The organism is Halorubrum sp. CSM-61, assembly GCF_003781945.1.
Lineage (GTDB): Archaea > Halobacteriota > Halobacteria > Halobacteriales > Haloferacaceae > Halorubrum.
In genome coordinates this window covers 1-56,787 of sequence record NZ_RJJW01000012.1, presented here as the reverse complement: position 1 = coordinate 56,787, position 56,787 = coordinate 1, and the positions used below count along the sequence as shown (strand labels likewise).

Below are 56,787 nucleotides of genomic sequence, written 5' to 3'. Positions count from 1 at the left end.
GCGGCGATCCCTACCTTAACGACCCCGAACTGGCCGACCTATTCGCGTTCCTTTTAGAGAACAACGAGGCGCGCCGGGCGGTGGCGCGCGGCGATGACCTCCGCGAGATCATCATGCGTCCGATCGACACCGACTCGATCGACGCGGAGATCCGCGAGTGCAAGCGTGAGCGCGACGAGTTGGAGTCCGAGATCGAGAGGCTCGACAGCCTCGAACGCGACCTCCCCGACCTCGAAGCGGACCGTCGCGAGAAGGTCGAGGAACTGGAAGAGGCCATCCGTCTTTAGTTAAGCCTCACACCTCGGTTGTGTAGCGGTAGCGAGTGTCTCTTGTAAGATTGGTCGTTGCTTGTGGATCTTTTGAGCGTCTTCGATCAGCCGGCCGAGCAGCGGCGGTGGTGAGTAGCCGAGGAACTCACCGAGTTCGTGGAGAATGAGCTGGGCGTGCGACCGGAAGGTCGCCGCCCAGCGCTCTGTCGGAAACACAAGCTCATCATCCGCCTGCTCAGTGACTAGATCCAACAGATCACGGCTTACAAGCAGCGACAGCAACGCTGCGTACAATAAGATCCTCACCACGTGTTCGTCACTCGTGTCGAACTCGTCCAATTCGTACTGCGTCTTCAGCTCCCGGAACAGCAACTCAACTTCCCACCGACAGCGGTAGATCTCCGCTAAATCAGCCGGAAAGAACTCCTCCCTAGCTAAATTCGTCATGTACAGGTGGTAGTCGTCGGCGTCCTCGTCGCGGACGCCGACGACGCGAAACCGCTTCGTATCCAGCGACTGTGTCCCATTGTACGGCCCCCGTTTGAATTCAACTTCGACCTCCACATCGATGTATTTCCGGTCAAGATCATCGAGAACAGCTCGGAGCTGCTTGCCCTCTAAGGGAATGGCGCGGCCGCGCCATTCCCGTAGCTCCCCGGTAATCAGCGGATTCGCGTTCTGCTTCAGCCGACTCACGAAGTAGCCGTTGTTTTCGTCGATCAGCGCAAACCGGCGGTACTTGAAGTAGGCGAGATCGAACAGCATGAGGCGATTCTCAAGCCACGGCCCTGTTTTGAACAAGGTGCTGTCGTGCGTTTTCTCGTTAGCAGTATCGAGCTGTTCAATCGTCTGCTCTGTGGCATTGTGGAGCAGGTGGAGCTTCGCTCCAGCCTGCTCCTCGTGGCGGGCTTCGAACTGATCTGAGAGAAATTCGTGTAACCGCAACACCGTTCCATCAGCGATCATCACGTCTCTAAATCGGTCGATATCAGCGTCAACAGCGTTAGGAACAGCGACCTCGTCGAGGCCGCGCTCGACGAGGTCGCGGAGGTACTCCGCAAGCGTCGGTGTCAACCGCTGATAGAATCCACCCGGCGAAATCGTCTCATCGGCAGTAGAGTTGTAACAGCGTCTAAACCCGGCGAGTGTTCGGCTTTCGCCTGCGGCGAAGCCGAACACGAACGCCCAAACGAAGGCAGGGATCTGGAGCTTGCGGTCTCGTTCGACCACGCCGAGTTCCTCGGCGTGCTCTTCGAGGAACTCAGAGGGAAACAGTGTAGTGAGCCGACGCATAATCCGAGATGAGGAGTCCTTGTCGTACACAGACTGGACTTCCTCATTCCTTCCGAAAGATGCCTCGATAAGCCGCCGCTATCACGCGGTTTCTCGCTTAACTAAAGACGGATGCTGGAAGAGGCCCAAGCGGAGCTCGAAGCGGTCCGCGAGGAACTCGCCGAGCTCGACACCGGCGTCGAGGAAAGTCGGACGCGCAAAGAGGAGATGGAGGAGGCGTTCCAGCGCGTCCGAGACGCTCGCTCCGACCTCGACGACCTGGAATTCGACCTCGAAACTGAGCGCTCAACGCTCTCGGAACTGAAAGCGGAGCGTGAGGAGCTTCGAGAGACGGTCGAGGAGGCCGAAGAGCCTGACGAGAACGCGGACCGTCTCGCCGGGCGCATCGACGAGCTGCGCCGCCGGAAGCGCTCCCTCGACGAAGACATCAACGAGCTCGGGAGCGTTATCGGGTTCAACGAGGACATGGTGGACGGCTCGGGGATCGACGTTGACATCGACGAGGGAACGCCCGGCGACGACCCGACCGCCGCGCTGACCGCGGACGACCGGCCGGTCTGTTGGACCTGCGGATCCGAAGTCGAGGCCGATCAGATCGAGGCGACCCTTGACAGGCTGCGGGAGCTCCGCTCCGACAAGCTCGACGAGCGCAACGAGATCCGCTCAGAGATCCAGGAACTCACCGATCAGCAGTCGTCGATTCGCGAGGCCCAGCGCGAGATCGAGCGCGCCGAGGAGCGGCTCGATACGGTCGAGACGAAGATCGAGTCCACCGAGTCGCGGATCGCGAACCTAGAGGAGCGGATCGAGTCGAAACGAGACGAGATCGAGGAGCTGGAGGACGAGGCCGAATCAATCGACGTCGACGGGTACGACGAGGCGTTAGAGCTCCATCGCGAGGCGAACGGGATCGAGCTCCGGATCGAGCGGCTCGAAGACGAAATCGACGATATCGACGAGGATATCGAGGAGCGGGAGGCCGCGATCGAGCGGCGCGAGGACCTGAAGGACGAACGCGGGGAGCTCGCCGATCGGCTGACGGAGCTGCGGACGCGCGTCGACCGCATCGAGGAGAACGCCGTCGAGGAGTTCAACGAGCACATGGCGACCGTCCTCGACATCTTGGCGTACGAGAATCTCGACCGGATCTGGATCGAGCGCCGGGAAGCCGAGGTCCGCGAGGGCCGCCGCAAGGTTACACGGACCCGGTTCGACCTGCATATCGTCCGCTCCTCTTCGGACGGAACGGCCTACGAGGACACGGTGGATCACCTCTCGGAGAGCGAGCGCGAGGTGACGGGGCTCGTGTTCGCTCTCGCAGGGTATCTCGTTCACGATGTCCACGAGACGATCCCGTTCGTCCTGCTCGACTCGCTCGAAGCGATCGACTCGGATCGGATCGCGCGCGTCGTTGACTACTTCCGGACGCACGCTGACTACCTTGTCGCCGCCCTCCTCCCCGAGGATGCCGCCGCCCTCCCCGACGATTACGCCTACATCGAGAGAATTGACTGATCAACCATCGACTGTAGAATTAACAGAGAGTAAAGACAGTTCAGGCGAAACGTCCACTAGACGGGACAATGGATTGATGTACCGATAATTTTGTCACTCTCCGAGTCGAACTCCGGGTATGACCACCGAAGCGAATAGCGCGAACACGAAGGTCGCGCGGGTGATTCGGGAGTACGATCTCGAAGGCATGGGGGCGAACTTGGAGGCCGCGTGGACCGGCGAGGCGGGCGAGCGGACGAGCCTGCGGGACCTTGCCGACGAGTTCAACGAGGCGGTGCTGGAGGCGACCCTCCGCGAGACCAGCCTCTTGTCGCTCAACGTCGACGTGCCGAGTACGTACGAGGCGCTCCGCGGCGAGTCGGGGTCGTCGTCGACGCGAGCTCGCCGCCGCCTCGAACGCGAGGGGATCGATGTCGACTCGCTCACCGGGGACTTCGTCACTCATCAGGCGATCCACACGTACCTCACGCAGGAGCGTGGGGCGAGCTTTCCGGTAGCGGACGACGACATGGCCGATCGGAAGGTCGAAACCATCGAGAAGCTTCAGGGGCGTGTGTCCGCTGTTGCTGAGTCGGCCATCTCATCGCTCGCGAACGCGGACGAGCTGGACCGGGGCGACTACGATGTGCTCGTCGACGTGCGCGCCGTCTGCCCGAACTGCGGCGCCGACGCGCCGGTTGGAGAGCTGATCCGGCGGGGCAACTGTGGCTGTACGACAAAATCCAAATCATCCGACAATGATTGGGAATAATTAACGCAACAGCGACGGGACTCCGACTGATCATGTATTTATCGAGAAATTCACTTACCTAATGTAGAAATGTTTCATATAAGTGACTGTATATCCCCATTTCAATCGCCTAGCGCGGTGTTCGATCTTTATCTACAAGCGACAAGTCGATCCACGCGATACGTTCGCTGAGACGTTCGATTTCTGTCATAGATACTCTGAAGTCAAGTGTTTCATCCTCTAACTTTACACGATCCCATAGTGGTCACGTTACGTTTAGCATGATTCCACCAGACGGTGTGGACTTGTAACCACGTTTCTGCGGTTGGTGGATCGACGTGGCTAAAATAGTTTGAGGACAAAGATATTCACTTTTCCATCATTCAAAAGATATATCTGTCAGAATTTCTGAGCCCGTGTTGTTGAACGCGGTAGCTGTAGTTTTCACGGCGGAGACCACCGATCAGATCGTTTGCGTCATCGACGAGAAATCGAGCGTCTTCTACATCGTGTTTCTCAGCTAATTCAGTAAGAAATTCTCGTGCGATCGGAATCGTACACGTCGAGAACAGCCCCGAATGAACGATTCTGTTCGTCTGCGGATCGACGGCAGCGTATAGACAGTACTGCTTATCGTTAAGCCGGATCGCTTTCTGTCGACCGAAAAGCGATCTGAGATCTCACCGTCAGTTGGCTGTAGATTGGGTTTCTGTACCCAATTGTGAACAGCAACATGACTTCGATTGACACCTAAATACTCAAGAAGAATAACTGTATTCGAAAGTGATAACACAGCAAGATGGTGGCGAATGACCTTTTCAATAATCTCACGAGGTGACCGCTCTCGCTACACAAATTCCAAGTCGATCCAATCGGTAGACTCGCTGAAGCGGTTGGATTCGGACATGGAACATTCGAACTATCGACCTCCCATTCCTTAACTTAACACCGCGAAGAAAACAGCAGCAACACTGTCGTCTTTCCGTACGTGGTTGGACACGAATCAGCAGGAACCGTCGTTGAAGTCGGCCAGAATGTGACGGATATTGCCTCGTCGGACCGGGTCGCCATCGAGCCGGGAATACCCTGTAGGGAGTATCAGTACTGTACCACGGAAGGGAATACTACCTCTGTAAGCGGATGGAGTATATATCCTTGCCGCCGGTTGACAGCGCACTGACCGAGTACGACGCGTGGCCCGCAGAGTTTGTCTACCCGCTTTCGGCGGATGTTTCTCTACGTGAAGGCACACTCGCTGAACCACTCAGTGTTGCTATACATGCCTGTGAACAGGCGTTCGTCGCCGAAGGAGATTGTGTGCTGGTGACCGGCGGGGGCCATCGGACAACTCGTCTCGGAAGTTTCACTTGTACGGGGCGCGACGGTTTTGTTGAAAGACGTCATCCCGAGGAAGCTAGAGCTGGCCGAGCGTCGCGGGGTGGATTATACGGTTAACGTCACTTCGGCGAACCCGATCGGCGTGATCCACGAGCACGTGGATAGTGAGGGCGTCGATGTCGTCATCGAGAGCTCCGGTGCGGGCCTCCCAACGGACGTCGTCGGGATCATCGACGGGGAATACGATCTGAAAGGCTCATTCCGGTTCAGTGGCACATATCCACGGCTATCGAGGGTATCAGGACGGGTCAGTTCGATGTCGACTGTATCGTGAGTTTTGAGCAGTCATTCTCGAAGACAGAGGCCGCGTTCGATCGGGCGATAGAACTGGAAAGCTTGAAAGGGGTCATCCGCGTTAGCGACGACTCAGAATGAACTATCATCGAACCCGCCACTCCCTTCAGGGTCGGCGGGTTCGCCCGGATTAGCGACAGCTGATTTAGCCTTAGCCACCGTAACACGCGTGAGGAGACGGATTTTTGATATCCCACCGATCAGCCTCTTTACTTTCTACCTAGATAACGGAGCCGTCGGCTTCACGTCTAGCGAAACTACAGAGCCCAAAAGTACTACTGTAAATGTCTATCGAAAACTACCCCGGGTCGGTGCCTAATTCCCCGACAACTTCGTCGGGTGCCGATGTGGTCATCTATTTGCTCGCCGAGGTACGATAAAAAAAACACCATTTAGATAACAATACACGATTTGATGCTTTACAGTCGTATGAGTGTAATGCCACTCTCTGTAGGTTCTACGACGTTCCACCATTTAGATAACAAGACACGATCCGATGCTTTACAGTCGTATGAATGTAATGCCACTCTCTGTAGGTTCCACGACGTTCCGGAAGTCGTCGTTTCAAGAATCCGGTTCATTCCGAGTACTCGGATTTTATCTGTATGACGTTGACGGTCTGTTGGAGTTCCGTGGTCAGCGTTTCCAGTGTCGATTCGCTGAACTCTGCGGCCGGCACAGCGGCCTCCAGTACCGCTGATCGTGTCCGTCCGTCGTGGACTGGGACGGCGACGCTACACCTGCTCTCCCATCGCTCTTCTGTCGCAGTAGCATATCCATTGTCACTCACGGTCCGGATGTCCTCGGCCAACTTGTCGGGGGACGTGATTGTCTTGTCGGTGTACCCATCGAGCGGCAGTTCTGCGAGTCGTTCTACACGGGGTTTTTCTACTGTCGATGCTAGGAGGGCTTTCCCGGCGGCAGTCGCATGGAGAGGGAGATGACGACCTGGATATAGCGTAACGGGAACTGTCGGGTCTAGTCCGGCCCGGAACACCAATACCGCACTGCCATGTTCCTTGACGTACATCCCTGCCGGATACCCGATGTTATCGGTCAATTCGCTGATCTCGGATTGACCGACGACGAACAACTCGTTCTGATGTCGAAGCTCTTGGCCTATCTCGAGGAACCGAAACGTCAGTCGATACGTCCCGCTGTCGTTCACGACGAATTGATGCGATTCGAGCACTTGGAGGTGGTGGTGAATTGTGCTTCGGGGCATTTCTAGTTTGTCGGCCAGTTCGGAAGTGCCGCTAGGACCTATCGCGCTGAGCGTGTTTAGAATGGTGAGCGTCTTTTCGATTGCTTTGACCATATCCGTCTATCACGTTCGTTTGTAATAAAACTGTTTCATGTGGCGAAACAGAAATCTGCCGTACTCGCGACATCAAACAAAACACGGTAATTTACCACTTAATATTGGTGTATATTTCTCGATCTGTAATATCTGTGAACTATTAAGTTGATTGTGTTTCATCAGGCGAAACGGACTGTGTGAATGTATACCACATGAATTAAGTCACGCGCACCAGTTTCGTCACTTGGACGAATGCACGAAGTTAAAACCGAGATCGAGCGACCACCGGCGGACCTTGTCGCAGAATTCCAGGGGATTCCGACGGCGGTCCTCTCCGATGTCACTTCGAAGTACGAAAACACGATGAGCCACGAAATCAAACCGGTATACGACGGTGCGTCAACCGCCGGAACGGCGGTCACTGTCAAGACGTATCCTGGAGACAACCTGATGGCACACAAGGCAGTCACCCTTGCGGAACCCGGTGACGTTCTCGTCATTGATGCGAACCAGTACTTGGAGGCCGGGCTTTGGGGCGAACTCGTCTCGACATCGTGTCAGGAGCACGGGCTCCACGGAACCGTAATCGACGGTGCCGCCCGCGATATAGAGGAGATAGAGGAGCTGGACTACCCGGTGTACGCACGCGGCGTCAGTCCGAAGGGATCGTACAAAGCCCATCCCGGCTCTATCAATGTCCCTATCTCGTGTGGTGGGGCCTCTGTTGAGCCCGGTGACATCGTTGTCGGCGACGACGAAGGTGTCGTAGTGATAGATGCTGACCGTGCCGAGCAGGTTCTTGAGGACGCACGCGCGAAACTACAGGACGAGTCCGACGCCAAGGAGCACATCGAGGACGGAGAGTACATCTACGACATGCTGAATCTCGAAGAGACGTACCGAAAACTCGACATCGAGGAAACCTGACACACAGCTAGTCGCTCAGTTTTTTTTGATCACGAACTTCCTGCGCGACCGAGAAAAGAGACACCCAGAACGGGAAACTGGTGGCGTAGCTTCAGGGCTCGATGACGGCTTTGACAGTCTCCTGTCCCTCCATCGCGCGAATTGCTTCGTTGACCTCCTCGAGTTCGTAGTAGTCGGTCACGGTCTCCGTCCACGGGTATCGCCGCAAGAGTGGGAGAGCTTGAACGAAGTGTCGGGTAGCCGCCGACCACGCGCCGTCAACCGTGATCTGCTTGCGATTGATGTCATGGGGGTTGAGTTCGACGGAGCCCGCGTCCCCGTAGTGACCCATGATCATGTACGAGCCATTGGTTCCGGTCATCTCTAGGCCCTCTCTGACCGCGGGCGGGAAGCCGGTCGCCTCGAACGTGGCGTCGACGCCACGCCCGTCAGTTATCGACCGGACTCGCTCGATGCGGTCCGACTCGTCGACATCGGTGATGTTGATGGTGTGGTCGGCACCGAACCGCTCTGCGAGTTCCAACCGTTCGTCCGGTGCTCCGGTGACGATAATCCTGCCCGCGCCGCTGTCGTCGGCCATCGCGACTGCCGCGAGCCCGACGGGACCCGGCCCCTGTACGAGAACATCGCTGCCGTATTCGATTCCGCCCATCCTCTCGAACCCGTGGACGGCGATTCGGATGGCATCGCCCATGATGACGGCTTCGTCGCTGATGTCGTCGGGGATCTTTATCAGTTCGCCGCCGCCTTCAAGGAAGATGTACTCGCCGAATCCACCGACGAAGTGGGGGTGTTCGTCGGCCCGGAGCCATCCGCCGACACTCGTCCTGTCCTCGCATTTCGCCTCGTCGCCGAGTACGACGCAGTTGTAACAATCCCGACATGACTCGGGCAGGACGACGACGCGGTCCCCCTCCGACAGGGGGTCGCCCTGTGCGTCCGTCGTGACGTCCTCGCCCAGTTCCTCTACTTTTCCGACATTCTCGTGACCGAGTATTGACGGTGTGACGACGCCGGGCACCTTGTCGTGGAGAATGTGGACGTCTGTTCCACAGACTCCAGCCATTTTCGTGCGTAACAGAACGTCGTTGCTACCGACAGCTGGAACGTCGAACTCGGTCACTTCGATGGGATTCGTTGACGGTTCGGATATCTCTTGTAGAACCGCTGCCTTTGCTTGTGGTACCATAACAAGATAACCGTCATTATCCAACATAAAAAAGTCTTGGATATCGCGCCCGCGCTGTGCGGAGTCTCTCGTCTGTCGGTGACGGCGCTACGCGCGTCGTCGCTTAGCCGTCAAGTGTGAGTTGGTCGCCAGGCTTGAGCGTCTCGACGGTTACGGCCAACCCACGCTCGGCTACTGCATCACTGAATCGCTCGGGTGCGTCACTCCCGGGGACGTAATGGACCGGAACGACTTTCTTGACACCGAGCCATTCGGTAGCGAGTGCGGCTTCCTCGGGCGGGAGGGGAGCCAGCGCACCGGGGGCGCTCCCGACCGGTACCAGCGCGGTATTGGGGCTGTAGAGCTCACCAAACAGCTCTAGGTCACGGAAGATAGCTGTGTCCCCGAGATAGTACAGCGACTGCTCACCGAACTCGAGGAGGAAGCTCAAGGGTGTGCCCGAAACTGGGCCGTCCGTCCCTTCGAAATACGATATGTGGCGCGTCTCCAAGGCTCGGATTATCATTTCCCCGTCCGCGAAGGCGTTCCCCCAGACCATCGTTTGTAGCTGGTCCTGCGGAACGCCGTGGTCACTGAGATGGTCGGCAACTGCCGGTTCAGTAATGACCGTCGCGTCGGTCCCAATAGCGATTTCGGCCGTCGACCCGAGATGGTCATGCGCACCGTGTGTCACGAGTATGTAGTCCGTTCCCTCGAAGTTGGTGGGTTCGGCGGCGATCCAGTTCGGTTCTAGCCACGGGTCGACGAGGACCGTTTGAGTCGCGTCGACGCTGAACGCCGACAACCCGTGGTAATCGATGGTCACATTGGACATGATGGGCGTACGTGAACCACCGGTAGTTATCAAAGTTTGGGCGAATCGGCCGATTGCTGTCTCGATCACCCTCACCACTGGCTTTATATACCACGCGTTCACTCGCTGTAAACGCACGACGTACGTCATGTCTAAACAGCACGAAGAAGTGCAGTTACCTGCCGAGGACCTCGAACAGTTCGTATTCGAGGTGTTCTCGGAAGGGGGGCTGCCAGACGACCACGCTCGTATCGCCAGTAACGCACTCGTAACCGCTAACCTTCGCGGTGTCGACTCACACGGCGTCGTTCGGTTGGAACCCTACATCGAGAACATTGAGGGCGGTGGGTTCAACCCTGACCCCGACATCACTATCGACCGTTCGGGGCCGTCGTCGCTCCACGTCGACGCCGACGACGGGCTCGGCCAGGTTGCGACGGACGCCGCCATGGAAGCGACAGTCGAGGCTGCTGCCGAGACCGGCGCTGCGTTCGCCTCCATCCGGAACAGCAACCACTTCGGGACGGCAGCCTATTACACGCAGAAAGCGGCTAGAGCAGACTGTATCGGATTCGCCATGACTAACGTGGGGCCAAATGTTGTCCCGTTCGGCGGACTGGACCCGTTCTTCGGTACGAATCCGCTCGGATTCTCGATTCCCACCCAGCGATCATTCCCGATAACGCTTGACATGGCGACGAGCGTCGTCGCGAAAGGGAAGATACATGTCGCCGAGGAGGAAGGCGACTCTATCCCCGACGACTGGGCCATTGATGAGTCGGGTCAGCCAGCCACCGAACCCGAAGATGTCGAAGCGTTGCGCCCAGTCGGTGGACCGAAGGGGTACGGACTTGGATTGCTTGTCGACGTGTGTTCGGGACTCCTTTCGGGGATGGGGACTAGCCCCGAGGTCGATTCGCTGTACGACGATTATACCAGTCCCCAGCGCGTCGGTCACTTTGTCGGCGCGATAGATATCTCGGCATTCCGTGATGTCCCGGCGTTCAAATCTGACATCGACCAGATGATAGAGGGGCTCAAAGAGATCCGGACCAGCGACGGAATCGAGGAAGTCAAACTCCCGGGCGAAATCGAGGCAGAGACTCGTGAGAAGCGATCAGCCGAAGGCATCCCTATCGGAAGCGGTGTGTACGACACTCTCGGAGATCTCGGTGAGCGGTACGGCGTCGAACTCCCGTAATTGGGTCGCAACGCTGATCGGGTAGTACAGGGTAAAAACGAGGTCGGCCGGGCCGCCACTACGCGACCGAGACGGTTCGCTTTCGCTCCTTTCCGCGGAGGAGGCGCTTCCCGCTGTCGCGGTCGAAGATGAAGGTCCCGGAGGTCTGGGCCCGGACCTCGACTGTCGTCTCCTCTGGCAGCACGTCTTGGCGGGGAATGACCGCCCGAATTTCCCCCTGAGGTCCGTCGAGATACTGAATCACGTCGTCGCCTATCGGTTCGTTCAGCACCGTCTCGGCACGGATTGCTTCACCGTCGGTGAACTCGACTACTTCGGTGTGTCGGGGGCGGAAACCAAGGACGAGTTCCTCGGGCACCGACGACGGCTCGACACTCAGGTCGGGGTCATACTGGAACGAGACCTCCTCGCCGGAGGGGAGCTCGACCGAGATTTCGTCGTCCGTTAACGACTTCCGTTCGACGTCGAGCAGGTTGACGCTCGGGCTCCCGATGAATTGTGCGACGAAGGTGTTCGCCGGGTTCTGGTAGACATGTTCGGGGCTGCCGAACTGCTCGACGATCCCGTGGTTCAGGACGGCGATCTTGTCCGAAAGCGTCATTGCCTCCTCCTGATCGTGGGTCACGTACACCATGGTCGCGTCCAGTTCCCGGTGAATCTTCCCCATCTCCTTGCGCATCTCCATCTTCAGCTTGGCGTCGAGGTCGCTCATCGGCTCGTCGAGCAGGAACGCTGCCGGGTCGCGGACAATAGCCCGGGCCAGCGAGACGCGCTGTGCCTGTCCGCCAGATAGCTCGCCGGGTTTTTTGTCCAGGAGCTCGTTTATCTGGAGCGTCTCGGTCGCCTCCTGAATCTTCCTCTTTTGTGCCTCCTCGGGGACGTTCTCTATGTCCATCGGATAGGCGATGTTTTCACGCGTACTCATGTGCGGGTACAGCGCTATGTCCTGGAACACCATCGAGAGGTTCCGTTTTTGGGGCGGTTTGTGGGTTATCTCCTCGCCTTCTATCGTGATGGTCCCTTCTGTGGGTTCTTCCAGTCCGGCGATACACCGGAGCGTGGTCGTCTTCCCGCAGCCGCTTGGACCCACGATAGTGACGAACTCCCCGTCCTCGATGGTCAGGTCGATACCGTCGACAGCGACCTCGTCGTTTCCGGCAACGTCGTACACCTTTCGTAGATTGTCAACATCTATTGCAGCCATGGTTCTCTCGTTCAGGTTGTGAACTATTTCCAAACTACAATGAGAATTACTTATAAAGCTATCGGTAGAGAGAAATGTCCGCGGGGTCATCGCCCCGATATACACTCATATGTATCTTTACTTACGTTAATGTTAAATACAAGGGGTAATGTTCTCAACCCGCTATGCGAAGTTCACACACGGGTGGGTCTCCCCGAAAATCAGGAGCGACCAGTGAGTTCAAGAACCGACGCACGTTTCTGAAAGGGAGCGTCGCGACCGTCGCAGGGATCGGGCTCGCCGGGTGTTCCAGCAACGGTGACGGCAACGGGTCAAACGGTAGCGGGTCGAACGGTGGCGGCGACGAGGCGGAGATACACGTCGTCACCGGCGAGACGAACCAGGCGGCAAAGCAGTGGTTCGACCGGATGGCCAACCAGTTCATGCAGGAGACGGGCATCGCCGTCACCATGGACTACTCGAGCCTCTCCCCGACAGAACGCATCTCGACGTTGATTCAGACGGGAAACACGCCGGAGCTCGCGACGCTGGACACCGGGCAGGCCGCACAGCTGGCCTTCCGTGACCAGCTGGCCGGCGTCTCGGAACTCGTAGGGACGTTCGAAGACGAGTACGGCGGCGACGTCCCCGACAACGTCCGACTCCAGATGGACGGCACCGACTACACAGTCCCCCTCTGGACGAACCCCACGCAGGTGTGGTACTGGAGCGACGTCTACGAGGAGTACGGGCTGGAGTCCTCAGCGGCACTCACCTGGGAGGAGTACCAGGAGATTGCCGCCGAAATCAACTCCGACGACATGTACGGGACAGTTGTCCCGAGCGCGACGTCGTCGCTGTCATCGTTTACCTTCTGGAACTTCCTAACGAGCAACGGCGGGTCCGTCGCCAGTCGCTCCGACGGCGATGTCCAGATAGCACTCGACCAGGGCGACAACAAGGCCCGGGCCGTCGAGACGGTGGAGTACCTAAACGAACTCCACGAGTACTCGCCGCGCGCGAGCGACTTCGAGTGGGGGGACATCCTCCAGTCGTTCGTCTCCCGAAACTCCGCCCACAGTATCTACGGGCCGCGCGCGAAGCTACAGGTCATCAACAACACGCCCGAGCGGAAGGGAGAGGTCCGCCCGCACTTCCCGGTCCACAATGGCACCGAGCAGTTCATCAACAACGGCGGCGGCTGGGTGCTGCTGGACGGCGCCGAGTACAAGGACGAGGCCCGGCAGTTCATTGAGTTCACGGTCCGGCAGAACCGTCTCGTCGATTTCCTCACGTCTGTCGCTCCGGTCCACAACTTCCCGACTATCGCCGAAATCGCCGAGATGGACGAGTACCGGAACAGCGAGTTCATCAGCGAGAACTTCCGAGAGCGGGACCTGGAAATCGTCCAGGAGTCCTTCGAGAAAGGCATCAGCTGGGGCGGCGAGACCGAGCCGTACAACCAGTACGGGCCGTCACTGTTCACCAGTCAGGAACTCGGCACACTACTGTACAACGTCAACATCAGCGGCAAGGACCCCGAACAGGCGGTCTCGGACACCGCGGGCCGTCTCCGCGACGTCCTCTCTAACCTCCAGGAATAATGTCGATTGCCCGTTTCATCGACTACATTCCCCAGTCCGTCCACGACCGCGTAGAGAGCGACGACCGCATCATCGGGACGCTGTTTCTCCTCCCGGTCGTCTTGCTCGTCTCGTTCGTCGTCTTCCTGCCGGTCGTCTGGGCGGTCTACAACTCCCTGTTCGACATCGGTACGCTCAATCCGGAACGGAACTTCGTCGCGCTCGGGAACTACGTGGATCTCCTGGGTGCCGACCCCATGTTCTGGAGTTCGCTGTGGAAGGCGTTCTACTTCGCCGTCGGGTCGACGCTGCTGCAACTCGCCGTCGCCGTCCCTACGGCGGTGCTGCTGAACAAGGAGTTACGCGGTATTGCCGTCGCGCGTGCGATAGCACTGCTCCCGTATCTCATCCCGACCATCGTGGTCGGCATGATGTTCACGTGGATGGGCCACCCGGAACTGGGCGTCGTGAGTAACGGACTGGAGGACATCGGTCTCACCGACGGCCCGATGTACTTCTTCGGGAGCGAACGGTGGGCGATGCCCGCGCTCATCGTCGCCAACTCCTGGAAGTTCACTGCGTTCATCGTGATGATGGTGCTGGCGCGCCTGCAGTCGATTCCGGAGTCTCACTACGAGGCCGCGCAGATGTGCGGTGCGAGCGCCTGGCGGCAGTTCCGGGACGTGACGCTCCCTAACATCCGGAACGTCGTCTTGCTGGTGTTGCTGCTCCGTGGCATCTGGATGTTCAACAAGTTCGACATCATCTGGATTCTCACGCGCGGTGGCCCGGCCAACGCGACGACGACGCTCCCGGTGTACATCTACGAGATAGCGTTCACCCAGTACCGTATGGGGACCGCGCTCGCTGCGTCGACGCTCCTGTTCCTGCTTCTCGTGGTCGCGGGCGTCCTTTACCTGCGTGCCTTCGACCCGGCATCTGAGGTGGAAACATGAGCCTCGTCGACTACATCCCCGGCCTGAACCCGGACGACGAAGCCACGAAGTGGAACCGGCGTCGCAGCGCCAAGCGTGCGGCGAACTACGTCATCCTGATATCGATGAGCATCATGTACTTCTTCCCGATATTCTGGATGGCGAAGGCGGCGCTACAGCCACGGAACGAACTGTACGACCAGACGGTGTACTATCTGCCCCAGGAGATAACGTTCGAAAACTTCCGGGCGCTCCTCGTCGACTCCCAGTTCCTAACTTTCTACGCCAACAGCATCATCGTCGCTCTGGGTGTCGTGGCCGTCACCATCGTCACGTCGACGCTCGCGGGGTACGCGCTGACGCGCGTGGAGCTCCCCGGGAAGAAACGCATCGCCCAGACGACCATCTTCTCGTACATGTACCCGCCGATTCTCCTCGTCATGCCGATGTTCCTGCTGTGGTACGCCGTCGGTATGACCAATACCTACGTCGGGCTGATACTCGCACAGTCGGCGCTGACCGTCCCCTTCAGCATTTGGCTGATGTGGCAGTTCTTCCAGACGGTCCCTATCAGCCTCGAAGAGTCGGCGTGGATGTACGGCGCGAGCAGGTTACGGAGCTTCTTCGGTATTGCCTTGCCGATGGCGAAACCGGGGCTTATCGCGGTTGCTATCTTCGCCTTCGCGGTATCATGGAACGACTTCACGATGGCGAACATCCTGATGCAGGAGCCCTCGATGCGGACGCTGCCAGTTGGGGTCCTGTTCTTCACGGAGTCCAACGCCGTCGACTGGGGCGCGATTCTCTCGGCCAGCGCCCTCATCGCGGTTCCGCCGCTGTTGCTCGTCTACTTCCTGCAGCGCTATCTCCTGCGTGGGTTCCGCGTCGCCTCCTGAGGCCGCACCCACCGGTATCTTCTTGTTCGGCGACGGCCGACAGGAGCGTATGATACTCAATCGCAACCGGGTCGCGCGAACCGACCTGCGCGAGGTCGCTATCAGGTGCGTCGAGAGCGCCATCGACGCGGCTCATCCCGACGCGGTCATCGAGGAGACGGTCGCCGTCTCGGACAACCGCCTCCGTATCGACGACACCAAGTACGACCTCGATGCGTTCGACGACGTCTACGTCGTGGGTGGCGGGAACGTCGCCGGCCACGTCGCGGCGGCCCTGGAGGCCAAACTCGGCAGCCGAATCACGGACGGGGTGGTCGTCACCGACGACCCGGTCTCGACCGATACCGTCGACATCGTCGAAGGTGACTACCCGGTCCCGAGTGAGCGGTGTATGGCCGGCACCAGACGTGTGCTGGATCTGGCGTCGACCGCCACGGAGACGGACCTGCTCGTGACTGTGCTCTCCGGCGGTGGGAGCCCCCTCCTCTCGGCCCCGGTTGCCGACATTTCGCTTTCGGACCTCCAGGTGCTGACCGAACGGTTGTTCGCGAGCGGCGGCAGCGACATGGACATCAACGTCGTCCGGAAACACCTCTCGGAGGTAAAAGGCGGGAAACTCGCCCGCGCGGCGATGCCGGCCCAGGTCGTGACGATGGTGTTCAGCGATGTCGTCGAAAACGACGCGGCTGCCGTCGCCAGCGGCCCGACCCTCCCCGACGAGTCGACGTACGCCGACGCCCTCGATATCCTCGAACGGTACGACATCGACCCGCCCCAACGGGTCGTCAATCACCTTGAGCGCGGTCGAAGCGGTGCCATCCCGGAGACGCCGACGACCGGCGCCTCGGTGTTCGAACGCATCTCGTGTCACACTATCGCGGACGGTACGACCGCCCTAGCCGGCGCGCGTAAAGCCGCCCGCGAGCAGGGGTTCGAGCCCGTGATCCTCACTTCCCGGCTGCGCGGTGCCGCCCGGGAAGCGGCGAAGGCGCTGGTCGCCGTCGGCGAGGAGATAACGGCCACGGGGGAGCCGGTCGAGCCCCCGGCGGTCGTCCTTGCAACTGGTCAGACGACCGCGATGACGGCCGAAGACGACGACACCGGGCCCAACCAGGAGTTCGCGCTCAGCGCCGCCGTCGAGTTCCACCGGTCGCTCACATCGGACGCCGCGCTGGCCAGCGTCGGCACCGACGGCTTCGACGGGTTCGCCGACACAGCGGGCGCGGTCGTCGACACCACGACCGGGTATCCGGTCGCCGACGCGTGGGACGCCCTCAACGAGCACGGCGCGCCGGCGTTTCTCCACGATCGGGGAGACTGCGTCGACATCTCCTCTACGGGGACGAACGTCAACGACATCCACGTACTGGTCGTCGACGAATGAGCGCATAGGCCGCCATCGGCTATTCTCACTCTATCACTCGTTGCGGTCCGAGACGACAAGCGCGACGACGTCGTTGACGTTCGTACCTGTCGGCCCTGTCTCGATTACTGCGTTGATCTCCTGTAAGTAGGCTCCGGCGTCGTTCCCGTCGAGGGCCCGTCGGGCCCGCGCCTCGTCAGTCACGGTCTCCGCGTCGGCTATTGCCCCCGCTGCGTTGGAGCTTCCGTCTTCGCCGTCAGTGTCGACGGCCGCAAGCACCGTGTCCTCAGCGAGTTCGAGCGCGCCCGAGAGGACGGCCTCCTGGTTCGGCCCGCCGCTGCCGCCCTCGCCCGTGATGGTGACCGTGCTCTCTCCGCCTGCAAGGACGACCGCCGGGGGCTCGACCGGGGCTCCAGTTGCTGCAATCTCCTCACTGACGGCGACCAGCGGCTTCACCACCTCACGGGCCTCCCCCCGTATGCGAGACGACAGCCTGAGGGACTCGTAACCGGCGTCCCGCGCGGCCGTCTCCGCTGATTCGAGTGCGGTCGCGTTGTTTACGACGACATGATTGTCCGCACGGTCGACCGCCGTCTCTCCGGGTCCCGGCGTCTCTGAGCGACCTCCTTCGACTCCCCCGTATAGATGGGTGCGGACCGCCGACGGCACGTCGACATCGTAGCGGTCAAGCACTGCCACGGCGTCGGCGTAGGTCGTCTTGTCGGGGGCGGTCGGTCCGCTACCGATTGTGCCGAGGTCGTCGCCGACGACGTCACTGAGCATGACGCCGACGACCCTCGCCGGGTCACCACGACGTGCCAGTTGCCCGCCCTTGACCGCCGAGAGGTGCTTGCGGACGGCGTTTATCTCGTCTATCGGAACGCCGTTCTTGAGCAGTCTGTCGGTCGTCTCCTGTAAGTGACTCAGTGAGAGGTCAGAAGCCGGTGCGGACAACAGCGCGCTCGCTCCGCCGGTCAGTACGACCACGACCAACGTCTCTTCGCCGGCCGCGTCGACCAGATCCAGTATCTCCGCCGTGGCTTCGACGTTCTGTTCCGACGGAACCGGGTGATCACCGGTGATCGCTCGGACGTACGCGGTGTCGGTCGGCATCTTGGTGACGACAACGCCGTCGGTGATCCGTTCCCCGAGCGTCGATTCAAGCGCACGCGTCGCACCACCGGTCGCCTTCCCGGCACCGACCACGACGATATCCTCGTACTTGGTGAGGTCGTAGGTCGCCCCCCCGATGTCGAGAGTGTCTCCCGTCAGCGAGACGGCATCTCGGGTCGCCGTTTCGGGGTCCGCCCCCTCAATAGCTGCCTCGATACAATCGAGCGCTACTTCGCGGCCAGGACTGTGCGCGAGCGAGTCTCTATTCCGTATCATACGTTCAACTCCAGCGCGTAAAGATAAAAATCCCAGTGTGATAGCGTCGACGCTCACAGGGGGAGCAACTGGAGCGCCACGATGAGAACCGAGACGGTCAGCGCGCCGAGCACCGTCGTCAGGAAGATGACCGTCCCGACGAACTGGCCCGCGGTGGTCGTCTGGGCCGTCGTATCAGTGTACTCCAACGTGAGGATTAGGGTCGCGATAGAGGCGGGTACCGCACACTGGAGTACGAACACCTTCGCGACAGTCGAATCCCTGAACCCGAGTGCGAGCGCGATGACCAGTGCGGCCACCGGTGCGACGAGCAGGCGGAGCGTGACCGCTGGGACCGCCGGCCTGACGGCTCCACGTAGGTCGGTACGGACCAGTTGGACGCCGAGCATGATGAGCATGACCGGGATCGCCGCGTCGCCGGTAAGTTTGATAACGGACATGAACGGCCCGTCGGTCGACGGGACCGCCCCGAGGTACGCGAGTGAGCCACCGAGTCCGGCAGCGTACAGTATCGGGAGCCGCAGTACCTCCGACAGCGCGCTTCCGGAGACAGTTGACCCGCGCGACGCTATTGTCACACCAACGGTGTACATCAACGCACTTTGGAACGTGACGTAGATGACGGCAGCGCTGCGTCCGGCCGAACCGAACGCGAACGCCGACACCGGGATACCGAAGGTGCCCGCGTTCGAGAAGACTCCGGTCAGGGCTATCGCGTTTTGTACGCCGGCCCTGTCCGTGAGTATCCTCGCCAGCCCGTCGGAAAGGGCGAACATCACGACGGTGAAAGCCACGATTCCGACGAATATTTTCGTAATCGCGCCGCCGGAAACCGACGCCGTCGCAGTGCTGTCGAAGATGAGTGCCGGAAACAGGACGTAGAGGACGAGCGTGTTGAGTCCGTCGACATCGACATCTGTCGCCCATCCGAGGACAGCCCCGACAACTGCCAGCGAGAGGACGGGGAACACGGCTGTCAAGATGATATCTGTTACTCCGGTCACTACTAGACGGCTCACAGCCTGGAGACAGATATCTTTCGGTACTGCGGTGTCGGTACCGCCTCGAATGGATATTTTTTTGAGCCGAAGATCGTACAATAGGGTATGGAACCAACAGACGTGTTAGTCCTCGACCAGCCGATTCACGGTATGTCTCCCGCGGAGTACCGGCGTCTCCTTGAAGACCGACTCCCGAACCGGCGAATCGAACTCGCCGCGACCCCCTCAGAGATCGCTGCCCACAGCGAGCAGGCGACCGTCATGACGGGATACGAAATCGCTGCCGAAACGGTGGCTGAGGCCAACGAACTGGAGCTGTTCGCCTGTACCTACGCTGGGACAGACCACCTCCCACTCGCGGCGTTCAAGGAGAACGGTGTCAAGGTGACAAACGCCTCGGGCGTCCACGCGCCGAACGCCGCCGAGCAAGTACTGGCCGTCGTGCTGTCGTTCACCCGGCATCTCGACGAAGGGTGGCATATGTCTCGGAAAGGTAGTTGGAGTCACTACTGGGCCAGCGAGCTACAGGGGTCGACGGTCACGGTGGTAGGCATGGGCGCTATCGGCACGGCGATTCTCGACAGGCTGTCACCGTTCGGCGTGGAACGGATCGGCATCAGACACACGCCATCGAAGGGAGGACCGGCGGCGTCGGTGCGCGGGTTCGACGATTTCGACGAGACGCTGCCGGAGACGGACTATCTTGTCCTTGCGTGCCCGCTAACTGAGACGACCCGTGGACTGGTTGACGAAACGGCGTTGGAGTTGCTCCCGCCGGACGCCGTCCTCGTCAACATCGCCCGTGGTCCGGTCGTCGACACCGACGCGCTCGTTGCGTCCCTCAAGACCAACGGACTCAGGGGTGCGGCCCTTGATGTCACCGCTCCGGAGCCCCTTCCCGACGGTCACCCGCTGTGGAACCTCGATAACGTCCTGATAACGCCCCACAACGCCGGTCACACGCCGAAGTACTGGGAGAGGCGGGCCGACATCCTCGTCGAGAACGTCGAGCGCCTCGTCGACGGTCGGGAACTCGAGAACTTGGCGTACTGACGGCCCGGCGCGGACATTCGGATGCCCTGAGTCTCTCGAAACCTTTTTGCCTCATTGCTATCCACATCATGTATGGCAGGTAGCGCTATCTACGACTTCAGCGATGAGTCCGTTATCGTCACGGGCTCGACGCGCGGTATCGGGCGTGGAATCGCCGAGGCGTTTTATATAGCCGGTGCGGATGTCCTTATCAACTCACGGTCCGAGGACGCCCTCAAAACTGCTGTCGAAGAGATAGAAGCACTGGAAACGGCGGACCACGTCGACACGGATGGCACCGTCGTCGGCGCGCCGGCCGACGTGGCCGATCCTACGGAACTCGAAGCGGCAATAGAAACGGCAATCGACGAGTTCGGTACAATAGATGTCCTCGTTAATAACGCCGCTGTCTGGCCGGAAGAGGACTCCATGGTTGATGCGTCGCTTGACGATTGGGACTACACGATGAACGTCAACGTCCGCTCTCAGTACCACGCCTCGAAGCTCGTCGCCAGCCACATGCGGGATGCCGGTATCGAAGGGGCCATCGTGAACATCACGAGCCAGACCGGCGACAGACGGAGCGGCAGGGGACGACTGTACTCCGTGTCCAATAGCGCCGTCAACGGACTTACTTGGCGGATGGCTCATGAACTCGCCGGCGAAGGTATCCGTATGAACGCTGTCTCGACAGACGTGACGCGGACTTCGCAGGTCCGCTACCAAGCCGAACGGACCGCCGAAGGCAACCCGGAACGCACCGCGGAGGACGTCCTCGACGACTGGGGGAGCGAACGACCGATGGGGCGGCTCGGACGCCCGTCCGACGTGGCGGATGGCGTCCTGTATCTGGCGAGTGACCGGGCCGAGTATATCACTGGTACGATTCTACGCGTTAGCGGCGGTGGCAACCTCCAGTAACACGACTCTAGGTTCCACTCCAGCGTCGTCACTCGGTATAGCTGGTCTGAGCACTTTGTAGCGTGGCTGCGCGTAGTTTCGCTATCACACCAGCCGATCTGGTAGTGTTTATAGTAGACGTTAGAAATAATTACTCACTTTTGTGATGGAGAATTGATTAAGAGCGGTGTCGATCGCTGTTGTAAGTTCGTCGAGTGAGTCGAAGAAGTGGTTGCTGAGAGCTGCTTGGAGCTGCCTCCAGCATTCCTCGACTGGGTTCAACTCGGGTGAATAGGTCGGGAGCGTCACAAACACAAGGTCGTCACGGACCGCGAGGTTCGCGACGGCCGATCCTGAAAATACGGTGCTCCATCGAGAACGACGATCTGATCCGCTTCAAATTCTCCATATGATGCTAAAATGAAATATTTTATGTGATCGGCGGTAATGTACTCGGTGATCGCGCCTAACAAGCACGTCTAGTCCCGTTGACCGAATAATTCAACAGAAGGCCGCGTGCCGTGCGAAAACCACGCGGCAGGCGGTTCGACTTGGACAGATTTCTTGGTTTGATCGATACAGACTACTGTGGAGTCTATCTCTCGCCTCTTTTTGATCTCGTCGTGAAACGCTTCTTTGTCGTATTTGTCGGATTCAGCGGCTGATCGACGTGGTTTCTGATAACTCAATCCCGGCTCTTTCAACAACCGCCGACAACTCGAGAGTGAATACTCGATGCCGTACGTTTCTTCAAGATATTCCTGTACGAGCGCTGGCGTCCACGCCTGTCGGTTATACCCAGTCTCCTCCGGCGACTCTTGAATATCATCGAACAGTTTCCCACGTTCTTCATCCGTCAATTTTGACAGTCGGCCGGGTCGAGTTTCTTCGTACGGTGTCTCCTCGAGAGCGTGTTCGTCGAACCGATCGAGCCAGTATCGAATTGTTTTCTCGACGACACCATGGCATTCGGCAAGATCTTGAACGTGTCGCCCTGTTTATGGTCGCTAGCCGCTAAGACGCGTTCTCTCGGCACTTCACCCTCTATTTCTTGGAGAAGTTTCTGAAGTTCGTCCATTGAGATGCTGTCGGGCCTGCTTATACTGTACGATACAATATTATCTGATAATAAATCGCCTTTTATGTATTAATCCCCCCTGACGAACGTAACTGGAGTCGTCGATTCGAGCATGACTTGCTGAGCGGTAGAACCAAAAATCGCCTTCCCTGTAGGAGACCGTTTACGCCCGCCGACCACGACGAGATCGGCGTCTTCGACAGTCGAAAGGTCCACGATGCTCTCACCGTGTTCTCCAATTTGGGACGTAACGTGGAAGTCGATACCTGCGTCATCCAACTCGTCACCGATATCACGTATGACCGAAAGTCTCTTCGCCACTTCTATGGCGGTCGCGTCTTGGTGATCGGCGAATTCAAGCCGTGTTGCCGCCTCTCGAAACTCGTCTTCGGTGTAGACGTGCGCCAGAGCGACGGTGGCGTTAGCGGGGCCAGCGATGTCGGAAACGAAATCCACGAGCGCGTCGGCGCGGTCATTATCGTTTGGACCTAGTGCGAGTAGTATCGTCTCAAGGGCCATGAGTATTCACAACCGGGATTAGTCGTAAAAGAACCGGATCATTACATCAAAACCGGGCAGTATTCAATTCAAATCACGATATTTTTTGAGCGACAATCGCAATTCCACAACCTCGGAGGATGGAATTGATGCGTGCCTTCTGTTCTTGTGAAGAAACTGTGAAACAGGAGCAGTCTTGTGGTTACACGTTTCTATCACTCAGAAACCTTTTCTGAGATATATACTCCGCGACCGCATCCTAATCGCCAGACGAAAGCCTGTCCATTCGCAGACAGCGTGAAAATAAGGAACGCATCGGCTCCCAAACTCCGAAACTCTGGGGAACTCACAACCTCGGAGGATAGATTTGATGCGTGCCTTCGAATCAGTTCGAAATGAACTGGAAATAAATCATAGTTGACCTCTTGTACCCCGTCAATATCGACGGCACCGACAGGGCGCTCCGACGACTCATACAACGGCATAGATGTGTCCGTAGACGTTGCCGCAGATTATGACTGATGGGTCACGGTCGGTTCTCCAACGACTTCAGAGGCTGTGGAGATCGATATCGACCATTGGAAACACGATTACCTTGCTCCATATGGCAGTTGACGCGGGATGGGCGAGATTCTTGTTTGAGTATTTGGGTTGGCGGTTGTAGCTCGATACTTGGACAACTCTGAGGGGATGGTTTGCGTGGGGTACTCTCATATCGATGTCGGCGAGTTAGGTGATGGCGCTACCAAGGTACCCAAGGAGCCCAACAGTATATCGCGGTAACTCTCATTACGAGTGTGAGGGGTACACCGCCGCGTTCATACCCCTTCGACGGAGAATAGGGTGGCGTCTCTGAGAACAGCCTGCACGCGGCGGTGCCAAGCGTCAGCGAAGGCCTCCCGTTGCTGGTCGCTTGCCGATCCGTCGAGAATCCTCTGGAGGTTCCCGATTGCGGGTCCACCGCTAGGAACGTCGCTGACGTGGTAGGCCACTTCGACGGTCTCGTCCGTGTCGGTTCGCCGGAACCGGAACGTCGGGTCCGCCGTGTCCGGGTCGAACCCGTCGAAGCACAGGAGGTCGCGGCGGCCGCCATAGCCGCCGGCGAGCCCGCTGAATCCGTCATCGCCGGTCGCGCCAGTCACGTACGAGATGATACGGCTCATCACGCCGTACGCAGCATCCTCCTGCGGGCCGGCCGTCTGGACCTCGATTTCGCTCCGGACTGGATAGTCGTCGGGATACAGGGCGTCGAGCCCGAGCTGGACGATCCGGTAGGCGCCCGAGGCAGTCGGACAGGAGTGTCCTGCCTCTTTCACCGCGTCTCTATAAGCGATGACGAACGGCTCGCCCGGTTCGAGGACGTCGAGGGCCTCCGCGACGGGGTCGCGGATTTCGATCGGCTCGACGTCGTAGTCGACCTGCCAATTGGTTCTCGTCTGGGTCGTGTCAGTCGCAGTCGAATTCGATGTCATGAGTTGTGGTTGTGATCGTGTCTCGTGGTCAGTAGCGGAGCAGTCGCATCCCGTTGAGGATGACGAGGAGGACGCTGGCCTCGTGGACCAGCATTCCCGACGCGAGGGTGACGTAGCTGGTGAGCACGCCCGCGAGGAGGACGGTCACGGTCAGCACCGCGATCCCGACGTTCTCGAGGACGTTCCAGCGCGTCGCCTTGCTGAGTTTGACCGCGTACGGGATGCGTTCGAGGTCGTCGGCCATCAACGCCATGTCAGCCGTTTCGATAGCGGTGTCCGTTCCCGCAGCACCCATCGCGATGCCGACATCGGCAGTGGCCAGCGATGGCGCGTCGTTGATGCCGTCGCCGACCATCGCGACGACGTGGCCGTCGGCCTGGTAGCCCTCGATGACGGACTGCTTGTCCTCGGGGAGGAGTTCGGCACGGTACTCGTCGATACCGACCTCCTCGGCAACGGCAGCGGCCGTCCGATCGTTGTCGCCGGTGAGCATCACCGTCTCGATGCCAGCGTCTTGGAGCGCCGCGACGACCCCAGGAGCGGCCTCCCGGAGCTCGTCCCGCATCGCAATCGCGCCGATGATGTCCCCGTCCCGAACGACGTGGACGACTGTCTCGCCGCGCCCCTCACGCTCGCGGACGTAGTCGGCGACCCGATCGGGGACATCGACGTCGCGGTCGTCCAGCAGCGCGCGGTTGCCGACGACGACTTCCTGGCCATCGGCATGGGCGATGACGCCCTTGCCGGCGACCACGTCGAAGTCGTCGGGATCGGGGACCGACCTGCGCCCCACGTCCGTATCGTCCGCTTGGGCGACCGTCGCTCCACCGTCCGTCGCAGCCGTCTGGCGTTCGCGGGCCATGTCGACGATGGCGTCCGCGAGGTGGTGTTCGCTCTTCTTCTCGGCGGTCGCTGCGAGCGAGAGGACGTCGGCGGCGGCGACGCCGAACCCCTCGATGTCGGAGACGGTGGTCTCGCCCTTCGTGAGCGTCCCCGTCTTGTCGAAGGCGACGAGATCGATCTTGCCGGCGCGTTCGAGGTGTTCGCCGCCCTTCATCAGCACGCCCGACCGGGCGGCGTTACCGATGGCCGAGACGATGCTGACCGGTGGCCCGATGACCAGCGCGCCCGGACAGCCGATGACCAGCAGCGTCAGCGACAGGATCGCGTTCTGCGTGACCGCGTACGCGCCGATAGCCAGGGCAATGACGGCCGGCGTGTAGTACTTCGCGAACCGGTCGATGAGACTCTCCGTGGGCGACTGAGCCTCCTGGGCCTCCTCGACGCGACGGATGATCCGTTCGAGAGTCGTATCCGATCCCGCTCCCGTCGTCCGGATTTCTAGCGCGCCCTCCTGGTTGACCGTCCCGGCGTACACCTCGTCGCTGTCGGCCTTGTGGACGGGCGCGCTCTCGCCGGTGACCGGCGCCTGGTTGACTGCGCTCTCGCCGTCGACGACGGTTCCGTCGACCGGGATCTTCCCGCCCGGCTTTACGACGACGACTTCGCCCTCTTCGACATCGCGGGCGGAGACCTCTTGGAGTGTCCCGTCGCGACGGACGGTCGCCGTGTCGGGCGTCATCTCCAGTAGCTCCTGAAGTGCCGTCCGGGTCTTCCGCATCGTCCGGCCTTCGAGGTAGCTGCCAAGGCTGAACAGGAAGACGACGGCGGCGGCTTCCCAGTACTCCCCGATGACGATAGCACCGATGGCGGCCAGCGTCACCAGCGTCTTGATGCCGAGCGTCCGGTTGGTGACCTCGTGGTAAGCGGTCTTGGCGATGTCGTAGCCACCCACGACCGTCGCGAGGACGAGGATGGCGGCGCTTGCCATCTCGAAACTCGTGAGGTAGCCGAGACTCCAGCCACCGCCGTACAGCAGGCCGCTCGTCGCCGTGACGATGGCCTTCCGGTGGTTCCGGTAGTACTGCGTGATCGATTGTTTGTTCATAGTGTTAGGCGGGCTGGGGAGTGTACCCCTGGTTTTCGATGGTCTCTGCGAAGGCGTCGGGGTCAGTGACGCTGTCGTCGTACTCGATCTCGACGCGGCCGGTCGCGTAGTGGACTTCGACGTGCTGGACGCCGTCGACGTTCGACAGGGCGCGTTCGACGGTACTCGCGCAGGTCGGGCAGTCGAAGTCGAGGACGCGGAATTGGGTTGTGTCGCTCATTACAGTTTGAGATAGTGCCCGTACCTCAATAAGTATTTTTTAGATGATATGTTTGAATTCGGATACGGGTCGTTGGAACAGTCAAACGGGTCGTCTAGGGCTTTCGCTATCGCGGGTCCATCCTGTACTGGATACCTCGACAGACACCTACCCGACTCCTGCCCCGCTACCTTTTCCCGCGTGCTCGCGCTCAGTTCTCGTATGAGTGATTCCGATACCGACCACCGTCTCGACGACATCGCGGTGCGAGACACTCGGATTTCGGACGCCATCGACGAGCCGATGCGGGCGATGGTCCTCGACATTCTGTCCGAGGAAGCCCTAACTGCGACCGAGGTCCACGAACGCCTCGACGATCGCGGCATCGACCGGACGGAGAACACGGTCCGCCATCACATCAACGAGCTCCGGGATGCGGGCCTCGTCGACGTCGTTCGCTTCGAGGAGGGGCGTGGTGGGACGACGAAGTACTACCACGCGAACACGATCGTCCTCTCGTACTCACTACCAGATTCGGCCGACGCCGCCGTCGAGGAGATGATCGACGCTGCCCAGCCCCAGATCACGGACGCGCTCACTACGCTCACCGACGAGTACGACGACGCTATTGAGGAGATCGTCGAGGATATGCAGCCCTGCGAGCACTGCCAGACCCAGAAGTACGAGACGTACGTTCTTCTGACCGTCCTGCGACGTGCGTTCGTTCGCGCCCACAGAAATTCCTGAGGGGGAACCACCCCTACGCTGGCAGGGTCTTAGAAGGAGAACCGATCACGCGCGGATTGCATCGCGAGGCGAGTCAGGAGTCGCGCAGGGCCACGCTTTGGGAGGTCCCGTACAGTCTCGATGCTGGTCGGCGGTTCACTACCACCAATGTCTAACTCCCAGCCTGTCTCGTCCATGAAGCGTTCGACAGCCTGATTTACTCGCTGTCGCACGTCGTCCGAGTCCATTGTCTCGGGCACACCATTCCGGAGGACGACGTCGCCGTCAACGATCACTGTCTCGACGTCGGCCGGCACCGCGTTGTTCACGACCTGTGCAGGAATATTGGTCCGTGGCGTGAACTTCGGTTTGTCGACGTCGAGGAGGATAATATCCGCGCGCTTTCCCGCTTCAATACTGCCGATCTCGTCGCCCATCCCCAGCGCGCGTGCGCCTTCAATAGTGAGCATTCGTATCAGTTCCATCGAGTCGAACTGCCCGGCTGAACGCTTGAGATTTGCCGCCAGCCGAGCTTGCCGCGCTTCACCGAACATGCTGTACGAGTCGTGCCAGTAGTGGTCGTCAATCCCTACTCCGACGTCGACGCCGGCGGCTCGAAGCTCGGGAACGGGCGTCCACTGCGTCTCCCCGTCCGGATTCCAGTAACAGAAGACGGACGGGCAGTGCGCAACAGCCGCGTCCGCCTCGGCGGTTCGCTGGATGTCCTCTTCGTCGGCGAGGCGGAAGTGAGCAGCGACCAGTCGGTCGTCCAGGAGTCCAACGTCGTCGAGCAATCCCACCGAGTCCTCGCCACCGTTCGCTCGTGCCATCGTGTTACTCTCCTCGAGTTCGAGCAAGTGCGTGTGGACGAGCAGGTCCGGGTACTCTGCGGCGAGGGACGCGGTCCGTTCCCACAGCTGCCTGGTACACGACCAGTCGTCGTGCGGGCAGATCGTCGCCCTGATTCGGCCCTCGTACGTGTCGTGGTACGTTTCGACGAACTCGCGAGCACGGGAGAACTGCTGATCGACTGGTTGGTCCCAGAAGAGGTCCGAGATCGCCGGGCCGAAAAATCCGCGGAGCCCTGCTTCCCCGAACGCCTCTGCACCTGCGGCAGGCCGTGCGTCCATCGAGTTCACGGTCGTGACACCGCCCAAGAGGAAATTGAGCGCTGCGAGCTCGACGCCTGCCTCGACGAGGTACTCGAATTCGCCGTTCCCTAATCTGTTAAACAAGGCCGTCCCACTCCCAAGCATCTCCGTCAGCTCGAGTTCGCTAAACGCACCGATGAGCGGTGTCATCTCCAAGTGCGTGTGGGCGTTCACCAACCCCGGCATCACCAGTTTCCCGTTCCCGTCGATAACGGTGGACGCTTCTAATTCTCCGTCTCCTGCACGTGATGGTCGGACTTCTTCGATACAGCCATCGGTGATGCATACTGTGCCGCGCTCGTACAGGCGGTTCCGCTCGTCGGCTGTGAGAACGAGTGCATCATGGATTGCCAGATCGACAGCCATCGTAAATTAGGAAGTGGATGTGACAGTTACCGTACTGGACAACCGAGCAGGCCGGCGAAGGCTGTTCTTCCAGGTGGTGTTCCCCTCATTTGGGATATCATCGGTCTCTACTGGTCCCATTAGCCTCTAATACGTCGGCGTGATTTAATCAGATTCCCCTTTTGAATCTGAAGTCGGATTCCGTGGAGCTTGTGGAGGTTTGCAATGTTTTCCCCTCTTCACGATAGATCATCTATGGCCGACGGTTACGATGCCATAGTACTGATACCCTCATAGGCAGTATATTCTAATCAAAACCGCAATAGATGATCCCTACAATGATACACCTATGCAGGCGACGATAATCGACGGAGTTCTTGAATCCCTTCGTATCGGTGTCGGATTTCTCTGGACGGCGGCGTGGGCGATCATCATGGGCCTCACGATTACGAGTCTGGTCCAGGTCTACGTCTCGAAGGAGCGGATGGCACAGGTGCTGGGTGAGGGCGATCTAACTGGACTTACCAAGGCGACTGTGTTCGGAGCAGCAAGCAGTGGCTGTAGTTTCGGCGCCGTCGCCATCGGGAAGGGCCTGTTCAAGAAGGGGGCGCACGCGGTGAACTTCCTCGCGTTCATGTTCGCGTCGACGAACCTCATCGTCGAACTAGGGCTGATGATTCTCATCCTGCTTGGCTGGGAGTTCCTCGTCGCGGAACTGCTCGGCGGCCTGATTCTCATCGCCGTCATGGCCGCCATCGTCCACCTTACGCTTCCCGAAAACCTGTTTAACGAAGTCCGCGAGAAGCTCAACGAGCGCGACCGCCAGGCGGGCGTCACGGAAGATCCCACCTGCGGGATGGAGGGGAAAGACGAGTACACGCTCACGACCGACGGCGGTGAGACGCTCAAATTCTGCTCGGAGGGCTGTATGGAGACCTATCGCCAGGAGACGTCGAGTAGCGGCGGGTGGCGTGACGAGTTGCTGTCGTGGGGTGGCTGGTACAAGGTCGGGAATCAGTACCGCAAGGAGTGGTCGATGATCTGGAAAGACATCGTCGCCGGCTTCCTTATTTCTGGGTTCGTCATCGTCTTCGTCCCGCAGTGGGTGTGGAACACGCTGTTCATTCAGGGCGACGGCCTGCTCGTGACTGCCGAGAACGCCGTCATGGGCGTCATCATCGCCGTCCTCAGTTTCGTCGGCAGTATGGGCAACGTCCCGTTCGCCGTCGCGCTGTGGGGCGGTGGCGTCAGCTTCGCCGGGATCATCGCGTTCGTCTACGCCGACCTCATCACCGTGCCCGTGCTGAACGTCTACCGGAAGTACTACGGCTGGAAGATCATGCTGTACATCCTTGGCGTCTTCTTCGTGACGATGGCGTTCACTGGCTTCCTCATGGAGTTGCTGTTCGACGCCCTCGGCATCGTACCAGATCTGGCCGGTGGCGAGACGGCGACCGAACAGACGTACTTCGAGCTCAACTACACGTTCTACCTCAATATTATCGCCTTCGCGCTCTCCGGGTTCCTCCTGTATGTCTACCGACGTGGAATCGGCGCACCAGGTCAGTATCGTGATCCGGTGTGTGGCATGCGGACCGACGATGAGGGGCCGAGTGCGTCCAATGATGGGATGACGTACTATTTTTGCTCGAAGACCTGTAAGCGGGCATTCGAGGAAGAGCCCACGGAATTTGCTGATCAAAGCCCGCAGATAACAAACCACGATCACGATCACTGATAGATGTACTGTGGTTCATCCGCTGTGAAGCACTTCATCATCGCACCTTCAATCCGCAATTGTCACACCTGTCGCGCCAAAATTGATTGTATGAGCAGTCAGATATCGAAACAAGGGGATGTCATATGAACCAACGTCCAGCGGATACCGTCGTTGGTGTGCTCCTTGGGTTCGTCCTCTTGGCTGGCGGACTACTCAGTTGGCGGGCCTATCAACAGCGTCGCGCTATCGAGCAGTCGATGGGGCCGATGATGGACTCGTCTATGGGGGCGATTCACGGTCCAGATCCTCTCTGGTACGTGGTTGGAACCCTTCTGGTCGCAGGCAGTATCGGTGGCATCTATTACGTGGTTCGAGGGAATCTCATCGATTCGACAACCGACTCAGCGGATCACATCGACCCCGATCAGGTATCGGAGGCAACGCCTACATCGATAGACGATGACGCCTCGCCGGCGACGCCTATCAATCCTGAATCGGATCCGCAAGCGCGCGTTCTCGATCTCTTACCGGATGATGAACGACGCGTCCTTGAACCCGTCCTGAACTCGCCTGGAATCACGCAGATCGAACTTCGGGATCGATCTGAGTTCTCAAAGAGTAAAGTGAGCCAGACCGTGAGTTCACTCGAGGAGCGCGGGCTGCTGTATCGGGAACGACAGGGTCGAACCTACCGCGTGTATCCGAGTGATGACCTGCAGAACTAACAGACGTAGAAATTCATACTAACACTACCCATCATGTCACAAGCAACACTCGAAACTGATCGCATTAGCCGGGTTCTCAAGTCAAGCACGTGGCTCAATCTCCTCCTCGCCGCACAGTTGATCGCCGGGTTGGTGTACGCATATTTCACAGGAGATATGGGGAGCCGGTGGACCCATTTCGTCCTTCCATTTATTTGGTTCACCGCCTCAGTCTGGGTGATCTGGCACACTCGACCTGTAACGAAACGTCGAGTGTATCGTATTGGTGCCGCACTTGTCGTTGCTCTATATCTCATCGTGATGTTTTATTTTTCAGGATTACTTGGACCGAGCACCTCTCATTTCGGGCAGCTCACTGGACCAAGCGGCTTCGGAATAACGTGGGGTCGATCTTTGGGATGGAGTCCGGTCTTCGTCTATACAGGTGACCTGATCACGGTCTCGCTCATTCCTTACCAAGCGGTTGGCCTGTTCGCGCTGGCGTATCTCGTCTATGATGCATTGCTTGATTTCTCGCAGTCGGCAGTCGGAGGAATAGTCGGGATTGTGGCGTGCCCTGCCTGCGTTAGCCCGTTGTTTGCCGTACTACTTGCAGGCGGACTGAGTGGTTCTTCAACGATGTTATTGCTTGGTGCGTATGGCTACGAAATTGCGACCGTTCTGTTCCTCATGACAATTGGAATCCTCTACCATCGTCAGGCACTCACGAGGCAGTATCACCAGTTCCGAGGGAACTGATCCATCTCGTTCGTGGTCAGCAATACCCGAGCCTCCCTCGCCGCCTGAACCGTGGTTATTGTCTGGATCGCCGCAATGAGGTGAACAGTCTCGACGGATCCCCTTTGCTCTCACCATTCCTCTGATCCTTTCGAATTCGGCAGGTATGAACGATCCCGTCAGTAGAAAACGTTTAGATGGCGTTATAGACGTTCTTGAACGCTCTCCTGTTTGAGTTCACTCCCACGAAGATAACTCCGAACCCACCGTATGACTACTTGAGGCGAAAAACAATGACCAACCGAAACCTCGGACGATGGCTGCTCGTGGTGCTCGCGATTGTCGGACTCGCGTTTGCCGCCCCGGTAGTTAGCGCACACGGTGACGAACCGATCCAGGGGAACGAGACGGCAGCTGAAGGGACGCCAGCCGATGGTAGTGCAGCAGACTGGGCGGCCTGGATGGAAGGTCACATGACCGACTACATGGGCCCGAATGCCGTTGACGAGATGGAAGCGCACATGGGCGTGACCGTCGACGAGATGGCCCAAGATATGGCGGACGACAATCACACCGCGACGGGGATGAACGGACAGGGGTACGGCTGCTAACGATCCCTGTTCGGATCCTCGTCTGACACGATAGATATTCGACTTACTGACTCAACGATCACAATGACACACTACACCAACACTCTCGGGCGGACGACTCGTCGAATCGCAATACTAGCGGTTCCGCTGTTGATTGTAGCAACGGGCACCGCAGCGGCTCACGGTGGTGGAGGCTACGGCGGCGGTATGATGGGTAGCGGCGGTTGGGGGGTCTTCAGCGGTGGAATGGGCCTCTGGAGCTTCCTTTGGATGGGGCTCCTAATCGTCGTCCCGCTCTATCTCGTCTACTCACTCCTCAACAGAGATTCTGAGAGGAGTGATAGTCGGCCGCTTTCGGTTCTTCGTGAGCGTTACGCTCGCGGTGAACTCTCCGATGAAGAGTTCGAACGTCGACGAAAGCAACTCGAGTAGTGCCCATGACCGAAATAGAAGGAGCATCGTCGAGAAAAAATTCTCGTCTGCCAGTTGGGGCGACGGGACCGAACGCTTAAGTGCGTAAACAGGATACAGTATTACATGAGTTACACAATACAAACCAAGATTGATGGAGAGTTCGACGATGTCGTCGACGCAACGAATGCCGCGCTCAAAGACGAGGGATTCGGTGTTCTCTGTGACATCGACATTCAGGCGACGCTCAAGGAGAAACTCGGTGAGGAGTTCCGCCAGTATCGCATCCTCGGTGCGTGCAATCCTCCGCTGGCATACGAAGGGTTGAGTGTAGAAACTGAACTCGGTGCGCTCTTGCCCTGTAACGTCATCGTCTACGAGAACGATGACGGCGTCATCGTGGTGAGTGCGGTCGACCCGGAACAGTTAGTCGGGATCGCTGATAACGACGCGCTTGACTCCGTCGCGACCGAGGTCAGCGAACGATTCGACCGCGTACTGGCAGCCGTAACTGACGAGTTCGGATCCGCATCGGAGGCCTGATCTCTGATGGCATCATCGGATCAACTGGATACGACGACGATACTGCTCATCGTCCTCGGAGCGTTCATCCTCCTTCCCTTGCTCACAATGGGTATGGGGTTCGGAGGGATGATGGGATACGGAGGAATGATGGGCCAGTACGGTACCACAGGTGGTTGGTGGCCCTTCATCGGTATGCTCGTCCCGCTCATCTTCCTCCTTGCGCTTCTGGGCGGTGGATATCTTATCTTTCGGCAGATGAGCGAGACACAGACGTCTCATAATCCCGCGATGGAAGAGCTCCGTCTGGCGTACGCTCGTGGCGATCTCACGGACGAAGAGTTCGAAGCCCGACGAGAAAAGCTCGAACAATCAGAGTGACCACTACCCAAACCGCGTTTCACCCGTTTGAACACCTGCGGATCGACTCGAGGGTATCGAAACCAACCGTTCGGTAGCATCGTTCCGTTACATCGAAATGATGTGCTCGATTCAGCATATGGTTATGAGTAGTAATGGGAACAAGCGACAAGTTCGGAGTGAGTCACGTCCGAAGTCTTCGTACCAGTATCGCGCGTAGCTACCCCCTGACGAATGATACAGACCACATGACACATCACAGCCGACGTCAATTCTTAGGCATTGTCGGTGCCAGCGCGGTCGCCGGCACCGGCTTTGCTCAGTCAGCGAACGCACAGGAGACGCCCATCGTGGAGATGGGAAACAATTATTTCGACCCAATCGGTCTACGTGTTGATCCCGGGACAACCGTTCAATGTCAACAACCCCACCCTACTTCGCTCACCCTGACGGGTTCGCTCGTTGAGGGAGGGGCTTGTCCGTGAACTCAGCCTCAAACCCGTCCGGGTGGGCGGTGAATCCGCCACTTGGCGTCACCGTTCCAGACTTTAGGGCGAGTTGACTGTCGCCCGTCCGCCGAGGCGACTGTTGGCCTCGACGGACATACCGCATCCCGATGTTCTTCGCCGCATTGTAATCCGCATTCGCTTCCGATTCGCACTTCACACACCGGAAGTCCGTGCGAGTTTGGCGATTCTCGTCTGCCGTGAATCCACACTCGGCGCACCGTTGCGACGTGTACGCCGACCCCACTTGCTTCACAGAGATGCCGACTGCTTCGGCTTTGTACTCCACTTGCTCGTACAGCGTTCGGAACGCCCACTTGTGCCCCCACGACGCATCCGTTCGGTCGCGGATGTCGGTCAAGTCCTCGAACGCGATCACGTCGCACTCGTATCGAAGTGCTTCATCCACAATCGCGTTCGACGCTTGGTGAACCACGTCACGAACGTATCGTAGTTCGCGTCCACTTGATTGTTCGAGCGTTCTGTGGGCGCTTCGCGTGCCTGTCTGTTGGAGTCCCGCACGGACTTTCTCGAACTCGCGGAGGTTGTGTGAGAGTTCGCGCCCATTGATGAATCGTGCTGTGCTGGTGACGGCGAGGTTTTCAATACCGAGGTCGACCCCGAGAACCGTTCCGTCCTCGGCGGTGTCTCGCTCAGTGTCGGTCTTGGGTCGGCGGAAGCCGATGTGCAAAAAGTAGTCGCCGTCACGAGCGGTGAGTGTGCTTTCCGTGACGCTCCAGTGGTCGGCGTCGAGGTACTGCCGTTGGTAGCCATCCTCGGCTTCAGGGAGGGCAAGTTCACATCGGACGCGACTCTCCGTCGTGGAGAGTGACACTGTATCGTCATCGAACAGCGTCATCGTTCGAGTGTCGTACGTTACCGTGGGTGCGGTGAACGTGGGCTTGCTGACCTGCTTGCCGTTCGAGCGGCGTTCGAGACAGCCAGTGATGGCTTGGGCGGCTTGGTGGGTGGCGAGAATCGCGTGCTGACTACCGAGGTCGGTTTCCTCGCGCACGTCGTCGTAGGCGAGGGGTTGTACGTCGCTCTTGGCGTTACACTTCCCCCACGCCATGTCCGTGGCGAGTTGGCACCCACGCTTCCACTCGGAGATGGTTTCCTCAAGCAACTCGCGTTGCTCAGCGTCTACCGAGAGACGAGTGATTGCCGTCCGACGCACGTAGTCGTCTGCCACAGTTTCAATGTGTATGAGTGGCTATTTATAAGCTGGTGTTTGTGACAGATACGAACGCGCTCCTCCCCTCCCTACTCGCTCCCTTCGGTCGCTCCTTGAGGAAGGGGACTCCGCGCTACCGCTTCAGTTGAACTCGCAGCGGGGGCACATTCCGCTACGGCGTACTCTGATCGTATTCCGGAGGGCGCTTCCACATTCGATAGTGGGACGATCTCAGACGGGAGCTTCGAATATACGTTCGAAACGCCAGGGACGTATGATTACTACTGTATCCCGCACAAGTCGATTGGGATGGTCGGACGGATAGTGGTTGGCAGTCCTAGCGGACCGGCAGAGGAGGGTCCAATCCCGGATGGTGAGGTCCCATCGAGTGAGGCGATTGTTGACCAGGGTACAGTCGCCTACGGCTCAAGCAGCGATAGAAGCGGGAATACTGGTGGTGGAATGATGGGACGAGGTGGTTCTGGAATGATGAGTGGCCGCAACGGAGGAGTTGGAGGGCTACCAGCTGTTGGTGGTGTACTCGGAATGCTGGGCGTTCTCGGTGGGGGGCTCTACTGGCTTGGAAACCAAAATTCTCCTCGATCGGCTACCGACGACTCAGCCAGAAAAACGCTCCAGAACCGCTATGCCAGGGGCGAAATTGACGAGGAGGAGTATAGACGCCGCCGTGAGCGATTAGATGCTACTGATGAGGACTTCTCCAACTGATTGCCACCGTGAGAGGGTGAACTGATCGGGGTCAAGTGATTCGGGGATTAGAGAATACCGTCCTCACCGATACCTTTGATTTCAGAACGATCCCGTGACCTGTTTTGTTCCATTTATGACTAATTTTTCTTGTGATCAACTCGCCTGCGTGGCTCTGTAGTATATACCAATTGCGAGCACGGCTACGAGGAGAAGATATCCAGTAGCCCACACCAACGAGAGAGCCGTATCTACGTCCGTTGTGAGTCCAGTATCGACCATCACACGGACGGGCCAATAGCCGGGGAATAGTTTCATCCACCAATCAGGTTCGGATTGGATGAACAACGGGTCCTGGAAGAGTCCGATATCAAGCATCGGGAGAATCAGCATTAGCCACATCCCGGCTAGGCGGTCGAGGACGGCCCCCACGAGCATCCCGATGAGACCATACGTGACCGAGACGACGAGCATCGCTGTGATGAACCACCAGAGCTGCTCAGGCTGGAAATCGATGAGCATCACACCAACTGAGACGCCGGTGACGATGAGAGTAATTGCTGCGAGAACCCCAAACCGGGCAGCGATTACCTGCCATGCACGATAGCCAGCGACTGCCAGACGACCGTCCGTGTCTTTGGCTTCTCGCATCAGGAACAACCCGGCGAGTCCGGCGATGAGAGCACTCGTAATCGGCGTCATGATCACGCCGTGGACCTCAGGCATCCCCCGCATGACCGTCGCCGTCTCACCGTCGACGAGCGTCCGAACCGGCATCTCGACGTCCTGGGTGACTGCGAACGCCAACGTGATGAACGAGACCGGTAGGACGACCAGTAGAGCGACGAGGACGTAGTTACGCGCCTGTTCTTTGATGCCGATCGAGAACGCCGTTGTCGTACGGTTCATGCGGACCACCCACCACTGGTGCGCATCGTCACTCCGAACACTACGGTGACGAGCACGAGCAAGACGAGCAGGTATCCGGCAACGAAGCCGAGGTCGCCCGTCGTATATGTACCTTGGAACATCGCCTCCTGAAGGAGTTCCTTCGGATGATAGAGCGGGAAGTATTCCACGAACTCAGGAATGTCAGCAGCCAGCGGGCTGTCGCCACTGAGGAACGCGTCCATCATCGCGAGGAACACCACGACGAGCGAGCCTTCGAACAGTCGCGGAAGGAGTGCACCGACGAGCGCGCCAAGAAACGCATAGACGAGGCCGGCGAGGACGAGGAATACGAACGTCAGGACAGGGGCTTCCGGTGAAATCGTCAGCCAGAGCACGCCGTAGTTCACGGCAGCCACGACGACCGTGACCCCTCCGAGCGTCGCTAATCGAGTCGCAAGCAGTGTTCGGGGTGGATAGCCTGTCTGAACGAGTCGTCGATCGGCTGCACGCGCACTAATCATCTGGGCGAGTCCCATCAGGCCGGCGATGATGGCGACACCGAATATCGCTCCGAGGAGGCGACCCAGATCGATCGGAATCGCCTCAACTGTCGGCATAGTTGGCAACCCCGCCATCGCTTGTCCCCAGCCTTCGATAACGACAACCGGAAGGAGGAGTGCTAAGACGACATTCAGGGGGGTCCTGAGGAAGGTGGAGACGTTCGTCCGGATCCCCGTTTGAATTCTATTCATCGGCCTTTCTCCTCCGTTCACCGGTCGTCGCTTCGGTCTCACTTTCCCGCTCAGTCACGTCGTAGACGTGTCCATCACGAACCTCGTAGATACGGTCGAGACGGCTCTGCTCCTCGATCAAGTGTGAAATCATTACGACAGCTGTTCCGTCGGCAGCAAGTTCGTCGGCGAGGTCCCAGAAGATGAGATATGTCTCCCAGTCGAACCCGGTGTAGGGCTCGTCTAGCATGAGGACGTCCGGATCATGCATTAGGGCGATACTGAGATTGATTTTTTGTCGGTTTCCACCGCTGAGTTGGTCGATTCGATAGTCAAGGTACTGCTCGAAATCGAGTTTCGATGCGAATCGGCGTTTGGCCTCGTCGATTTCTTCGGCGGTCATTCCGTATCCGGAACCGAACAGGCGGAACGTCTCTGTGACCGTCAGGCGGTCGTAAAGCAGTGGTTCTTGTGGACACCAGCCAACCGTCCCTGTTCGTTCAACTGCTCCGGAATCCTGCTTGAGGACGCCGACGAGGATGTTCATAAGCGTGGATTTCCCCGAACCGTTCCCCCCGACGATTCCGACGATTTCTCCTGCTCGGATTTCCAGATTGGCACCGGTGAGGACGGGAACCGATCGTGTAAATGGGAGGTTTGACCCGTACGTTTTTTCAATCTCATCAGCACGGACGAGTACCTCGCTGGTGGTAGCCTCTGTCGTGGAGGTTGTGGGCGCTTCCATAGATGAATACACACGCTCCTCATTTACTGCGATTACTGTTTCAAATCTAAACTATCAGTAGCAACCCCGTGAATAATCAGAGATTGCATACAGAGCTGACGCTGGACTCAACGTGTTAGATACCTCTTGATTTTCTGAATACTGTCTCCTATAAGCTGTTTCACAGTTTACACGGGGAAGCTTCTGAATTGGATCACCAACAAGCCAGAACGCGATACAAACCCGCTTCAAGACAGCTGTTGAAGTTTCGCGTTGAAAAAGATGAGACGCGCGAAGGTGTATCCGAACCCATAGAGAAGCCGTCTGAACATCAGTTGCAGATCTACTGTATCTCTGAATCTATACCTCAGTGTACTCAGCTCCGGCTTTATCGCCGTCAATAGCGTATATGCTTAACGAGCCATCTTTCTCTCCACCCATCCCCGGTGTCCCAGATGGCATACCAGGGAGTGCAACTCCATCTATCGGTGGGTTTTCATCGAGAAGCCGGGCGATTACTTCGACCGGGACGTGTCCTTCTACGACGTAATCTGTGAGGACGAGTGTGTGACAGCTCTGGAGGTCTTCGGGGATCCCATATTCCTGCTTTACTGCTTGGATATCATCCGGTACGGTCTCTGAGAGGTCACCAGTGATATTCTCACGAAGATATGATGCATACTGCTCGCAACAGCTACATCCTGGTGAGTTAAATTGTTGTGCTGATGCCACTGCTACTGGGTCATCAATATCCCATGAGTTCGTGCTTGAGCCACCTAGACAGCCTGTAAGACCTAGTATTCCGATTGTACCACTATGTTGAAGCACCCGACGACGATTCCACGGTTGCGGCATTATTAGACGATACAACAGTAGTTCCCATACGCTTTACCCCTGTTACTAATAACCCGGAATGTGATCACAGTCGCCTTCGGTAGGATTGTCTATTCTAGGACACGCCGGTCCCACACTCCACTCTGTTTTCTTTCGAAACGGGAGTGATCCAGCAAGGCTACGCGCGGTGAACGCCTCAATCCACCATCCCAGATACCGTTCGGCCGGTTTCGATTCTTAACAGAAAGCGCGGTACATCGCCGAGGCCGTTGTTAGGCCCCCAGTAGCATCCGAAGTGACCCGCGAACGCCCATCGGGAGCCCGATCGCTCCGATGAAGAACGTCATAAGCCACCACCATGTGTGGTTCATCTCCTCTTTCGCATCAGCGAGATACCACACGATGCCGACAGTCACGACGAGTTTCAGCACGAACGTCGATCCGGCAAATCCAGTCGCCTGGTATACGAGATTCGTGACGACCAGCTTGGGGGAGTAGCCGAGAAACGTCACACCGATGAGGTTCTGTGCAGCGTCCCACAGCTGGCCAAAGACGGCCAGCAGAATCAGCGGGTGTCGAAGGTGTGTGACATTGACGAAACTCGCTCCCCAGTAGTAGAGCGCGGTCGCCCCGAGAGCAATCCCCGTCGTTGCGACAGGAACCCACAGACGGAGCGGGGTCGACGTCGAGAGGCCGTACCAAAGCACCCACCCGACAGCACCGACAGCCCACACCGACCCGATAAGCCCGACCGTTGACGGAATGGAACCGGTATTCCGATCACGCGCAAGTGCGCCGATGCCGAGCGCGAGGACGGTGACAGCGGTAACGACAAAGTAGATTGACGGCGTGATGAACCACACCGCGTAGTCCCCGAGTAGGCCGATGTCCTCGAGGGCGCGCATCGCTCCGCCGGCGATAATGATCGGGGCGAACCCGTAGGCCAGTCGTGCGTCAAACGTGACGTCGAGTTGATCGAGATACACTCGTAGTCCGGGGAGGCTGTACACGACCGCCGCGAGGTAGGTTACGGTGTTCACCGCGTTGTAGCCCCGAACAGCACGAATCCCCTCATGCATGACTGGCTCACTGGCAGCGTCAGCGACGACTGGTCCCCAGAGGTACTGCCAAATGAACTGGTCGAAGACGAGGCCCGGGAACGCAAGGATTCCCGCACCGATGAGGACGGGCGGAGCAAGTAGGTACAGCGCCCACCACTCGCGTGAGCCTGTTTCCGGAAGGGCGGTTTCGACGCGTCGCGTGACAGTACTCACGACTCGTTCACCTCCAAGCGCCACGTCGTGCTCTTAGAGCGCCCCCACTGTTCGAGTGAGACGAGTGAGAGGTCGTCCTGAAGTTGGCTGAGGTATTGCGCGACAGCCCTCGGAGAGCCGTCAAGATCACCGGCGATCTCGTGAGCCCGGAGGTACGTCGGTTCGCTACTGGCTGTCTCGACGAGGTACCTCCGAACCGTTTGGCGGGAAATATTCGACATTGAGATAGAGGCGACGGTTAGCGAAGGAACCCGAAGAGCTTGTAGTCGTGATCGGGGGTGTACCGCCGGAACAACAGGCTGTTCGTCAGCACCGACACCGACGAGAACGCCATTGCTGCTGCAGCGAGCACCGGCTGGAGCAGCCCGAGCGACGCGAGGGGAATCATCGCGGTATTGTATCCGAGCGCCCACACGAGGTTCTGCTTGATCTTCTGGAGTGTCGCGTCCGAGATTCGGATCGCCTTCACCACGTCGAGCGGGTCGTCGCGCATCAGCGTAAGGTCTGCAGCCTCGATGGCCACGTCCGTGCCGGAGCCGATGGCTGTCCCCACGTGCGCGACCGCGAGCGCGGGGGCGTCGTTGACGCCGTCTCCGACCATCATCGCCTGACGGCCCTCGTCTTGAATACTGTCGACCGCGTTAGACTTGTCTTCGGGAAGGACCCCTGCTCGGACATTCTCCGGGTCGATACCCACCTGTTTGGCGACCGCACGAGCAGTTCGCTCGTTGTCGCCCGTAATCATCATTACGTCGACGCCCCGCTCTTGGAGGGCTGTAACGGCCTGCTTGGAGCTCTCTTTGATTGTGTCGGCGTCAGCCACTACACCAACCAGTTTGCCCTCGGAAGCGACAAGCATCGCCGTCTTCCCCTCGTTTTCGAGGCGTTCCATCGTCTCCTCGGCGGGTGACGGGTCGATGTCGTTGTCTCGCAGCAACTTGCGGTTGCCGACCAGTACCTCGTTGTCACCAACAACCGCTTTGATCCCGTGACCAGGAACGTTCTCGAAGTCGTCGGGCTCAGTCACGTCCAGCCCGCGTTCTTCAGCCCCGTCGACGATTGCCCGCGCGAGCGGGTGTTCGCTTCCGCTTTCTGCTATCGCCGCCAGCCGCAGCACGTTGTCCTCGGAGAGGCGCTCACGAGTGCTGATCTGTCCACCATCTGGCGTCGGCTCGCCACCGTCAGTCACTGCATTTCCATCGCTATCGAAGACGACCACATCGGTCAATTCCATTTCACCCTCCGTGAGGGTGCCCGTCTTGTCGAAGACGACCGTGTCGACGTCTTTTGCGCGTTCGAGGATGTCACCGCCCTTGAACAGGACGCCGTTCTGGGCACCAATCGTCGTCCCGACCATCGTGGCTGCGGGCGTCGCCAGCCCCAGCGCACAGGGACAGGCGATGAGGATCGAGGACGCGAAGACAATAATCGCGAACTCGAAGACGGAAACGGTCCCACCGACCGGGGCCGGGCCGCCAGCGACCTGACCCCACAGCGGGAGCCAGTCGACGAAGCCAGCCAGTACCTCCGGGAACAGGAACCAAACAATGCCCCAGAGGAGAGCGTTCGCGATGACCGCAGGCACGAAGTACGCGGAGATACGGTCCGCGAGGTTCTGGATGTCGGGCTGGCGCGACTGCGCCTCCTTGACAGTCTGAACGATCTGTTGAAGAGCCGTATCTTCTCCGACCTTTGTCGCCTCCACGACAAGGACGCCGTTCTCGTTAATCGTCGAGCCGACGACCTCATCGCCCTCTTCCTTCTCTACAGGGACGGATTCACCAGTGACCATCGACTCGTCGACGGCGGACTGACCGTCGACAACGACGCCGTCTGTGGGAACCTTTTCACCCGGACGGATTTTCATCCGGTCACCCGTTGTGACTTCTTCGAGCGGAACTTCTTCTTCACTGCCGTCCTCGCGGATAATGGTCGCCGTCTCGGCTTCCATTTCGAGGAGCTTCCGGAGGGCCTCGCCCGCTTGCCCCTTCGACCGAGCTTCGAGGTAGTTACCGAGCGTAATGAACACGAGGATGAGCGCTGCCGTGTCGAAGTAGAGCCCACCTGCAATGAGTTCAGACAGGACTGCCACGGAGTAGAGATAGGCGGTTGTTGAACCGATTGCGATTAACACGTCCATATTGGCGCGGCCGTTTTTCACGATCGCCTTGTACGAGTTCTTATAGAACGGCCAGCCGAGGATCGCCTGCACCGGTGTGGCGAGGAGGAACTCGAGCCACCCGATTTCAACGCCGAAGACGGCATCAGGGACGATCGCGCCACCGAGCAGAAATTTGTCGATGAGGAAGAAGAGCAACGGAGCCGACAACACTGCCCCAAAGAGGGTCAGTCTGAGTTGCTTTTGGGTCTCAGCCTGTCGTGCGGCATCTCGTGCGTCTTGGCCCGACTCGTCGTCATCACCATCTTCGCGGACGGGCGAGTAGCCAGCGTCCTCAATAGCATCATACAGCGTATTGAGAGACACCTCTGCCGGATTGTAGGTGACCTGCGCTTCGTCAGTCGCGTAGTTGACTTCGGCGGTGACGACACCCGGTGTATTCTCGAGAGCAGTTTTGTTGGTCTCGGCGCAATTGGCACACGTCATATCGGAGATGGCAATAGACACCGTCTCCGAGACTATGCCGTAGCCCGCCTCATCGATCGCTTCATAGATTTCCTGGAGTGATACCTCATCGGGATCGTAGGTCACGGATCCCTCGTCGGTGGCGAAGTTCGCATCCGCCTTCGATACCCCGTCAAGGGATTCAAGGGTGTCCTGGATCGTTCCTGAACAGTTGGCACAGGACATCCCCGTAATATCGAGATGGGTTGTTCGGCTTGTCATGCTCATCTTACTATACGGGGTCTATGTTTAGGCGGTTTACTGTTTCGAGAAGGTGGTTATTGACACCAAGAAAATTTGGAATCCAAAGAGCGTACTATACACCCTCTTCGAGCCGCTGATAGCGGTCTTCAAACCGTGCGAGACAAGATGGGCAACAGAAGTGATAGATCTCGCCATCGATGCGCGTCGTCTCACCTTCATTGTCGACGGTATTGTTACATTCAGTGCAGGTGAGAGCAAATTCGACGCCGTCGATCGAAGGCGTCCATTCAGCTTCGTCGATCAAGGTGACTGAATATCCAGACATCCCAAGCCCATCAAACAGACTGTCTACCCACTGACGGACGTTCTGTGCCTCAACGCGGGCATAGAACCAGAGATCGCCTTCTGAGGTCGTGAAGACGTGTTCGATGCCGTCCGATTCCCGGACTCGCGTACGGGCCTCCTCGAGTGATTCCGGTTCGATTTCTGTTTGAATGAATACTGGAACACCGGCCCGAAGGTGCGCCCGGTTTACATCGATCGTGAAATTGTTGATAATATCTGCTTCCTGTAATCGTTGGACTCGATCGGAAACAGCTGGCCCGGACAAATCAACTTCTTCGCCGATGGCGCTAAATGGACGACGGGCGTTTTCGGCTAGTAACGAGAGAATCTCCAGATCTGTTTCGTCTAGGTTGCGCATACAATAGCGTCGCACCGCAGGATACATTATTGTTTCTCAAAATAAACCTTTGAGAGTGCGATTTTGAACTCAGAATGACTTTGGATTCTAAGCAGAAAAGCACATAGAATAGGGGGCCCTAATCATGTATGGATATGAGTCAGACCATCTCGGTCGAAGGAATGACCTGTGAACACTGTGAGCAAACTGTAGAGGAAGCACTCAAAGAAGTCGACGGAGTCACATCGGCGACTGCGGATCGGGACTCGGAATCCGCGACAGTCGAAGGAACAGCTGAATCAGATGACCTCGTGACTGTGGTCGAAGACGCCGGGTACGACGCCTCTACGTAAGCTATCACGTCACGACAGAAGGCGAGCGACGCCCCATCGTAGCGTATCTCGCCTTCACTGCTCCGAACGTTGAGTTTGTGCCAAGTGGCTAAGTGCGTCTGAGATCGATTCAACGGGTGTCACGCGTAATCCCTCGATAGTTACATCTGAATCGGTATCGCTGGGAACAATCAATTCGGTCGCTCCGAACGCCCGGGCACTCCGGGCCTTTGCTTTGATTCCGCCAACCGGGAGCAGCTTGCCATCGTCGGCAACGATTCCAGTGATGAGGGTTTCAGACGACAGCGACTGCTGGCGAAGACTGGCAATAAAAGCAACCGTAAGGCCGGCTTCCCAGCTTTTTCCACGGAGTGTAAGAGTGCCCGTCTCAGGTGAGACGAATGATACGTGCGTAGCCGTATCTCCAAGTGAACGACCAGTAAGACGGGTAGCAGTTTGTCTCGCCTCATCCAGTGCACGCTGGAGGTCGTGGCGGATCTCGATACCGTTCAGATTGACAAACAGCTCACCGTTGCCATCAGAAAACTCGAAATTGGTCGCGATAATGAGACCCGAGTTAGCTGCATCCACTGCCGGAAGATGGAACTGTGTGTCCGGGAGAGAGGCCGCCCCGCCTGCCAGTGTCGCTAGTGACTGGAAATCGGTATCTGACCGCGTGAGAGCGACTGCTCCACCGGCACCGCCTATCGATCCGAGACCCAGTCCGGCAAGAAATTCTCTCCGCGAAAGGAGGTCTCGCTCGATGCGAGAGACGATGTCGTCACTTGAGTCAGACGTGGATGCGGACGTTGTCTCTCGTTCGGTAGGTGGCATACTCTGGGAGTGTTTCGTGGGTAGTGATGGTACTATGTTACTTGGTAACGATTGTGAATATATAAGAATGGTGTCGGTCAGAAATTCGGCGCAAAAACGAGTATTCCCGTGTTAGATTCCACACGACTATCTTGACGCATCCCCAATTAGTCAGCCGTGTCCACCAGGTACCGCTCTCTCTTCGCACTTGTGGCGATCAGTGCTGTAGTGACAGGTGTCGGTGTCTGGATCGCGTATCAGGTTGAGCTTGTACTCCTACCGGCTACGACCTCTCGCACCGGAATACTTCTTGTCGGTTTTATCGAGGAAACGTTCGTCCGACTGCTTCCGTTGATCGTAGTCTTCTATTTCTGGAGCTACTGGCGAAGCCAACTACTCTCGAAAACGGAGGGGATCTTGGCGACCGCCGCATCCGGGATCACTGTTGGGGGGCTGGAACTAATCTTCAAACTCGAATACTTGTCCCGGCTTGAAGCCACCGCCAGATTCGATGCGATGGTTGTCCCGATACTACTCGTGTATCTTCCATTCGCATTGGTAGCCGGTCGGTTCGTGTATGCCCTCGGTGAGCGTATTCACGGATCCGACACGATTGGCCTGCCATCACTGCCTCGAAGAACTCTTCTCTTCCTTTTGGGAGGGTATCTTACCCTCGCAATAGCACACGCTATGTATAACCTACTGGTATGACTCCTTAAACCGCGTCCGGCAGCGATAGAAAAGATGCCGGGAGCGTTCGTCAGCAATTAGTGGTCATCGCCAAGTGCACTCGAAACCATTCCGTTCAGTTCGGTGAGCTTCTCTCGGACAGTATCTGGTTTCTCCTCGGGTGGCTCTTCGAGCGCGATCTGTTCATGTGGATCTGGGTCGCCGACGATGACGCTCCCGAGCATACCGACCGTCTCGTGGGGCGTACAGTAGTAGTGGTAGACGCCCTCGGTCTCGAAAGTGTGCTCGAACGTCGCTCCTTCCTCCGAGCGGAGACCACTATCCCATGCTGCAGCACCATCGGGAACGAGCTGGGGTTGGTCGTTGTCTGGATGGTAGGCCGTCGCGGAGTGACTGCCGCTCTCGTTAGTCCACGTTACCGTCCCACCGACATTGACGCGGACGACGTGCGGTTCGAAGTGATATCCTCCGTCTTCGGTGACCATCGCCACCTCAGCTGTATCGCTCGGTTCCTCGACGGCTTCATCGTGACCTTCCTCGTCGTCATGCCCCGATTCTCCTTCGCTACTGTTCTCTCCTTCGTCATGCCCCGACCCGCCTCCGTCTTCGGTAGATCCCGCAGTGCTTTCGGCCCCACTATCACTGCCGTCTGATTCCGATCCAGTACATCCTGCGAGTCCAATAACCGCTGTACCACCAGTTAACTGGAGCACTCGCCGCCGGGTGAGTCCTGAATTGGTTGTCATAGCGTAGGTCACCTCACAGGTGAGAATACGAGGGGTGGGAAAATAGACGGGTGAGCTGTTTTGCGTGCGACGCAAAACTGGTCGTTACATACGTTTCGGCAGGGCATTAACTTGTATTGCGAGGAACAGCTGTGTCCACGGACCATCGCGCTGACGAGCTATTAGACCTCCTCGGGGAGGAACGGGTTCGTCAGATTCTGGCCGCGACGAGCCGGGACCCCCTCTCAGCGAAGGAACTGAGCGAGGAATGCGACGTTGCCCTCTCAACGATTTACCGCCGGGTCGAAGATATGGTCGCTAATGATCTGCTCGTCGAACAAACACAGATTGAGACTGACGGGAGCCATCATAGCGTGTACGAAGCAAACGTTGACCACGTCGATGTCGACATCGAAGATGGAACGATCGACATCAAGATGGACGTTCGTGAGGACGCCGCGCAGCGGTTCTCGCGTATCTGGGGCGACATCCGAGACACCTAACCATGCACACCGCACTCGTCATTGCAAAGCTCATCGCAGTCGGACTAGGGCTGTCGATAACGTATCAAGCGTATCGTGGATACAGGGTCTACGGTAGCGAACCAATGCTGTACGTCGCTATCGGATTCCTATTCATCAGCGTCGGGTCCGTAATCGAAGGCATTCTCTTCGACGTGGTTGGGTTGTCCATCTTCGTTGCTGGGACCATCCAGACTACACTTGTCGCGGCAGGTATGCTCATTATCCTTTATTCGCTACACGGACAAATGTCCCAGCCAACACAGGGGGGGCGATGAATCGTGACTACTGGATGGGAAGTCACGCTAATTGGAGTCCGTGTCTTTCTCCTCTTCTTGGGTATGGCGACGACAGCGATCAGCTTTCGCGCGTATCGTCAGGAACGGACTCGATACCTACGTGACGCAACGATCGGCTTCGGGTTCATGACGCTCGGTGTCCTCATAGAAGGTTTTCTCTACCAGCTCACAGCATTAACGCTCACGCAGGTGCATGTTGCCGAATCCGCTGCGTTGGCGTGTGGGTTTGCCGTCCTCCTCTGGTCTTTCATTCGGTGAGTTCTGAAACGCCGTCACAGTATTCAGGATCCCGATTCCCATCGGAATGAATTCGGAGGGAGATTAATATCGCTCCCGAGCACATATTCAGATACTATGACTGACACACTCCCGTTCGATGCCGTCCGCGAACTTGACGTCGACGGGACGACGTACAAGATGGCTGACCTTCGAGCACTCGAAGAACATGGACTCTGTGAACTCGACACGCTCCCGGTGAGTATCCGTATCCTCCTCGAATCGGTGCTCCGAAACGTCGACGGCGAAACCATCACCGCGTCAGACGTCAGAAATGCTGCTGGCTGGGAGCCGGACGTTCCGGACGCAGAGGTGCCGTTCTCTCCGTCACGGGTGGTCCTACAGGACCTTACCGGCGTGCCCGCAGTGGTCGACCTAGCAGCCCTCCGCTCCGAAGTCGATCGCAAAGACCGCGACCCCACTCTGGTCCAACCGGAGATCCCTATTGATCTCGTGATCGACCACAGCGTCCAAGTCGACTACTTCGACTCCGAGGACGCCTACGAGAAGAACGTCGAACTGGAGTACGAGCGCAACGCCGAGCGGTATCGCGCGATCAAGTGGGCGCAAAACGCCTTCGAGGACTTCAACGTCGTCCCGCCGGGAACCGGGATCGTTCATCAGGTAAATCTCGAACATCTCGGCCGTGTCGTTCACGCCCGCGAACAAGATGACGAGAACTGGCTTCTGCCGGACACACTCGTCGGCACGGACAGCCACACCCCGATGATCGGCGGTATCGGTGTCGTCGGCTGGGGCGTCGGGGGTATCGAAGCGGAAGCAGCGATGCTCGGCCAACCGATTACGATGAAACTCCCCGAGGTGGTCGGCGTTCGTCTCGAAGGCGAGTTACCCGAAGGCGCGACGGCAACGGATCTCGTGCTTCACATCACCGAACAACTCCGCGAGGTCGGCGTCGTCGACCGGTTCGTCGAATTCTTCGGGCCCGGTGTACAGAACCTTACTGTCCCGGACCGGGCAACGATCGCTAATATGGCACCCGAACAGGGGTCGACGATCAGTATGTTCCCGGTCGACGATCAGACGCTCGAGTATCTCGAACTCACCGGGCGCGACCCTGAACACATCGACCTCGTCCGCGAGTACCTCGAATCCCAAGGCCTGTTCGGGAAACAGGAACCGGAGTACACCGAGGTCGTCGAGTTCGATCTCTCAACTGTCGAACCGAGTCTGGCCGGACACAAGCGACCACAGGACCGAATCCCGATGGGGGACGTAAAACAGAGCTTCCGAGGACTTCTCCACGGGGAGTTCAAGCACGACCTCAACGATGTCGATGAAGAGGCCTTGCAGCGGTGGCTCGGTGAGGGGGGTGTAGCCGACGCAGAGACTGATGGCGGCGCTCAAGTCGAGGCCGAGTCCGAACTGCACCCGTTAACCAAACGCGTTGAGGTCGACCTCGACGGTGAAACGGTCGAAATCGGTCACGGTGATGTCCTGGTTAGTGCCATCACGAGCTGTACGAACACCTCAAACCCGTCGGTGATGATCGCCGCTGGTCTGCTCGCCCAGAACGCCGTCGAAAAAGGCCTGGACGTCCCGCCGTACGTCAAGACGAGCCTCGCACCGGGCAGCCGCGTCGTCACGCAGTATCTCGAAGAATCAGGGCTGCTTCCGTATCTCGAAGAGCTCGGGTATGCCGTCGTTGGCTACGGTTGTACCACCTGTATCGGTAACGCCGGACCACTTCCGGACTCCATCGAGCAGGCGATCGACGACCACGACCTCTGGACGACGAGTGTCCTCTCGGGGAACCGCAATTTCGAGGCGCGTATTCACCCGAAAGTCCGAGCGAACTACCTCGCGAGCCCACCGCTTGTGGTCGCCTACGGGCTCGCAGGGCGGATGGACATCGACCTCGAGAACGAGCCGCTGGGCACTGACGCTGAGGGTGACCCAGTCTATCTGGCGGACATCTGGCCGGACGCAGCCGACGTGCAGGCAGCAATCCACGAGAACGTCTCCCCGGAGATGTTCGAGGAGAAGTATGCCTCCGTGTACGAGGGTGACGAGCGGTGGGCTGCTCTCGACGCGCCAAGTGGTGACGTCTACGAGTGGGACGACGACTCGACGTACATCCGAGAGCCGCCGTTCTTCCAAGACTTTCCCCTCAAGAAACCCGGCGTCGCCGATATCGAGGACGCACGCTGCCTGCTGACGCTCGGCGATACCGTTACGACCGACCACATCAGCCCTGCTGGCCCATTCGGATCTGACCTCCCTGCCGGCCAGTGGCTGCTCAATCACGGCGTCGAGCCCCACGAGTTCAACACGTACGGCGCGCGCCGGGGCAACCACGAGGTGATGATGCGAGGGACGTTCGCCAACGTCCGCATCGAGAATGAGATGCTCGACAATATCGAGGGTGGCTATACGATCCACCACCCAACCGACGAGCAGACGACCGTGTTCGAAGCCAGCCAGCGCTACCGCGAGGAGGGCACCCCACTCATCGTGATGGCGGGCGAGGAGCTCGGAACCGGGTCGAGTCGTGACTGGGCAGCGAAAGGAACGGACCTACTCGGTGTCCGCGCAACCATCGGCGAGAGTTACGAGCGCATCTACCGCGACAACCTCGTCGGGATGGGTGTTCTCCCCTTACAGTTCGATGACGGCGACTCATGGGAATCTCTCGGACTGGACGGGTCGGAGGTCTTCACAATTCACGGTCTCGATGACGGTCTCGACGTGGTAGATGAATTGACAGTTATCGCCGAGCGCGAGGACGGTTCGACTGTCGAGTTCCCGGTCACGGCACAGGTCGGTACGCCGGCCGCCGTGACCTATATCGAACACGGCGGCATCCTCCACTACGTCCTTAGACAGCTACTCACGTAGTAACTCTGCATCTTCGTCTATTCTGTATAATTGGACTTCTGAATACTGCGTTCCGGCTCCGTTCTCGGACGTGTAGATTTGTGGAGAATATTAAATCCGAATAGGTCGTACCGTAGCGTATGATACGGATACTTATCGGCGTCCTCGGAGCTGTTACTACATTGTTCCCGGACAAGATAGTTGCGCTCTTTGAGAAACATGCGATCACTAATCCCAGTGAAGGCACCCTAAGGAAATGGGTAAACCCAGCTATACGATCAGAAGGAATTCTGATAGTCGTGATCTCCCTACTTGGTAGCCGATTGTATGCGTGGATGATGAATCTCACCGGGGCGTTCGGTGCAGCTGTCCTCATGTTTCCCGACCTGTATCGCAAGTTTGCTTCCACGGTCCTCTATGAGCGCCCAGATGCTATCGAATGGAACGAGCAATTCACGACAGGTGTACGAGTTATCGGCGCAGTATACGTTTTTCTGGGGGCAAAAACTTACAGAGACCGCCACAAGGAGACGTAGGATCATCCCCGACCACATCAGTCTCGCGAATGTTCGGTAGATGCCAGCCTGTTCAGAGGGCGTGTCAACTCACAGTAGCCCCCACGTTGAAGCATCCTCGGTTCAATTGCTCGGTAATGGACGATAAATCCCAAAGGGAGGCCGACGAAGCAGACCACGGCCCACACAGTCAGCATGATGGGCACGACGGACACGACGGACACGACGACCACGGTGGGATGCACGAAGGCCACGAGCAAATGTTCCGGCGGCGCTTCTTCGTCTCGACGCTCCTGTCGATTCCGGTCCTCCTGTACAGCGAAATGCTGCAGGAGTGGCTCGGGTTCTCCGTTCCCGCGTTCCCGGGTAGCGAGTGGATTAACCCCGCCTTCGCGGTCATCGTCTTCGCGTACGGTGGGGTGCCGTTCCTCCAGATGGCGGTCCCGGAGCTGAAAGACCGGTCGCCGGGAATGATGACGCTCATCTCGATGGCGATCACGGTCGCATTTGTCTACAGCCTCGCGAGCGTGGTCTTCCCGACACAGTCGGCGTTCTTCTGGGAGCTCGTGACGCTGATCGACATCATGCTGCTGGGCCACTGGATCGAAATGCGGTCCGTACGACGTGCCTCGAGCGCGGTCGACGAGCTGGCGAAGCTGATGCCCGATACCGCCGAGCGGATCAGCGACGACGGTGACACCGAGGAAGTCCCGGTGAGTGAACTCTCCGAGGGCGACCTCGTACTCGTTCGACCGGGCGCGAGTGTTCCTGCTGACGGCATCGTTGAAGAGGGTGATTCGGACGTCGAGGAGTCGATGATCACGGGCGAGTCGAAACCAGTTTCTAAGAAACCCGGGGATGAGGTCATCGGCGGGACGATCAACGGCGACGGCAGTCTCCGCATACGTGTCGGTGCAACGGGCGAGGAGACGACACTCGCAGGTATCATGCGACTCGTCGAGGAAGCCCAACAGAGCAAGTCCAAAACGCAGGTGCTGGCTGACAGAGCGGCTGGCTGGCTGTTCTACGTTGCCCTCGGGGCAGCAGTCGTGACAGCAATCGCGTGGACCATCGCGGTCTCGTTCAACGCGACTGTCATCGAGCGTGTCGTCACGGTACTCGTCATCGCCTGCCCGCACGCGCTCGGGCTTGCCATCCCGCTGGTTGTCGCCATCAATACGTCACTCGCGGCTCGCAACGGAATGCTCGTCCGCGACCGGATTGCGATGGAAGAGGCACGAAATCTGGACGCCATCATTTTCGACAAGACGGGGACGCTCACCGAAGGCGAACACGGCGTCGTCGATATGGCGACCGTCGACGGCGTCGACGAGGACGACGCACTCACGCTGGCGGCGGGTGTCGAGAGCGACTCCGAACACATGATCGCTCGAGCTATCCGCGAGGCCGCCAACGATCAGGACCTCACCGCGCCTGACGCGACCGCCTTCGAGGCGATCAAAGGCCGGGGCGTCCGCGCAAACGTCGATGGAAACGAGGTGTACGTCGGTGGGCCGAACCTGTTGACCCAGCTCGATAGCGAGATCCCCGCCCATCTCCAGCGCTTCGCTGACGAGGCGGGACAGAACGCTCAAACGGTGGTGTATCTCGTTCGTGACAGTGAGTTGATCGCCGCGTTCGCGATGGCCGACGTAATCCGTGAAGAGAGTTTCCGCGTCGTCGACGCCCTCCACGATCTGGGAATCGAAGTGGCGATGCTGACTGGCGACTCCCAGGACGTCGCCAACGCTGTCGCTGACGAACTGGGCATCGACACGGTGTTCGCCGAGGTCCTCCCCGAAGACAAAGACGAGAAAGTCCAGGAACTCCAAGACCAGGGGAAGCTCGTGGGGATGGTTGGTGACGGTGTAAACGATGCGCCGGCGCTGACGCGAGCCGACGTCGGGATCGCCATCGGGAGCGGCACCGACGTCGCCGTCCAGTCGGCGGATGTCATCCTCGTTCAGAACAACCCGATGGACGTGGTGCGACTCGTAAAGCTCAGCAAGGCGAGCTACCGGAAGATGCAGGAGAACATCGTCTGGGCCGCCGGCTACAACGTGTTCGCGATTCCGCTCGCAGCAGGCGTGTTGGCACCGATCGGGATTCTGCTGTCTCCCGCTGTGGGTGCGCTTCTGATGTCGTTGAGTACAGTAATCGTCGCCATCAACGCGCAACTGCTCCGCCGGGTGGATCTATCCATCCCCGAGCTTCCAGGAGTGACACCATCCACTAGCACCCAAACTGCAGACTGAAACTCTGCCTGATCGCTTTAGGAGGGGTTTTTCGATTGCATACGGTTGGTATTCGGAATCAGAAAATCGGTGCAGTTTGGATAGATGGCACTCTGTAAACCGATTTAACGGGCTATAGATGCCAGTTTTCCCACTCACGCCGCGCCTCTTCTTGAGAAGCTGGTTGTCCTCACACGAGTTATCTCAGCATAGTTGATTCCAGAATCTCCCGACCAGTTTCTCACCCTCAACGTCGAGCAGGATGATTGAGTCATCATCAATGAAGGTGTTAGCTATGAGTGAACGAAGCGTAGCTGCGAGACTTACAGAGTACTTGTTTGTGCTGACCGATTCAACAGCAGCGGTTCCTGCGCAAAGAGGATGGGATCGCGCCGCTTGTGTGACTGGCTGATGGGATAGCTCACATGACTTCTCAGGAGCACCGATTGACCGACGCCTACCTTGTCGGGTTGACACTCACAGAGGCACTCAAAGCCGATCAGTCCCTCTGCACGGCTCTTCGAACTCTGGAGGGGCCGTTCGATTCGCTCAATGACGGCTACCCAGAGTGGCATCCAGCACCGCACTCGTTCGAGGGGATGGTACGCTTGTTACTCTACCGCGAACTCACTGGCGAAAGCTACCGTTCGCTCGCCCAGTATCCCGAACTCGCAGTTGTCTTCGACTTGGAGAAAATCCCCGACGAATCGGTGCTCTCGCGGACCTGGCGTAACCGGTTCGACGAGGCGACCCGGGAGTTCGTCACCACAGCCGCCCACTACGTCATCAAGGAAGTCCACGATCGCGACATCTCAGCGCCGGAGGTGCGGCCTAAGGCAGAGATCGTCGACGATGAGCAAGAAGCCGCAGATCCAGTAGAAGACAAATCCTTCTCACAGGAGGAGATCATCCAGACAACGCGCCTCGCGCGTGATCACGCCTTCGGTCACTTCGACTCTGGTCGGGCGTCGAACGCCTCGTACGAGGACACACAATTCTTTGAGCTACAGACGTTCATGGGGATGGTCCACTGTGGAACTGCGCAGGGAGCGACTCGCTTCCAATATCGCCATGGCGAAGAGTACAGCCCCCATGGTGATACCCACCTCCGCGCCGTCAAGCAGTTCGATCCCGAAGAACTCGTGAACGGATTCAACGAGACAACGGATCGCTTGCTCTCCGTGATCGCCTCGGAAGCATCCTTTCGAAGGCCGGTCACCGCTGCAATCGATATCACGACTATTCCCTATTACGGAGAGGTCGAAGGAATGCCGATGGTCAGCGGGACCAAGGACAGAGACGGTCGAGCATTCAAATTCGCAACCCTCTCGATCATCGGGCAGAACATCCCGCTCGTTCTGGCGGTTGAGCCGGTCCGTGAGAGTTCCGAGTGGGATGAGAACCCGTCGAATCAGATCCATCGTACTGTGCGACGGCTCGTTCGACGAGCGAAAGAACAAGTTCCGATCGAGACGGTGCTGTGTGATCGAGAGTTTGACTCGATACAAGTGTTCCAGACACTCTCAAACCTCGATGTGAACTACCTCATTCCGAAGCGAGTCTCAAGCTCCGAACGGGATGTGCTCGAACAAATGGAGGGAGACGACCAAGAGGTGGCTGTTGAGTCGGCTTCTATCCATGTAGAATCTGGATCGCATCCAATGCGGCTCCTGTACGTGCCGTCGACGAGTGGGGAGGGAACGGCCGTCTTCGCGACGAATCTACGAGTCGGTCCTGAGGAAGCCGAGACATTCTGTCAGCGCTACAGCCGCCGGTGGCAGATCGAGAGTGAGTACAAATCGATCAAAGGTGATTTTCTCGCGAAGACCTCCTCGAAAGACTACCGCATTCGTTTGTTCTACTTCGTTTTCGCGGTCCTCTTGTACAATATCTGGCGGCTCACCGACTTCCTGCTGAAAGCGAGTGTGGGAGGTGAGATGGACTACGCACCTGTGATTACTGCGGGTGAGTGTGTTGAGCTCGTTGCCTCGTCGTTGATTCCACACGACTAACCGGCTGATCCCCCTGAGTCCGCCGTTTGGGAGTGACAACCCTAATCAGGAGCGGCAGAATCTACGCAATTTCGCACGTCCGCCCAGTAGATGCGATCGGTAAGGATCCAAATCAGGACTGGTCGGTGAGAAGAACCACGAAGTGATGTTAATTCGATCTGAAACTGGGCTATCCTCCGAAACTGTGGAACTCACAGGCCTGCAGAAGTTGAGACTGGTTGTCTCAATGCATACGGCTTTGAGGCGGATCAATCCCAGAATCTATCAATTCCTCTGGGTCCGTCGTAGGCGCTATTCAGGTAATACACTCGGCGGAAGGTTTTCCTTTACCGCTGTCACCGCTTCGCCCGGCGTGTCTAGGTCGAGTCCCGGCACTGTGTACACAGGCAGGTCGACCATCGATTCGAGTACGTCGGGGTTCGTCCGCTCGGCGAGCGTTTCGCCAGCGTAATCGTTGAGGACGACACCGCACACGTCAAGACCGCGCCGTTCGAGAGCCTTGACGGTCAGCGCGCTATGATTGAGCGTGCCGAGTCCCGAGCGTGCGACTACGAGCGTCGGTAACCCGAGATCGGCGGCTAGGTCGACGACCTCCATCCCCTCAGCGAGCGGCACCCGGAGACCGCCAATCCCTTCGACGATACCCGGGTCAGCAGCCTCTAGTTCGCGCCGACAACCCTGTAGGATCTCGTCGTAAGAGAGGGCGACATCTTCTACATCTGCGGCAACTGCCGGGGCAAGCGCGGGTTCGAGATAGCGCAGGCAGACACTGGCGTCCTCGCTTCCCGCGGCTTCGGCGACGAAGCCAGCGTCGTCGTCCGGTGGAAAGCCAGTCTGTGCGGGCTTGATACCGACTGCATCGCGGCCGCGGTCGCGGAGCCAGCCCACGAGGCCGGCAGTGATGACAGTCTTGCCGACACCTGTCCCGGTGCCAAGCACGAAGAAACTCATCGCAGCCCCACCTCCTCGCCGGCGGCCTCGAACGCGTCGAGACAGCGGTTGAGTTGCTCGCGCGTGTGTGCGGCTGTGGGAGCGACGCGCAGCCGTGACATCCCCACCGGAACGGTCGGCGGGCGGATGGCAGGGGCGAGCACCCCGCGGTCGCGGAGCGCTTCATCGAGCGCGACCGCATCCTCCCGGTCTCCGACCAGCACGGGCAGGATGTGGGTCTCACCGAGCACCTCGAAGCCGAGGTCCTCAAACCCCGACCGGAGGTAATCGGCGTGATTCTGGAGCGTCTGGGGCCGGTCCGTCTCCCGTGCGATACGTAGCGCCTCCTGTGCGGCACCCGCCGCAGGCGGGGAGAGCCCGGTCGAGAAGACGAACGAACGGGCCGCATTCGCCAGGTACTCGATGAGCATCTCATTCCCGGCGACGAACCCGCCCTGGGCACCGAGCGCCTTCGAGAGGGTCCCCAACTGGACATGAACCCGATCTTCGAGTCCCAGCTGACCGACCATGCCGCCGTCGTACACGCCCGTCGCGTGGGCTTCGTCGACCATCACCCACGCGCCGTGGCGCTCGGCGG

At 58.6% G+C, this 56,787-nt stretch carries 53 protein-coding genes and 6 pseudogenes (1 of these 59 only partly in view); 32 read left to right on the top strand and 27 right to left on the bottom strand.

What is annotated here, in order from left to right; genetic code table 11:
• Window positions 1-272 (top strand): annotated as a pseudogene (locus EDM04_RS17050) (ATP-binding protein) (its annotated part extends 271 nt beyond the left edge of the window); the annotation flags it as partial.
• Window positions 273-287: 15 nt separating this feature from the next.
• Here the strand turns inward: EDM04_RS17050 and EDM04_RS17045 are convergent.
• Entirely contained in the window at window positions 288-1,562 is a 1,275-nt protein-coding gene (locus EDM04_RS17045; protein WP_123624263.1) for an IS4-like element ISH8A family transposase, read from the bottom strand.
• Between the two features lie 111 nt (window positions 1,563-1,673).
• Between EDM04_RS17045 and EDM04_RS17040 the strand changes: the two genes are divergently transcribed.
• Together EDM04_RS17040 and rdfA are read left to right on the top strand one after the other, a co-directional pair.
• The gene (locus tag EDM04_RS17040; protein ID WP_241154955.1) at window positions 1,674-3,077 is read left to right on the top strand and encodes an archaea-specific SMC-related protein; all 1,404 of its coding nucleotides are present in this window, start codon (window positions 1,674-1,676) and stop codon (window positions 3,075-3,077) included.
• Between the two features lie 118 nt (window positions 3,078-3,195).
• A complete protein-coding gene (rdfA, locus tag EDM04_RS17035; protein ID WP_123624213.1) occupies window positions 3,196-3,828 on the top strand; it encodes a rod-determining factor RdfA in 633 nt (210 codons plus the stop codon).
• A gap of 212 nt (window positions 3,829-4,040) precedes the next feature.
• Here the strand turns inward: rdfA and EDM04_RS17030 are convergent.
• Window positions 4,041-4,714: pseudogene (locus tag EDM04_RS17030) on the bottom strand (IS6 family transposase).
• An 81-nt stretch (window positions 4,715-4,795) separates the two neighbouring features.
• Between EDM04_RS17030 and EDM04_RS17025 the strand changes: the two are divergent.
• A complete protein-coding gene (locus EDM04_RS17025) occupies window positions 4,796-4,987 on the top strand; it encodes an alcohol dehydrogenase catalytic domain-containing protein (RefSeq protein ID WP_123624211.1) in 192 nt (63 codons plus the stop codon).
• Between the two features lie 210 nt (window positions 4,988-5,197).
• Window positions 5,198-5,479 (top strand): hypothetical protein, encoded by a 282-nt coding sequence (locus EDM04_RS17020; RefSeq protein WP_241154954.1) that lies wholly within the window; start codon window positions 5,198-5,200, stop codon window positions 5,477-5,479.
• Window positions 5,480-5,589: 110 nt separating this feature from the next.
• Here EDM04_RS17020 and EDM04_RS17015 read toward each other — a convergent pair.
• Together EDM04_RS17015 and EDM04_RS17010 are read right to left on the bottom strand one after the other, a co-directional pair.
• Window positions 5,590-5,691, bottom strand: a pseudogene (locus tag EDM04_RS17015) (IS5/IS1182 family transposase); the annotation flags it as partial.
• 385 nt (window positions 5,692-6,076) lie between these two features.
• The gene (locus EDM04_RS17010) at window positions 6,077-6,817 is read right to left on the bottom strand and encodes an IclR family transcriptional regulator (RefSeq protein ID WP_123624209.1); all 741 of its coding nucleotides are present in this window, start codon (window positions 6,815-6,817) and stop codon (window positions 6,077-6,079) included.
• Between the two features lie 234 nt (window positions 6,818-7,051).
• On the opposite strand from EDM04_RS17010, the gene EDM04_RS17005 reads away from it, so the two are divergent.
• Window positions 7,052-7,726 carry a 4-carboxy-4-hydroxy-2-oxoadipate aldolase/oxaloacetate decarboxylase gene (locus tag EDM04_RS17005; RefSeq protein WP_123624207.1) on the top strand — a complete coding sequence of 225 codons (675 nt, stop codon included), beginning with the start codon at window positions 7,052-7,054 and terminating at the stop codon, window positions 7,724-7,726.
• 91 nt (window positions 7,727-7,817) lie between these two features.
• Here EDM04_RS17005 and EDM04_RS17000 read toward each other — a convergent pair whose 3' ends face one another.
• The gene (locus EDM04_RS17000) at window positions 7,818-8,849 is read right to left on the bottom strand and encodes a zinc-binding dehydrogenase (protein WP_164471161.1); all 1,032 of its coding nucleotides are present in this window, start codon (window positions 8,847-8,849) and stop codon (window positions 7,818-7,820) included.
• A gap of 169 nt (window positions 8,850-9,018) precedes the next feature.
• A complete protein-coding gene (locus EDM04_RS16995) occupies window positions 9,019-9,858 on the bottom strand; it encodes a metal-dependent hydrolase (RefSeq protein WP_123624202.1) in 840 nt (279 codons plus the stop codon).
• On the opposite strand from EDM04_RS16995, the gene EDM04_RS16990 reads away from it, so the two are divergent.
• Complete coding sequence (locus EDM04_RS16990) at window positions 9,857-10,909, top strand: Ldh family oxidoreductase (RefSeq protein ID WP_164471160.1); 1,053 nt, start codon at window positions 9,857-9,859, stop codon at window positions 10,907-10,909. The genes EDM04_RS16995 and EDM04_RS16990 overlap by 2 nt on opposite strands.
• Before the next feature lie 58 nt (window positions 10,910-10,967).
• Here EDM04_RS16990 and EDM04_RS16985 read toward each other — a convergent pair whose 3' ends face one another.
• Entirely contained in the window at window positions 10,968-12,113 is a 1,146-nt protein-coding gene (locus EDM04_RS16985) for an ABC transporter ATP-binding protein (protein WP_164471159.1), read from the bottom strand.
• 164 nt (window positions 12,114-12,277) lie between these two features.
• On the opposite strand from EDM04_RS16985, the gene EDM04_RS16980 reads away from it, so the two are divergent.
• From EDM04_RS16980 to EDM04_RS16965, 4 genes are read left to right on the top strand one after another with little or no spacing between them, the layout of a single operon-like run.
• Window positions 12,278-13,696, top strand: coding sequence for an ABC transporter substrate-binding protein (locus EDM04_RS16980; protein WP_123624196.1), 1,419 nt, complete (start codon window positions 12,278-12,280; stop codon window positions 13,694-13,696).
• Entirely contained in the window at window positions 13,696-14,631 is a 936-nt protein-coding gene (locus EDM04_RS16975; RefSeq protein ID WP_123624194.1) for a carbohydrate ABC transporter permease, read from the top strand. The genes EDM04_RS16980 and EDM04_RS16975 overlap by 1 nt, the downstream gene beginning before the upstream one ends.
• Window positions 14,628-15,506 (top strand): carbohydrate ABC transporter permease, encoded by an 879-nt coding sequence (locus tag EDM04_RS16970; protein WP_123624192.1) that lies wholly within the window; start codon window positions 14,628-14,630, stop codon window positions 15,504-15,506. Before EDM04_RS16975 ends, EDM04_RS16970 begins: the two co-directional genes overlap by 4 nt.
• 49 nt (window positions 15,507-15,555) lie before the next feature.
• The gene (locus EDM04_RS16965) at window positions 15,556-16,890 is read left to right on the top strand and encodes a glycerate kinase (protein WP_123624190.1); all 1,335 of its coding nucleotides are present in this window, start codon (window positions 15,556-15,558) and stop codon (window positions 16,888-16,890) included.
• A 33-nt stretch (window positions 16,891-16,923) separates the two neighbouring features.
• Here the strand turns inward: EDM04_RS16965 and EDM04_RS16960 are convergent, their stop codons facing one another.
• Together EDM04_RS16960 and EDM04_RS16955 are read right to left on the bottom strand one after the other, a co-directional pair.
• A complete protein-coding gene (locus EDM04_RS16960) occupies window positions 16,924-18,258 on the bottom strand; it encodes a glycerate kinase (RefSeq protein ID WP_123624261.1) in 1,335 nt (444 codons plus the stop codon).
• A gap of 53 nt (window positions 18,259-18,311) precedes the next feature.
• On the bottom strand, window positions 18,312-19,262 hold the full coding sequence (locus tag EDM04_RS16955) for an AEC family transporter (RefSeq protein WP_164471158.1): 951 nt from the start codon (window positions 19,260-19,262) through the stop codon (window positions 18,312-18,314).
• A 102-nt stretch (window positions 19,263-19,364) separates the two neighbouring features.
• On the opposite strand from EDM04_RS16955, the gene EDM04_RS16950 reads away from it, so the two are divergent.
• Together EDM04_RS16950 and EDM04_RS16945 are read left to right on the top strand one after the other, a co-directional pair.
• A complete protein-coding gene (locus EDM04_RS16950) occupies window positions 19,365-20,312 on the top strand; it encodes a D-2-hydroxyacid dehydrogenase (RefSeq protein ID WP_123624186.1) in 948 nt (315 codons plus the stop codon).
• Between the two features lie 72 nt (window positions 20,313-20,384).
• Window positions 20,385-21,212: an SDR family NAD(P)-dependent oxidoreductase gene (locus EDM04_RS16945; RefSeq protein WP_123624184.1), complete on the top strand. Its 828-nt coding sequence runs from the start codon at window positions 20,385-20,387 to the stop codon at window positions 21,210-21,212.
• Between the two features lie 120 nt (window positions 21,213-21,332).
• Here the strand turns inward: EDM04_RS16945 and EDM04_RS16940 are convergent.
• Together EDM04_RS16940 and EDM04_RS16935 are read right to left on the bottom strand one after the other, a co-directional pair.
• A pseudogene (locus EDM04_RS16940) lies at window positions 21,333-22,293 on the bottom strand (IS630 family transposase).
• 45 nt (window positions 22,294-22,338) lie between these two features.
• On the bottom strand, window positions 22,339-22,788 hold the full coding sequence (locus EDM04_RS16935; protein ID WP_123624182.1) for a universal stress protein: 450 nt from the start codon (window positions 22,786-22,788) through the stop codon (window positions 22,339-22,341).
• Window positions 22,789-23,272: 484 nt separating this feature from the next.
• Between EDM04_RS16935 and EDM04_RS18885 the strand changes: the two are divergent.
• Window positions 23,273-23,550: pseudogene (locus EDM04_RS18885) on the top strand (site-specific integrase); the annotation flags it as partial.
• 35 nt (window positions 23,551-23,585) lie between these two features.
• On the opposite strand, the gene EDM04_RS16925 reads toward EDM04_RS18885, so the two are convergent.
• The 3 genes from EDM04_RS16925 to EDM04_RS16915 are packed head-to-tail and all read right to left on the bottom strand — an operon-like array spanning window position 23,586 to window position 26,407.
• Window positions 23,586-24,239 carry a hypothetical protein gene (locus EDM04_RS16925; RefSeq protein WP_006186940.1) on the bottom strand — a complete coding sequence of 218 codons (654 nt, stop codon included), beginning with the start codon at window positions 24,237-24,239 and terminating at the stop codon, window positions 23,586-23,588.
• A gap of 28 nt (window positions 24,240-24,267) precedes the next feature.
• Window positions 24,268-26,187 carry a cation-translocating P-type ATPase gene (locus EDM04_RS16920; RefSeq protein ID WP_006186939.1) on the bottom strand — a complete coding sequence of 640 codons (1,920 nt, stop codon included), beginning with the start codon at window positions 26,185-26,187 and terminating at the stop codon, window positions 24,268-24,270.
• A 4-nt stretch (window positions 26,188-26,191) separates the two neighbouring features.
• Window positions 26,192-26,407, bottom strand: coding sequence for a heavy-metal-associated domain-containing protein (locus EDM04_RS16915; protein WP_004048661.1), 216 nt, complete (start codon window positions 26,405-26,407; stop codon window positions 26,192-26,194).
• Window positions 26,408-26,608: 201 nt separating this feature from the next.
• Here EDM04_RS16915 and EDM04_RS16910 point away from each other — a divergent pair, with 201 nt between their 5' ends.
• A complete protein-coding gene (locus tag EDM04_RS16910) occupies window positions 26,609-27,133 on the top strand; it encodes a helix-turn-helix domain-containing protein (RefSeq protein WP_004048660.1) in 525 nt (174 codons plus the stop codon).
• A 29-nt stretch (window positions 27,134-27,162) separates the two neighbouring features.
• On the opposite strand, the gene EDM04_RS16905 is transcribed toward EDM04_RS16910, so the two are convergent.
• On the bottom strand, window positions 27,163-28,629 hold the full coding sequence (locus EDM04_RS16905; RefSeq protein ID WP_050051507.1) for an amidohydrolase family protein: 1,467 nt from the start codon (window positions 28,627-28,629) through the stop codon (window positions 27,163-27,165).
• 328 nt (window positions 28,630-28,957) lie between these two features.
• Between EDM04_RS16905 and EDM04_RS16900 the strand changes: the two genes are divergently transcribed.
• The 7 genes from EDM04_RS16900 (at window position 28,958) to EDM04_RS16870 (ending at window position 33,674) form a co-directional block, all read left to right on the top strand.
• On the top strand, window positions 28,958-30,346 hold the full coding sequence (locus tag EDM04_RS16900; RefSeq protein ID WP_049986199.1) for a permease: 1,389 nt from the start codon (window positions 28,958-28,960) through the stop codon (window positions 30,344-30,346).
• Window positions 30,347-30,471: 125 nt separating this feature from the next.
• A complete protein-coding gene (locus EDM04_RS16895; protein WP_004048657.1) occupies window positions 30,472-31,053 on the top strand; it encodes a MarR family transcriptional regulator in 582 nt (193 codons plus the stop codon).
• A 33-nt stretch (window positions 31,054-31,086) separates the two neighbouring features.
• Window positions 31,087-31,791: a hypothetical protein gene (locus EDM04_RS16890; RefSeq protein WP_123624180.1), complete on the top strand. Its 705-nt coding sequence runs from the start codon at window positions 31,087-31,089 to the stop codon at window positions 31,789-31,791.
• Window positions 31,792-32,063: 272 nt separating this feature from the next.
• Window positions 32,064-32,381, top strand: a complete 318-nt coding sequence (locus EDM04_RS16885) for a hypothetical protein (RefSeq protein WP_004048656.1) — start codon at window positions 32,064-32,066, stop codon at window positions 32,379-32,381.
• A gap of 63 nt (window positions 32,382-32,444) precedes the next feature.
• A complete protein-coding gene (locus EDM04_RS16880) occupies window positions 32,445-32,792 on the top strand; it encodes an SHOCT domain-containing protein (RefSeq protein ID WP_049986201.1) in 348 nt (115 codons plus the stop codon).
• Between the two features lie 105 nt (window positions 32,793-32,897).
• Window positions 32,898-33,314: a DUF302 domain-containing protein gene (locus tag EDM04_RS16875; protein ID WP_004048654.1), complete on the top strand. Its 417-nt coding sequence runs from the start codon at window positions 32,898-32,900 to the stop codon at window positions 33,312-33,314.
• 6 nt (window positions 33,315-33,320) lie between these two features.
• Window positions 33,321-33,674: an SHOCT domain-containing protein gene (locus EDM04_RS16870; protein WP_004048653.1), complete on the top strand. Its 354-nt coding sequence runs from the start codon at window positions 33,321-33,323 to the stop codon at window positions 33,672-33,674.
• A 420-nt stretch (window positions 33,675-34,094) separates the two neighbouring features.
• Here the strand turns inward: EDM04_RS16870 and EDM04_RS16865 are convergent, their stop codons facing one another.
• Window positions 34,095-35,351: an RNA-guided endonuclease TnpB family protein gene (locus EDM04_RS16865; RefSeq protein WP_123624177.1), complete on the bottom strand. Its 1,257-nt coding sequence runs from the start codon at window positions 35,349-35,351 to the stop codon at window positions 34,095-34,097.
• A 144-nt stretch (window positions 35,352-35,495) separates the two neighbouring features.
• Here EDM04_RS16865 and EDM04_RS19010 point away from each other — a divergent pair.
• A pseudogene (locus tag EDM04_RS19010) lies at window positions 35,496-35,651 on the top strand (plastocyanin/azurin family copper-binding protein); the annotation flags it as partial.
• A 171-nt stretch (window positions 35,652-35,822) separates the two neighbouring features.
• Window positions 35,823-36,062 (top strand): SHOCT domain-containing protein, encoded by a 240-nt coding sequence (locus EDM04_RS18875; RefSeq protein WP_241154953.1) that lies wholly within the window; start codon window positions 35,823-35,825, stop codon window positions 36,060-36,062.
• A gap of 135 nt (window positions 36,063-36,197) precedes the next feature.
• Here EDM04_RS18875 and EDM04_RS16855 read toward each other — a convergent pair whose 3' ends face one another.
• From EDM04_RS16855 to EDM04_RS16820, 7 genes are all read right to left on the bottom strand, one after another.
• Window positions 36,198-36,950: an ABC transporter permease gene (locus tag EDM04_RS16855; protein WP_123624175.1), complete on the bottom strand. Its 753-nt coding sequence runs from the start codon at window positions 36,948-36,950 to the stop codon at window positions 36,198-36,200.
• Window positions 36,947-37,684 carry an ABC transporter permease gene (locus tag EDM04_RS16850; protein ID WP_094529644.1) on the bottom strand — a complete coding sequence of 246 codons (738 nt, stop codon included), beginning with the start codon at window positions 37,682-37,684 and terminating at the stop codon, window positions 36,947-36,949. The genes EDM04_RS16855 and EDM04_RS16850 overlap by 4 nt, the downstream gene beginning before the upstream one ends.
• Window positions 37,677-38,408, bottom strand: a complete 732-nt coding sequence (locus EDM04_RS16845) for an ABC transporter ATP-binding protein (protein ID WP_049909257.1) — start codon at window positions 38,406-38,408, stop codon at window positions 37,677-37,679. Before EDM04_RS16845 ends, EDM04_RS16850 begins: the two co-directional genes overlap by 8 nt.
• A gap of 339 nt (window positions 38,409-38,747) precedes the next feature.
• Window positions 38,748-39,119 (bottom strand): DUF411 domain-containing protein, encoded by a 372-nt coding sequence (locus tag EDM04_RS16840; RefSeq protein WP_239638655.1) that lies wholly within the window; start codon window positions 39,117-39,119, stop codon window positions 38,748-38,750.
• Between the two features lie 374 nt (window positions 39,120-39,493).
• Entirely contained in the window at window positions 39,494-40,495 is a 1,002-nt protein-coding gene (locus EDM04_RS16835; protein WP_004048647.1) for a DUF63 family protein, read from the bottom strand.
• Between the two features lie 238 nt (window positions 40,496-40,733).
• Window positions 40,734-43,340, bottom strand: coding sequence for a heavy metal translocating P-type ATPase (locus EDM04_RS16825; RefSeq protein WP_004048645.1), 2,607 nt, complete (start codon window positions 43,338-43,340; stop codon window positions 40,734-40,736).
• 94 nt (window positions 43,341-43,434) lie between these two features.
• Window positions 43,435-44,025 (bottom strand): AsnC family transcriptional regulator, encoded by a 591-nt coding sequence (locus tag EDM04_RS16820; RefSeq protein WP_080505591.1) that lies wholly within the window; start codon window positions 44,023-44,025, stop codon window positions 43,435-43,437.
• A 134-nt stretch (window positions 44,026-44,159) separates the two neighbouring features.
• Here EDM04_RS16820 and EDM04_RS16815 point away from each other — a divergent pair, with 134 nt between their 5' ends.
• On the top strand, window positions 44,160-44,357 hold the full coding sequence (locus EDM04_RS16815; protein WP_080505595.1) for a heavy-metal-associated domain-containing protein: 198 nt from the start codon (window positions 44,160-44,162) through the stop codon (window positions 44,355-44,357).
• Between the two features lie 54 nt (window positions 44,358-44,411).
• On the opposite strand, the gene EDM04_RS16810 is transcribed toward EDM04_RS16815, so the two are convergent.
• A complete protein-coding gene (locus EDM04_RS16810; protein ID WP_160163143.1) occupies window positions 44,412-44,927 on the bottom strand; it encodes a S16 family serine protease in 516 nt (171 codons plus the stop codon).
• A gap of 399 nt (window positions 44,928-45,326) precedes the next feature.
• Here EDM04_RS16810 and EDM04_RS16805 point away from each other — a divergent pair, with 399 nt between their 5' ends.
• Complete coding sequence (locus tag EDM04_RS16805) at window positions 45,327-45,860, top strand: hypothetical protein (protein ID WP_123624173.1); 534 nt, start codon at window positions 45,327-45,329, stop codon at window positions 45,858-45,860.
• A 56-nt stretch (window positions 45,861-45,916) separates the two neighbouring features.
• Here the strand turns inward: EDM04_RS16805 and EDM04_RS19185 are convergent, their stop codons facing one another.
• Window positions 45,917-46,552, bottom strand: a complete 636-nt coding sequence (locus EDM04_RS19185; RefSeq protein ID WP_004048641.1) for a plastocyanin/azurin family copper-binding protein — start codon at window positions 46,550-46,552, stop codon at window positions 45,917-45,919.
• A 164-nt stretch (window positions 46,553-46,716) separates the two neighbouring features.
• Between EDM04_RS19185 and EDM04_RS16795 the strand changes: the two genes are divergently transcribed.
• From EDM04_RS16795 to EDM04_RS16765, 6 genes are all read left to right on the top strand, one after another.
• A complete protein-coding gene (locus EDM04_RS16795) occupies window positions 46,717-47,067 on the top strand; it encodes a winged helix-turn-helix domain-containing protein (protein WP_004048640.1) in 351 nt (116 codons plus the stop codon).
• Window positions 47,068-47,069: 2 nt separating this feature from the next.
• Window positions 47,070-47,363, top strand: a complete 294-nt coding sequence (locus tag EDM04_RS16790; RefSeq protein WP_049909250.1) for a hypothetical protein — start codon at window positions 47,070-47,072, stop codon at window positions 47,361-47,363.
• 375 nt (window positions 47,364-47,738) lie between these two features.
• Window positions 47,739-50,519 carry an aconitate hydratase AcnA gene (gene acnA / locus EDM04_RS16780; protein ID WP_004048637.1) on the top strand — a complete coding sequence of 927 codons (2,781 nt, stop codon included), beginning with the start codon at window positions 47,739-47,741 and terminating at the stop codon, window positions 50,517-50,519.
• Between the two features lie 119 nt (window positions 50,520-50,638).
• Entirely contained in the window at window positions 50,639-51,034 is a 396-nt protein-coding gene (locus EDM04_RS16775; RefSeq protein WP_080505588.1) for a hypothetical protein, read from the top strand.
• Window positions 51,035-51,252: 218 nt separating this feature from the next.
• Window positions 51,253-53,268, top strand: coding sequence for a copper-translocating P-type ATPase (locus EDM04_RS16770; protein ID WP_123624257.1), 2,016 nt, complete (start codon window positions 51,253-51,255; stop codon window positions 53,266-53,268).
• Window positions 53,269-53,846: 578 nt separating this feature from the next.
• Window positions 53,847-55,259, top strand: coding sequence for a transposase (locus EDM04_RS16765; protein ID WP_379812511.1), 1,413 nt, complete (start codon window positions 53,847-53,849; stop codon window positions 55,257-55,259).
• A gap of 291 nt (window positions 55,260-55,550) precedes the next feature.
• Here EDM04_RS16765 and bioD read toward each other — a convergent pair whose 3' ends face one another.
• Window positions 55,551-56,210, bottom strand: a complete 660-nt coding sequence (gene bioD, locus EDM04_RS16760) for a dethiobiotin synthase (RefSeq protein WP_049983661.1) — start codon at window positions 56,208-56,210, stop codon at window positions 55,551-55,553.
• Window positions 56,207-56,787, bottom strand: a 581-nt coding sequence (locus EDM04_RS16755; protein ID WP_123624171.1) for an aminotransferase class I/II-fold pyridoxal phosphate-dependent enzyme, incomplete at its 5' end; no start/stop codon positions are given. The genes EDM04_RS16755 and bioD, both read right to left, overlap by 4 nt.

What these genes read in the sequence shown, in the direction of transcription:
- EDM04_RS16770 (WP_123624257.1), top strand. Translation starts at nt 51,253, where the DNA reads ATGCACGAAGGCCACGAGCAAATGTTCCGGCGGCGCTTCTTCGTCTCG.
- EDM04_RS16915 (WP_004048661.1), bottom strand. Translation starts at nt 26,407, where the DNA reads ATGAGCGACACAACCCAATTCCGCGTCCTCGACTTCGACTGCCCGACC.
- EDM04_RS16890 (WP_123624180.1), top strand. Translation starts at nt 31,087, where the DNA reads ATGTCACAAGCAACACTCGAAACTGATCGCATTAGCCGGGTTCTCAAG.
- EDM04_RS16900 (WP_049986199.1), top strand. Translation starts at nt 28,958, where the DNA reads ATGCAGGCGACGATAATCGACGGAGTTCTTGAATCCCTTCGTATCGGT.
- acnA (WP_004048637.1), top strand. Translation starts at nt 47,739, where the DNA reads ATGACTGACACACTCCCGTTCGATGCCGTCCGCGAACTTGACGTCGAC.
- EDM04_RS17010 (WP_123624209.1), bottom strand. Translation starts at nt 6,817, where the DNA reads ATGGTCAAAGCAATCGAAAAGACGCTCACCATTCTAAACACGCTCAGC.
- rdfA (WP_123624213.1), top strand. Translation starts at nt 3,196, where the DNA reads ATGACCACCGAAGCGAATAGCGCGAACACGAAGGTCGCGCGGGTGATT.
- EDM04_RS16920 (WP_006186939.1), bottom strand. Translation starts at nt 26,187, where the DNA reads ATGAACAAACAATCGATCACGCAGTACTACCGGAACCACCGGAAGGCC.
- EDM04_RS16905 (WP_050051507.1), bottom strand. Translation starts at nt 28,629, where the DNA reads ATGGCTGTCGATCTGGCAATCCATGATGCACTCGTTCTCACAGCCGAC.
- EDM04_RS16970 (WP_123624192.1), top strand. Translation starts at nt 14,628, where the DNA reads ATGAGCCTCGTCGACTACATCCCCGGCCTGAACCCGGACGACGAAGCC.
- EDM04_RS16850 (WP_094529644.1), bottom strand. Translation starts at nt 37,684, where the DNA reads ATGAATAGAATTCAAACGGGGATCCGGACGAACGTCTCCACCTTCCTC.
- EDM04_RS16815 (WP_080505595.1), top strand. Translation starts at nt 44,160, where the DNA reads ATGAGTCAGACCATCTCGGTCGAAGGAATGACCTGTGAACACTGTGAG.
- EDM04_RS16985 (WP_164471159.1), bottom strand. Translation starts at nt 12,113, where the DNA reads ATGGCTGCAATAGATGTTGACAATCTACGAAAGGTGTACGACGTTGCC.
- EDM04_RS17040 (WP_241154955.1), top strand. Translation starts at nt 1,674, where the DNA reads ATGCTGGAAGAGGCCCAAGCGGAGCTCGAAGCGGTCCGCGAGGAACTC.
- EDM04_RS16995 (WP_123624202.1), bottom strand. Translation starts at nt 9,858, where the DNA reads ATGACGTACGTCGTGCGTTTACAGCGAGTGAACGCGTGGTATATAAAG.
- EDM04_RS17045 (WP_123624263.1), bottom strand. Translation starts at nt 1,562, where the DNA reads ATGCGTCGGCTCACTACACTGTTTCCCTCTGAGTTCCTCGAAGAGCAC.
- EDM04_RS16870 (WP_004048653.1), top strand. Translation starts at nt 33,321, where the DNA reads ATGGCATCATCGGATCAACTGGATACGACGACGATACTGCTCATCGTC.
- EDM04_RS16925 (WP_006186940.1), bottom strand. Translation starts at nt 24,239, where the DNA reads ATGACATCGAATTCGACTGCGACTGACACGACCCAGACGAGAACCAAT.
- EDM04_RS16790 (WP_049909250.1), top strand. Translation starts at nt 47,070, where the DNA reads ATGCACACCGCACTCGTCATTGCAAAGCTCATCGCAGTCGGACTAGGG.
- EDM04_RS16880 (WP_049986201.1), top strand. Translation starts at nt 32,445, where the DNA reads ATGACACACTACACCAACACTCTCGGGCGGACGACTCGTCGAATCGCA.
- bioD (WP_049983661.1), bottom strand. Translation starts at nt 56,210, where the DNA reads ATGAGTTTCTTCGTGCTTGGCACCGGGACAGGTGTCGGCAAGACTGTC.
- EDM04_RS16765 (WP_379812511.1), top strand. Translation starts at nt 53,847, where the DNA reads ATGGTACGCTTGTTACTCTACCGCGAACTCACTGGCGAAAGCTACCGT.
- EDM04_RS16875 (WP_004048654.1), top strand. Translation starts at nt 32,898, where the DNA reads ATGAGTTACACAATACAAACCAAGATTGATGGAGAGTTCGACGATGTC.
- EDM04_RS16935 (WP_123624182.1), bottom strand. Translation starts at nt 22,788, where the DNA reads ATGGCCCTTGAGACGATACTACTCGCACTAGGTCCAAACGATAATGAC.
- EDM04_RS16845 (WP_049909257.1), bottom strand. Translation starts at nt 38,408, where the DNA reads ATGGAAGCGCCCACAACCTCCACGACAGAGGCTACCACCAGCGAGGTA.
- EDM04_RS16910 (WP_004048660.1), top strand. Translation starts at nt 26,609, where the DNA reads ATGAGTGATTCCGATACCGACCACCGTCTCGACGACATCGCGGTGCGA.
- EDM04_RS16895 (WP_004048657.1), top strand. Translation starts at nt 30,472, where the DNA reads ATGAACCAACGTCCAGCGGATACCGTCGTTGGTGTGCTCCTTGGGTTC.
- EDM04_RS16775 (WP_080505588.1), top strand. Translation starts at nt 50,639, where the DNA reads ATGATACGGATACTTATCGGCGTCCTCGGAGCTGTTACTACATTGTTC.
- EDM04_RS16825 (WP_004048645.1), bottom strand. Translation starts at nt 43,340, where the DNA reads ATGACAAGCCGAACAACCCATCTCGATATTACGGGGATGTCCTGTGCC.
- EDM04_RS16975 (WP_123624194.1), top strand. Translation starts at nt 13,696, where the DNA reads ATGTCGATTGCCCGTTTCATCGACTACATTCCCCAGTCCGTCCACGAC.
- EDM04_RS16820 (WP_080505591.1), bottom strand. Translation starts at nt 44,025, where the DNA reads ATGCGCAACCTAGACGAAACAGATCTGGAGATTCTCTCGTTACTAGCC.
- EDM04_RS16855 (WP_123624175.1), bottom strand. Translation starts at nt 36,950, where the DNA reads ATGAACCGTACGACAACGGCGTTCTCGATCGGCATCAAAGAACAGGCG.
- EDM04_RS16885 (WP_004048656.1), top strand. Translation starts at nt 32,064, where the DNA reads ATGACCAACCGAAACCTCGGACGATGGCTGCTCGTGGTGCTCGCGATT.
- EDM04_RS16990 (WP_164471160.1), top strand. Translation starts at nt 9,857, where the DNA reads ATGTCTAAACAGCACGAAGAAGTGCAGTTACCTGCCGAGGACCTCGAA.
- EDM04_RS16960 (WP_123624261.1), bottom strand. Translation starts at nt 18,258, where the DNA reads ATGATACGGAATAGAGACTCGCTCGCGCACAGTCCTGGCCGCGAAGTA.
- EDM04_RS18875 (WP_241154953.1), top strand. Translation starts at nt 35,823, where the DNA reads ATGAGTGGCCGCAACGGAGGAGTTGGAGGGCTACCAGCTGTTGGTGGT.
- EDM04_RS17005 (WP_123624207.1), top strand. Translation starts at nt 7,052, where the DNA reads ATGCACGAAGTTAAAACCGAGATCGAGCGACCACCGGCGGACCTTGTC.
- EDM04_RS16945 (WP_123624184.1), top strand. Translation starts at nt 20,385, where the DNA reads ATGGCAGGTAGCGCTATCTACGACTTCAGCGATGAGTCCGTTATCGTC.
- EDM04_RS16965 (WP_123624190.1), top strand. Translation starts at nt 15,556, where the DNA reads ATGATACTCAATCGCAACCGGGTCGCGCGAACCGACCTGCGCGAGGTC.
- EDM04_RS16980 (WP_123624196.1), top strand. Translation starts at nt 12,278, where the DNA reads ATGCGAAGTTCACACACGGGTGGGTCTCCCCGAAAATCAGGAGCGACC.
- EDM04_RS16950 (WP_123624186.1), top strand. Translation starts at nt 19,365, where the DNA reads ATGGAACCAACAGACGTGTTAGTCCTCGACCAGCCGATTCACGGTATG.